Raw genomic sequence first — 56,208 nt, 5'->3', positions numbered from 1 at the left:
GTCAAAAGCTGTCGTTACCACCCGCTGTTGGAACGGGCCCTGTTCGGCCACCTGGAGGGGCAGTTAATTCGCCACTGCCCGGTGCCGCTGCTGCTGGTAAAAAACCGTGATTGGGGGCGCTCGCCTCAGGTGATGGCAGCGGTGGATCCCCTGCACGATCATGACAAGCCCGAATCACTCGACCGGGCCATCGTTGAGCAGGCGCGGACATTTACCGCGGCCATCGGCGGCCATTTGCACCTCATACACGCCTTTCAGCCGCTTCCCGCATCGGTGGTGTTCGACGACACTCTGGTGTTGGACTACGAAGGGTTCAAGGAAAAACTGCGCGTGCAGCACGAGGAGGCGATGGCGCGGCTGGTGGCCGATAGCGGGCTGGAGGCGCAGACGCCGGTTCACGTGGTTCAGGGGGAGACCGCCAGCGTGCTCCCCGATTGTGTCAACCAGCAGAATGGGGACCTGGTGGTGATGGGATCGGTGGACCGCAGCGGCCTGGATCGCCTGTTTATGGGGAGCACCGCCGAGGATACGCTCAATCGGCTGGAATGCGACCTGCTGGTGGTGAAGCCTCCCGGGTTTCAGGGGCCTGAAGCGGCCCCCTGAAACTCACGGTGAAGAATTGATTCGACGCTTAAAGGTCGAAGGAGGCCCACACCGGCGCGTGGTCGGAGGGCCTTTCCATGGCGCGGATATCGTAGTCGATTCCGCTGTCCTGCAGGCGGGCCATCAGGGGGGCGGTAGCCAGGATTAAATCGATTCGCAGGCCGCGCTTAGGGTCACGGTCGAAACCGCGGCTGCGATAATCAAACCAGCTAAAGCGATCATCAAGGGTCGGGTGACAGTGTCGGAAGCTGTCTGCGAGCCCCCAGCTCTGGAGCCGCTCAAGCCACTCCCGTTCTTCGGGTTGGAAGCTGGTTTTGCCGCTTCGCAGCCAGCGTTTGCGGTTGTCTTCGCCAATCCCGATATCGCAATCCTGGGGGGAAATGTTCATATCACCGATGACCAGCAGCGGCTGCTGCGGCTCGCAGTGACGCTCCAGGTAGTTTTGAAGGTCTGCGTAAAACTTCCGCTTGGCCGGAAACTTGGTGGCGTGGGCAACGTTCTCGCCCTGGGGGAAGTAGCCATTGATCACGGTGAGTGTGGAGCCTTGCGCAGTGGCGTAGCGGCCCAGGATCAAACGTCGCTGGGCGAGCTCATCATCGTCGGGGAAACCCTTTTGGACCTCCAGCGCCGGCTGCTTGGAGATTAAGCAGACCCCGTAGTGGCCTTTCTGGCCGTGGTAGTCGACCTGGTAACCCATGGCCTGAATGGCCTCCACCGGAAACTCGGGATCATCCACCTTGGTTTCCTGAATCCCGATAATATCGGGGTCGTGACGGGCAATCAGCTGCTCGAGCTGATGAAGGCGGGCACGAATGCCGTTGGTATTGAAGGAGATAACTTTCATAGCAGGACCGGGACGGATTCAGGGTGGGCGGCTAACTTATATCAATCCTCGAAGGAAGAAAACCCGGTTTGCGATTGCAGTTGGCTATGGCCCCGGTGTTTCATTCCTATTGGAGGCAGCCCGGGTGAGGGTTTAGAGTAGCGGATTGCAAGCACAGCCAAGGAGAAAAAGCGTGAGCAGTTTTGATTACGATCTGATGGTAATCGGTGCAGGGTCCGGCGGAGTGCGGGCGGCGCGAATGGCGGCCGCAAAAGGCGTGCGGGTGGCCGTGGTCGAAGACCGGTATATGGGCGGCACTTGCGTCAACGTGGGCTGCGTTCCCAAAAAACTCTACGTGTACGCCTCGGAGTATGCCGAGCACTTTCAACAGGCCCGGGGTTTCGGCTGGCAATCAGCGCCGGTTCCCTTCGACTGGCCGACGCTGCGAGACAACAAAAAAGCAGAAATTAGCCGGCTGAACGGCATCTATCAGCGGCTTCTGGAAGGAACCGGGGTCGAGGTGCTGGACGGCAGGGGGCGCGTCACCGGTCCCCAGGAGGTGGCAGTAGGGGAGAGACGTTATCGCTGCGAGCGGATACTGATCGCGACCGGTGGTTGGCCGGTGGTTCCGGACTTCCCCGGTAGCGAGCTGGCCCTGACCTCGAACGAGATCTTTGATCTGGAGACGCTGCCCGAGCGGATGCTAATCGTCGGCGGCGGCTATATCGCGGTCGAATTCGCCGGGATCTTCCACGGCCTGGGAGTCAGTACAACCCAGCTCTACCGGGGCGAGCTTTTCCTGCGCGGATTCGATGAGCAGGTGCGTCGCTTTGTCGCCGATGAGATGGTTAAAAAGGGCGTCGACCTGCGTTTCAACCGGAATGTCAACGCATTGGAGAAGCAGGCTGACGGCTTGATCCTCGCGCGCCTTGACGACGGCAGCACCCAGGTTGCGGATGCCGTGCTCTACGCCACCGGCCGGGCGCCCAACACCCGGGGGCTGGGGTTGGAGGAGGTCGGGGTGGCGCTCGATGCCAAGGGCGCGGTACAGGTCAACGAGCACTACCAGAGCACGGTGCCGTCCATCTACGCCATTGGGGATGTGATCGACCGCCTGCAACTGACGCCTATGGCCCTCGCGGAAGGAATGGTGCTGGTCGATCACCTGTATGGCGAGAACCAGCGCAGGACGTCCTATGAACTGGTGCCCACCGCGGTTTTCAGTCAACCCAATATCGGCACCGTTGGGCTTACCGAGGAGCAGGCGTGCGAGCGCTATTCCAAGCTGGACGTCTACACGGCCGATTTCCGGGCGATGAAACACACCCTGAGCGGGAGTGAGGAGCGTACCCTGATGAAGATGCTGGTCGAGCCCGAAAGCGACCGGGTGGTCGGGGTTCATATGGTGGGCGAGCATGCCGGTGAAATCATCCAGGGGATCGCTGTGGCCTTGAAGGCGGGCGCTACCAAGGCGGTGTTCGACAGTACCATCGGCATTCATCCCACCGCTGCCGAGGAGTTTGTCACCATGCGCACCCCGACCAGAAGCTACCCCGCGGGGGAATCTGCTCAACAATAATGCTGCAGGACAGCGGTGACCTGGGCGTGGTAACTGCCGCCAAAGAGGTTGAGGTGGTTTAACAGGTGATAGAGGTTGTATAGCGCCAGCCGCTCCTGCCAGGCCGGTTGTAGCGGGTTGAGTTCGATGTAGGCGTCATAGAAACGCTGGGGAAAACCACCGAAAAGCCGGGTCATGGCCAGTTCCACCTCCGCCCAGCCCCAGTGGGCCGCGGGGTCGATCAGCACAGGTCGGTCGCGATAGCACAGGTGGTTGCCCGCCCAGAGGTCCCCGTGGATCAGGCTGGGAGGCTGCGTTGGGATTCTGTTCTCCAAATCGGCGGCCAGCTTTTCCAACGAGCTCATTTCCCGGCTGTTTAGCAACCCCCGGTCATGGGCTCTACGCCCCTGGAACAACAGCCGCTGCTCGGCAAAAAAACGGTGGCCGTCACGGTAACGGGGGTTAGGCTGAGGGCTGGCGCCGCAATAGGTGTCCTGCTCAAAGCCGAAACCGGGAGCCGGTCTGAGGTGTAACGCGGCCAGTTGCCGACCGAAGCGCGCCCAGTAGGCAGGGGTCGGTGCCTGCGTGGGGTAGTAGGGCTGCACCAGGGTGTCGCTGGAAGCCCAGAGCACGTGCGCCGCTGAGACGGTGCCGGTTTCCGCCAGCGCCCTGAGACCCGCGGCTTCAGCCGGAAACACATCCTCGGCGACGGCACCCTGCTTGAGTACGTACTCATTGCCCGCTTCGTCTTGGACCAGCCAGATTCCAGGCCCGAGCGGAGCGGTTGGCGTCAGCGTTCCGAGTCCGGAACCTTCCAGGTTCTTTGGCGCGCCCGTTGGCCTCAGGGGCGGGATATTTCGCTGTCCCGGTAGTGGCTGTCCAGCCAGCACCTCGGGAGGGTTTCGCCGGAGGGAAATACCAGCGTGTCCTTACGAATATATTCAGGATCGGGCAAATCCTCGCCCTGTTGAAACTGGACCTGGGTGCGGGCCTCAAAAGGGTTGATCAGCTCCGTCAGGTTCAGTACCTGCACCAAGTGACCGGAACGGGACTCTTTAAGAAACATACATGCATCTCCTGCTGCCTTGTGCCTGATGCATCAAGTATGGAATAAAATCGGCGCGGCGAGGTTCAGGCTGGGTTCAGGCGCAGACAGCTAGGCTGATAGGCATGCTTCTCAAAGCGGAGAGAGGCGCCTTGAAGCCGCCTCGCGGCCGGAGGAATCTTATGAACCGCATCCATGCCCTAGGTGCTACTTTCATTGCGCTGGCACTATCAGCCTCCCCGGTGGCCCAGGCAGATCGCTATCCAGACAGCACGTGGGGTAAGCCGCTAGGCCACCGTGCCCCCGGTTATCTTCGAAACAATCACGGTGAGCTCGAGGCTTACGGTGTTCGGCGCATCGATCGACGAGAAGAGAGGGGGGAGGCCCACGACAGGGGCTATCGTGGCAAGCACCTGAGGCACCGGCATCATGGCTGGGAAGGCCCTTCCCACCAACGGCACCGCTCTCACCATCTGCACGGCTCCCACTTCAGCTACGGCCGTGGTCACCACCGGCATTACCCTTATGGGGTGGGCGGGCGCCATTACCCGGGTTCTGGGTATTTTTCGATCCAAATCTCCCCAAGGGGCTATTCAGGGGGGGCAGCTGTACTACCGCTTCCCGCTTTATCCCCATTATTGAGCGGCCTTTGTCGCGATGGCTAAAAATCGGGCAGGCGAGGGGCAGCAAAAGCCCCGGCCGAAACGGCTGGGGCTTCTGGGCATTGTGTGAAAACTCAGTGTTGGCGGCTGGCCGAGTGGTGCCGCGGGTGGGTCTGTATGAAGTGGACTAACACCTGTTTAAGGGTTTGCTCGTGTGCTTCGTCGCCGTGAGCCCGGGCTGCGCGAATATCGTCGATAATCATCTTGCGAATGGAGCGCTCACCGCCATCGGTATGGATCAGGTATTCGGCGGTGGCAAGTGCCTGAATGCGATCCATGTGCTCGTGCTCGGCAACCGCATCGATCTCTTCCTGAGTCAGATCACACATGTCCAAACAGTCTTCATACGTCAGCATGTTTTGCTCGCCTCGCTAGTTGGGGATCTCCTGCATATGATAGAAGTCAGAGAGGCCGCTGGGCTTGAAGTTTTTTCAGTTAGGCTGCTGGATGGAGAAAATAGACTGCATATCGCAAGGAGGGTTGGTTTTGGAAAATAAACATAAAAACAAATAATTATTAATTTTTATTCACGCGCTTTGTCAGGTCGAAACCTCGTCTCGAACGCGCCGCGGAGCGTTAAGCCGGCAGCCTTGCTGCTACCGGCTCCAGCCCATGGGGTTACAGGGAAAGGCGTTGCTCGTAGCGTTGGACCAGTTGCTGGACCTTGGGCAGGTCGTCTTCGCCAACGAGGCTGCAATAACCCCGGGCGAGGGAATCGAAGCGCTGACGATACTGCGCCTGAGAGAGGTGTTGGGTTCGGGCCTGGTACGCCAGATGGTCGATATCCAAGCGCAATTTGCTGCTTAAATGTTCAAGGTTCATTGCCACCCTCCTTGTCGAGTTGAAATTGTTATTCGTCCGAGCTTCCCTTGCCCGAGGTTTGGGGCTCGCGCCCTGCTCAAATATTATACACCTGCGTAATTTGTGGTTAAAGAGGAGAGGGCTTTTGGTCGCTGCCGCCGGGTCGTCTCAGAACCAGTCCGTCGGCGCTGTGGCTGAGTTCGAGTCGCTTCAACGCACTCATGCCCAGCAGCACCTCTCCGGTCATGTGGGGATTGATGGTCGCGCGTACGTCGTGCAAGGTGAGCGGCCCCAGTCGCAGGCGCTCGATCCGGGTGCGGGAAACGCTGATGGTGCCATTGGCGGTTCTGGCGGAAAAACGCCCTTGGCCTTTCAGTCCGGCTCGGTCGGCGATGGTCTTGGGAATCACGACGTCGCTTGCCCCCGTGTCAATCAGAAAGGTGGCCGGCGTCTCGTCAATGTGCCCGTCAAACAGGTAATGGCCTTGATGGTTGGGCTGTAACAGCAGGGCGCTTCCTCCCGGACCCTCGCGAACGCTAAGTTCGCTGTTGGGGTTGTAACGAGCTTCTTCCCAGCGCCCGAACATCAACGCCAGTAACGCCAGCAGCAGGGCCCAGAAGGCCACCCACATGCCCTGGCCCAGACGCTTTCCGGTGGGGGCGTTCATTGTCCTGTGTGCTCCTTGGCTGTTTGTCCCTGGTTTCAATCACACCTGCAGGCGCGTTATCTAGACTCAGCTTACCAGAGCGGTCAAAGGAGGTTGCGAACATGTTGGAAGAGGTGGAAAGGAACTGCCCTTATTGCGGCTCCAAGGTGGACCTGCGGGTGGAGTGTGGCGTTGAAGAACAGGATTATTACGAGGACTGCCCCCGCTGCTGTCAGCCGATGCTGGTGCACCTGGTGTGCACGGCCGAGGGTGACGTGGAGTTGCTGGAGCTGAAAACCGACCGGGAGTAGCCCGCCGCCCCGAAAGAGGGGCGACGGCCGCTTGTCCGAGGTTGCCGTTACGGCTGGCTGGCTGCCTGAATCGCGGTTAGGGCCACGGTGAATACGATATCCTCCACCAGCGCGCCGCGGGAGAGGTCGTTCACCGGCTTGCGCATGCCCTGGAGCATGGGGCCGATGCTGATGACGTCAGCGCTGCGCTGTACCGCCTTGTAGGTGGTGTTGCCGGTATTGAGATCCGGGAACACGAACACGGTGGCACGGCCTGCCACGGCACTGTCCGGCGCCTTGCTGCGGGCCACGCTCTCCATGATGGCGGCATCGTACTGCAGGGGACCGTCGATCAGCAGGTCGGGGCGTTTTTCCCGGGCCAAGCGGGTGGCGGTGCGCACTTTCTCCACATCGGCGCCCTGCCCGGAGCCGCCGGTGCTGTAACTGATCATCGCGACCCGTGGCGGAATTCCGAAGGCCTGGGCCGAATCGGCGCTCTGAATGGCAATATCCGCCAGCTCCTCAGCGTTGGGATCGGGGTTGATGGCGCAGTCACCGTAGACCAGCACCTGGTCGGGCAGGCACATGAAAAAGACCGAGGAGACCAGGTTGCAGCCCGGTGCGGTTTTTATCAGCTGCAGCGGGGGGCGGATGGTGTTCGCGGTTGTGTGGACCGCACCGCTGACCAGCCCGTCCACATGGCCCATTTCCAGCATCAGCGTGCCCAGCACCACGTTGTCTTCGAGTTGCTCGGCGGCGATCTCAGGGGTGATTCCCTTGTGCTTGCGCAGCTCCACCATGCGCTCCACGTAATGGCTGCGGATCCGCTCGGGATCGAAAATCTCCACGCCGTCGCCCAGACGCACTCCCTGGCCTTCGGCCAGACGTCGGATTTCATCTTCGTTACCCAGCAGGGCGCAGCGGGCAATGCCGCGGTTGGCGCAGATGGCTGCCGCCTTGATGGTGCGAGGCTCGTTGCCTTCGGGCAGAACGATAGTCTTGCCGGCGCGGCGGGCCCGTTCCACCAACTGGTAGCGAAACGCCGGGGGCGAAAGGCGTCGCTCTTGCTTTTGGCTGGCTTGCTCCACCAGCCAGCTGACATCGATAAAAGAGGCGGTAATGCCCTTGATGCGCTCGATCCGGTCCAGGTCGTCGACGGGGACCTCGCGATTGAAACGGGAAATGTGCAGTGCGGTTTGCCAGGCGTCCGAATCGATCATCAGTACCGGCAGGCCGCCGGCCATGGCGTCCTGACACAGGCTCATCACCGCCGCGGAGGGGCGGTAACCACCGGTCAGGACCAAGCCCGCCAGGTCGATGCCGTTAAGCGCGGCCAGGCAGGTCGCGAGGATGATATCCTCCCGGTCGCCGGGGGTGAGCACCAGGGTCCCGGCCTGCAGATCGGGAATGACATTAGCCACGGTGTGGGCACAGATGGTGATGCGCTTGACCCGTCGTTCGCTGAGGTCCCCCCGGTTGATCAGCTCGGCGCCGAGGTACTCGGCGACATCGCTTACTCGAGGGGCGATCATCCGTTCACGCCAGGGGATGCAGCCTAGCAAGCGGAAGTCGTCCTGAAAGAGGGTGGCCTGGGCCCGCACCTGCTCCTCGGTGAGGCTGAAGGCCACCGTCGCGTCTTCGATATCGTTGGGTCGCACCCGCCCATCCCTGTCCACCGGTGCGCTCAGCTTGTTGAGAATGCAGCCCACAACCTGCGGGTCATGGATGCCTCCGTAGGCTCTGGCGGTGATGTCGATATGATCTTCCAGCGCGTCGAGGCTGTCCGTGCCGGGGGCAGCCACCAGCACCACTTCGCAATCCAGGGCGCGGGCGATCTCTTTGTTAATACGTGTGGCGTAGGGTTGGCTGCGGGTGGGCACCATGCCCTCGATAATGACCACCTCGTCGCTGTCCTCGACATGGCGGTCAAAACGTCCAACCACTTCCTCCAGCAATTCGTCGCCCTGATCCTTGCTGAGCAGCTTCTCGGCTTCGCGAATATCGATGGGGTCGGCAATGGGGTGTTTGCACGCAGGCTGTAGCATGGCGATGGAGCGGTCCGCTTCCTCGTGGCCGTCGGTTTGGGCAATGGGCTTGAAAAAATGCACCTGGACGCCTCGGCACTCCAAAGCGTGGAAAAGGCCGAGAACGGTGGTGGTCAGGCCGGTACCAATACCGGTGGGGACGACCATAAGCGTATGGGTCACGGGGGCTCTCTCGTTGTTGCTGGCCCGAATGGGCAAAAAGAATAGCGGGCGCCGTTGAAGTCCCCGCGTTGTAACACGGGAAGAAGAGCGGCCGCTGATGGCTGTTGTTATTTGCGGGTGGTCCGTATTTTACCCTGCTTTTCGCACCTGCACCATTGTTTCAGTGGAGCCTGAAACAATGGTGCAGGCTCCTGCGGGGGAGGGCGAAGGGGAACTCAACTGGTTCTTTGCAGCCGCTGTTCGACGCTCTGCACCTTGTCAGCCATAGACTGGTGGCGGTCGGTGCGGGTGCCGATACGCACCGAGGTGGTGACCCGAGGGGCACCCATTGCGTGGACCACCGCATGGCACTGCTTTACCGCTGCGAAAACCTCGTCCCACTCTCCCTCCACGTTGGTACCGTAAGCGTGCATCTGGTGCTTGAGTCCGGCTTCCTGAAACACCGTCTGGCAGGCCGCGACGTATTCGGAAACGGAAACGCCCACGCCTAGGGGGACCACACAGATGTCTATCATCACGTTCATTGTAAATTCCTTTTTCAAGTTGTTGTTTTCAAACGCTCGCTTGATCTTAGGGTTTATAGCTGTTTGAGCAGCAGGGCTTTTGCCTCGTTGATCCGTGCGGCGAGGTAGTTGCTGCCGCCGCGGTCAGGGTGAACCTTCAGAATCATCCGCTTGTAGGCACTCAGTACCTCGTCCCGGGACGCCCCGGGCTCCAGTCCCAATATGGCCCAGGCCTCGCTGAGACTCATGGCCCCTGCGGCAGGGGCTTCGTCTGCACCCTCCCGACTCTCTTCGCGATCTTGCCATTCTTGTGCGCAATGACGCTGAATATAGGCATCCAGCAGGCGAATGGCCTGGGGGTCTTGCGTCTGGCACAGGGAATAAAGGTCCTTGAGCTGATCGATCGAAAGTTCGCCGAGGCGTTTTTCTGCATAGGGCCCGCCGGTGATGAGGCCCTCGATATCGCCGCTGTCGTGGTCCAGGGTCATGCTCAGCCACTGGGTTTGCACCGTCGACTGCTGCCCTGTTTGGCGTTGACTGGCCTGCCGGCGTCGGCGCTGTTGTTGCAGAAAAGGCAGAAACCGCAGCAGAGAGAGCAGGTAGGGCAGCAAGCGGCGGGCAAACGGGAAGAGTGCGGCGCCGGCGGCAGCCAGCCAGTGCAAACGCCCCGTCAGCGCCAGCCACAGCACGGCGCCCACCAGGAGGATAACCAGTAGCCGCCACAGGAAGGGGACCCCGTAGCGGGGCGCTCGCCGGATAAACTCGCGTATCCCGAGATACAGTAATCCTACGGCCAGGGCGATCAGCACCAGGTTCACGATTTGGGCGCCTCCAGTTGTTGGCGCACCTGGGCGATCAGCGGCGCTTCGCCTCGAATCGCGCTAAGCGCCGCGAGCCCCCCCGTGGCGTAGGTGGCAACGGCGTTAAGCAGGGCAGCGAGCTGCGCCGGACTGCTGCTGTCAAAACGACAGTGAGCGCCCCGGCTGAGCCGAGCCATCTGCTTAAAGCCCTGTTCCGCGGTGCTGTCGTCACCCTCCTGAAATAGAAACAGCGGCACCCCCAGCAGCCCCAGTTCACCGGCCAGCTGGCACAGCGCGTCGATAGGTTCCTCCAGGCAGTCGCCGATAAACACCAGTGCGTTTACCGCCTCCTTCTGGTGTTCACGGCGTACGTGGCGCAGCACCCGCCCAATCTGGGTGTGCCCCCCCAGGCACTGCACCGCTGACATGGCGCGAAGCAGTCCGCTGGCCTCTCGGTGCCAGCGGCTTACTCGGAATTCGTCATAGCCCCGGTAGAAGCAGAGCTGCACATCCAGGGTGCCCAGCCCACGCGTGCGGGTAAACATGTCTCCCTGCAGCTGACAAGCCCGATCCCAGGTGGGCTGGCGGCTGGCGGTCGCGTCCATGGCGAAAATCAGTCGCCCGCGGCCGCAGCCTTTGGGAACAGGCGGGGTGTTTTTAACCTGCTGCAGGAACTGGTCGATTTGATTGGCGGGGCTGGGAGGCTGATTCTTCGGCATCGCCACCTCGGGTTCTCAGGACTTGATCCATAGAATGGGGGCAGGCTGAGATGAAAGTCAACGCAGCGGGTATCCCCCTCTGTTTGTTGGAGGCTGCCTGCCCCGTGGGTGTTCCCGGTCCTTTGCCTTGGGCCGGGTCGCCGCTAGGGCGCGGGCTGGCATTGACCCTTAAGAGCCAAGGATCAGGACTGATCGAGTTCCTGCAGCACCAGGCGCTCTTCGAGTCGCGCCTTGAGCAGCTTGAACAGGCGGATGGAGGCTTCGATCTCCTCCTTGCGGTTGGTCAGGCTCTCGATATTCAGTCCGATCGGAATCTGGTAGGGCAGGCAGGCGTCCAGAATCAGGTCCAGGTTGCGCCGGCAGATGCGGACCGACTCGCTGAGCGGGTTGGGAGCGTTCAGTATCTGTGCCGCCGTCGCCTTGGACACGGAGATTCCCAGCCACTCCATGAATGCCAGGGTCTTGGCGCTGCCGCAGGGCGTGAAGGTGAGGATCACCCGGTTGGGCCGGCGGTTCTCAGCGCGGCACTGGGCGCCATACTCGTGCAGCAGATCGATGGTAGCGGGAGCGTCGTAAACCGCCTGGGAGATGAAGTACTGACACCCCTTGGCCGTCTTCTCCAGCAGGCGCTGATGTTCGTTGCCTTTCTTTGCGTGTCGCTCGGCGATAGTGACACCGCCCAGATTGAAGGCCAGGTCGATCTCGGCAGTGGCTTGGTAGGCATCGGACAGGGAGAGCTGAATGTCCGCGGTTTGCGACGGGCTGCCGACCAAGACCAGGTTGCGTACCCCGTACTTGTCCCAGGCTTCGGCCAGCCACTGCTCGAAACTTGCCCGGTCACGCTGGGATACGCTCTTGTAGGTGATGGTTTCACGCCCGCTTTTTTCCTGCAGCAAGGCAGCGTAGGCGCGCGGGTCCCGGGTGCCGATGAAAGGGAAGGGACGGGGCGTATCAACTCGGCTGCTCTCGTCCTGAATGTCATAGACGATAAGGCCGTCGTACTCGAGCTGCGTCAGGCGGGCTAACAGCTTGTCTGCAATCTCGGCCATTTGCTGGTCGTCGGTGCGTGCCTTGGGCGGTGTCGTGCCCAAAAAGTAGACCCCACGGCTGGGATCGTTCAGTTTACTGTGCAGCGACTCGGCCATTAGATAACTCCCGGCGGACGTAAAGTGGTGAAGCTGGTTTGATCGCGAAACAGTATAACTGGGGCTTTGTTCGCGTTGAATTCGTTATAAGGGAAATATTCTCACGTTCAATTGAACGAAATTGATAGGTACGTAAAAGTAAGTAAATATAGGTCCGCAATGACCTTTTAAAGCTCCTGTAACAGACGTGGAACCCGTGCGTCTAATTCAGCGTGCGATGTTCGATGAGGTGAAGCCCTAATGACCCGATGTTCGTCGGTCCCCGAGCCAACCCTGGTAATCCTGTGTAAACGGCCGACGCTGACCGAAGGCAAGCAGCGGCTGGCGCCGGCCCTCGGCGCAGAGCTTACCCGGCGGCTGGCGCAGGCTCTGTTGAATTGTGCGCTGGAAGACGCGGCACAGTGGCCAGGCCCCGTGGTTATTTCCCCGGCGCGTACCGAGGACCGGGATTGGGCCGCGAACCTGCCGGTCGGCGCCTGTGTGCTCCCCCAGGGCGAGGGCAACCTCGGTGCGCGGATTAACCGCCTTGACAGCCAGTTGCGTGCGTTGGGCCACCAGCGCTTGGTCTATATCGGAACCGATGCTCCCGGGCTGGACTCGGGGCATTACAGTGCCGTTCGTCGGGAGCTCGCCCGGTCGCCGGTGGTGCTTTCGGCGGCGGCGGACGGCGGGGTGGTGCTGATGGCCAGTCGTGAGCCCTGGCCTGAGCTGGAGGCGCTTCCATGGAGTACGGCTACTTTGGGTGAAGCCCTGCATGCGTGCTGCCTACAGGGGGGGCTTAAGGTGACGTACACCGCCCCGGGCTACGATGTGGATCTGGTCGAGGATCTACCCCGGTTGCGGGAAGACCTGTCCGGGGACCCCCGTGCCGCCCGCCAGCGTTTGTTGGCACTGCTAGATGTCCTGCCGCGCCCGCGGGTGCGATCCGCCTGAGTTGTTGCAACAGATAGGTTTCAACAGATAGGTTTCAAGAGAGAAACTGATGCAACGTATTCGAACGCAAAGCTGGTTTCAAACCGCAGATGGCGAACCCCGGGGGTATATTGATCCCCATGCCCTGCGCGAACTCTGGTTCCACACCGGCACCGCCTGCAACCTGGCCTGCGACTTCTGTCTCGAGGGCTCGTCCCCCGGCGACAAACGCCTGGAATTGGTCCGCTTTGAAGATGTGACGCCGTTTATCGACGAGGCCCTGGAGTTGGGCGTCGAGCAGTTCTCCTTTACCGGTGGCGAGCCCTTCCTGGCCAAGCAATTGATTAAGATTCTTGAGTATGCGTCCCGTTTTCGTCCCTGTCTGGTGCTGACCAACGGCACCGCCCCCCTGCAGCGGCGCTTCGAGCAGCTCCTGTCGCTGCGCCACTCTCTTCATCCCATCCATTTTCGGGTCAGTCTGGATGCTCCCGATGAGGTTACCCACGATGACGGGCGCGGAGAGGGCACCTTTGAGGCGGCGCTCAAAGGAATGGCGATGCTGCACGAGGCGGGGTTTCGGGTCTCTGTGGCACGGCATATGGCCGATGGGGAGGACAGCGTCGCGGTGGAGAGCGACTACCGCCGCTTGCTCGCAGCCCGGGGGCTGCCGGAAGATCTTCACCTCGTGGCATTTCCGGATTTCGCAACGCCCGGCAGCCACCCGCAGGTGCCCCAGGTCACCCGTCACTGTATGACCACCTACCAGGACGAAGAGGGGCGTCGCCAGTTCATGTGCGCTTACAGCAAGATGGTGGTCAAGCGCCAGGGGCAGATGCGGGTCTATGCCTGCACCCTGGTGGACGACGATGAAGACTATGATCTGGGCGGCACGCTGCGCCAGGCCATGGAGCAGCGCATCAGCATGAAACACCACCGCTGCTACAGCTGTTTCGCCTACGGTGCGTCCTGCAGCGAAGCCTAAATCCCCACCCCCGGAATACCACGGAACTACGAAGGAGACTTGTGTGCTAGCAATTATCGGCGGGACCGGAATTTACCAGTTGGAGGGCCTCACCGTGATCCGGGAACGGCACCTTGAAACCCCGTTTGGGGCGCCCTCCGCGCCGGTGGTAGAAGGACGGCTTGGGGACACGCCCTTGCTCTTTTTGCCCCGCCATGGCGCGGGGCACCGGTTGCTGCCCTCGGAGATCAACTACCGGGCCAACATCTGGGCGCTGAAAAAAGCCGGCGCTACCCGGGTGCTTGGCCTTTCCGCCGTGGGCAGCCTGAGGCGGGAGATCGCGCCGGGGGACCTGGCGGTGCCTGCGCAGTACTTTGACTTCATCAAGGGGCCGCGTCATAAAACCTTCTTTGGGGAGGGACTGGTGGCCCACGTGTCGACGGCCGAACCCACATGCCGGCAGTTGAGTCGCGCCCTGGCCGAAGCCGGTGAGGGGCTCGAGCGGCCGATTCACCAGGGCAAGACATACGCCTGTGTAGACGGCCCGCGGCTGGGAACCCGGGCGGAAAGCCTGTTTCTGCGCGACGCCGCCAACTGTGACCTGGTGGGCATGACCAATGTTCCGGAGGTATTTCTGGCCCGCGAGGCGCAGCTCTGTTACGCGACCCTGTCCATTACCACCGATTACGACTGCTGGATGGACGATCCGGCCCAGCATGTCAGCGTGGAACAGGTGATCGCCCGTTATGGCGCCAGCCTGGAAAGGGCCAAGGGAGTGGTCAAAGCCCTGGCCGAGAGGTGGGATGGCGCTCAGGATTGTACCTGTCGCCACAGCCTGGACAGCGCCGTGCTCACGCCCCGGGAGAGTCTGAACGAGGCGCAACAGGCGCTGCTGAACCTGCTCCGGCGCTGAGGTGGCGGTTTCCTTGCCGACGCAAACGAGTGCCGCGTCCCCGTCTGTATCTGTCATCATCCCTCTGGGGCCCGCCGAGACCGGCCTCGGCCGCTTGTCGGGTGACCTGCTGTTGCTGCCTCCAAGCTGGGAGGTGGTGTTGGTGGGGTGCCCCGAGAATCGTTCACGTTTTGGTCCTCAGCAACACGACTCGAAGGTTCTGGCCCGTCCCTTTGTCTGGCATGAAACAACTGCCGGCCGAGGGCGACAGATGAATGCCGGCGCCAAGCTGGCGCGTGGGCATTATCTCTGGTTTTTACACGTCGACTCGGGCTTCGGGCCGGAGCTGGTGACTGCCCTGCAGCAAGCGCTGAGGCTTCACTCCCGGGCGCTGCTATTTTGCCGGCTCCGGTTTATGAATGACGGCCCGGGCGCCATGCGCTTCAACGAGTGGGGAGTGGCCTTACGGGCCAACCTGCTGGGAATTCCCTTTGGCGATCAGGGTTTTTGCCTTGAACGTCAGCGCTTCTGGGAACTGGGAGGGTATTGCGAGCAAGCCCTTTACGGGGAAGACCACCTGCTTCTCTGGCGCGCGCGACGGTCCGGCCTGTCCCCGCGTCTGTGTCCGGCCCCGTTGCTCACCAGCGCCCGCAAATACCGCCAGGTTGGCTGGGGGCGCCTGACCTGGCGTTACCAGTGGCTCTGGTTGCGCCAAGCCCTGCCGCAGCTCTGGTTACTCCTGCTGGGGCGCTGACATCCGCTGTTGAGAGCCGGGAAGGGGCGCTGAACGTCTAGCGGCTGGTCCTTTCCCGGTGCTGTTGAGAAACGTCACCGCCTCGGCGCCAGCGGTGAAAACGCGCCACCCAGGTGAGCAGCCCCCGGGGGGCATGGTTGCGCTTCCACTCACCGGCCGCGTACTTGTTGGCCTCGGTCAGGGTGGGGTAGGCATGAATGGTCCCCAGCAGCTTGTTCAAACCCAGGTTGTGGCGCATCGCGGTAACGTACTCGCTGATCAGCTCCCCGGCGTGCGTGCCGACGATGGTGGCCCCCAGGATTCGGTCCTTGCCGGGCGCGGTCAGGACCTTGATGAAACCCTCGTCCGCCTCGTCGGCAATGGCACGGTCCAGTTCGCCAAGGTCGAAGCGGGTGACCTCGTACTCAACTCCCTGGGCTCGGGCCTCTGACTCATTGAGCCCCACTCGTGCCACCTCCGGTTCCGTGAAAGTGACGGCGGGAATAACCCGGTAGTCAACGCGAAACGTTTTGGCGAACCCGAACAGGGCGTTGACCACCGCGTACCAGGCCTGGTGGGCCGCGGCGTGGGTGAACTGGTAAGGGCCGGCGACATCGCCGCAGGCGTAGATATTCGGATAACGGGTCTGGAGGGCGTCGTTGACCTCCAGGGTGCCGTTTTCTGCGAGGGGAATGCCCAGGTTCTCGAGGCCAAAGCCCTCCACGTTGGGTTTGCGTCCCGTTGCCACCAACAGGCGGTCGAAGCGGACGTTAAGGGTTTCACCCCGGTGCTCGCAGCGCAGGTGGCATTCACCTGCTTCCTCGGCAAATGCCAGCATCCGGTGTTCCAGGCGTACATCAACACCCTCCTTGCGCAGCCGCTTGAGGACTTCTTGGCTGACCTCCGGGTCCTCCTTGGCGAGGATGCGCGGACCGCGCAGAACCAGGGTCACCCGGCTGCCGAGCCTGGCAAAGCACTGGCCCAGCTCGGCGGCGATGGGACCGCCACCCAGAATCAACAGCCGGCGCGGTAGTTCGCGCAGCTCCCAGACGGTGTCGGAGGTCAGCGGGTCCATGGCCTCGATGCCCTCGATGGCGGGCAGCGCCGGGCGTGCGCCGGTGGCAATGATGATGCTGCGGGTGGTGATGCGCCGTCCCTCGACCTCCACCTCAAAGGGCGAGAGAATTCGCGCCCGGCCCTGCACGCACTCGACGCCGAGGCCGGTGTAGCGCTCCACCGAGTCGTGGGGTTCGACTTTTTTAATCACCCGCTGCACCCGCTCCATGATGCGGGCGAAGTCGTAACTCAGTTCCGCGCGATCGATACCCAGTGACTCGCAGCGGCGGCTTTCGGCGATAAAGCGGGTCGAGCGAATCAGGGCTTTTGAGGGGACGCAACCGGTGTTCAGACAGTCGCCCCCCATGCGGTGCTTTTCGATCAGGGTGACCCGCGCCTTGACGGCGGCGGCGATATAGGCGGACACCAAGCCTGCGGAGCCGGCGCCGATAACCACCAGGTTGGTGTCGTAGCGCGCGGGCCGGCTGAACCCTTTGTAGACCCGCCGCGACCGCAAAAATTGGGTGACCCAGCGCGCCAGCAGCGGAAACAGCCCCAGCAGGGTGAACGAGAGGAGCAGCTCCGGCGAGAAAACACCCGAGAGGCTCTGCACCTGGCTGAGCTGGGTCCCTGCGTTCACGTACACCAGCGTGCCTGCCAGCATACCCAGTTGGCTGACCCAGTAAAAAGTCCGGGTGTGGAGTTTGGTGAGCCCCATCACCAGGTTGATGACGAAGAACGGAAACACCGGTACCAGGCGAAGGGTGAACAGGTAAAAGGGTCCGTCGCGCCGAATGCCCCGATTGATGGCCTCCAGCTGCTTATTGAAACGGTTCTGGACCCAGTCGCGTAACAGGTAACGAGAGCAGAGAAACGCGATGGTGGCGCCGATGGAGCTGGCGAAGGAGACCAGCAGGGTGCCCCAGCCGAGCCCGAAGAGGGCACCGGCCAGCAGGGTCATCACCGCGGCGCCGGGCAGCGACAGTCCGGTGACGGCCACGTAAATCAGGAAGAAGGTGCCGGCGGCGCTCCAGGGGTGTTGCGCATAGTAGCGGTCGAACTGTGCCTGATGCGACTTCAGATAATCCAGGTTCAGGTATTGGGACAGGTCGAGGACGAAGAACAGGGCGACCAGAACCACCAGTGCACACAGGAGTAACAGCTTCGAAAATCTCATAGGGCTGGTGTTTCTCCAAGGATAAAGGGGCGCGGTATCGTTTTGCCTTACTGACCTCGTGAAGCTGGCGATGTTACAGGCAACCAATCAAAAGCTCATAAAAACAGAAGCATAGCCCGGCAGGGCGGGAGAGGCTAGGCCCGGGGTCTGACCGATTGGAGCGAGGAGACGGGGGAAGGGCGGGAAGGATCCGCCCCGGGTGTCGCTCGCTCCCTTTTTGACGTGGTTAGGAGCCGCGGTTAGCGGTCGCCGTTATTGCAGGGGGCGGGCTCGCCGGCCGCTGTCATTGAATCAAGGGTGGTTTGGTAGCGGCCGTGGGCCTGGTGCAGGCAGCGGGTCAGCCAAGCGAAGTCGGCGAACAGAAGCGCCCCCGCCAGGGGTGTCAGCACAGGCCAGACAAGGGCCCCGTAGAGCCCTCCCAGGGCGCTTAAGTGGAACTGCCACTGACGCCTGGACGCGGGGGTGGGGATCAGTGATTTCATGTTGGGCAGGGCCGCGCTGCTCATCGGATTTTTCATCCAGGCGCGCTGCAGGTGCAGGTAAATCAGAAACGGCAGTATTTTTTGCAACATGCCCAGCATCACCGAGCCGACAAAACCGAGCCCCCACGCCAGTCCCATCCAGCGGCTATCCACCGTCCCGCCGGTTCCAAGCCCGTAGAGTCCCAGCAGGGATACCGCCAGCAGGTGGACGAGGCCGAGTTGCCAGAAGCGTACCGTGTAATCAACCAGCTTGCGCTTGCGCCGGCTCAGAATGTAAAGCGCGGTGGCGCCGTAAAGCAGACAGAGCAGCAGCCCGACGCCCAGCGCGAGGTTCTCCAGTGCCCCGGCCTCGGCCAGCGAGGTTGTTAGGAGGGCGACGAACAGCGCTGACGGTAACCATTGGGCCGCGCGTGCCGGAAAGGCCGGGGCGACATGAAACATCGGAATTACCTGGTAGCTCACCGCCATGATCAGCAGCAGGCACCAGCCGAGCCCCCCCCAGAGCGCGTGAAGGTCGGTCTGCTGAAGCCGGTAGAGTCCAAGCTCCGGCGCGAATCGCGGCGATGCCTGAACGGCACCGAGGACCAGGGTGGTAATGAGCGCCACAAGGGCCAGGGCAACGCCGCGACTGCTGTCGCGCCAGGGGCGAATCCTCGAGACGCCCAGCGCAAGCGCTGCGCCGAAGGTGCCCAGGGCCGCGCCCAACAACCCAAGGGCCAGCGCAAAAAGCCAGCCATTGGCGCTGATAAAGCCCAGCGCCAAGCTGAACGCTCCCAGGCCCAGTGCGGCTCGAATCCAGGGGGCGAGGGTGGCACCGGCGGGGATTGCCTGGTTGCTGATCACCGGCAGCACCTGAAACAGTGCGCCAACCACTACCTGGGCGCCAAACCCCAGGGTCAGCAGGTGGGTAAAGGCCAGCATGCCGGGTTGCCAGCGGCTGCTCAGCGCGCCGGGATCCAGTATCAGCACCAGGGCCGCCAACATTCCGAACACGGGGGCGAGTAGGAAGAAGCCCAGGGGCGTGCGCAGGGGCGGAATGTTGTCCAGTGAAAGGCCGGCGAGGTTCACGGTATTGCCTCGGCCCGCAGGTCCGCCAGGCAGAAAGCCGTTAAGTCCCCGCTGTCGGCGTGCCAGATATAGATGCGAAACGCGGCCTCGCCTTGCTGTCGGCACAGGTAGTGAAAACCGTTCTCCAGCAAGAGGGGGAAAAGCGGGCGCGGTTCGCGGCGATGATGCACTTTCAGCACCTCGTCCGGGCCGAGGTTTCGCAGCGTAACCAGAATCCGCTCCAATGGCTCCGGCGGCGCCAGGTCGCTGACATCAAGGGGGGCGAGCAGGGTGGGCATCAAGCGGTGGTGACCTGCCGCATCTGTTCCAACAGCTGTGAATCCGCGACCAGCACCTGGTCGGACATGGGGTAGAGAATCTGCTCCTCTTTCATGTTGTGCTGTTGCATCAGTACCATCAGGGTTTCGGTCAGCCCGAGAAATTCCTCGTCGGCGCGGTTCCGCAGCGCCTCGTTGATCTCTTCAACCAGGGCGCGCATCTGCTGGTGTTCCATCCGCATCACCGCCGTGGGGCCCTGGGTCTGCCCGGTCTGGGACTCAAAGGCCGGGAACAGCACCGTCTCTTCGCGCGCCAAGTGGGTCAGCAGTGCATCACGAAACTGCGTCCAGGCCCCGTCGGCCTCGGCCCAGTTCTGTTCGGATGCGGCTCCCTCCGCGGCGGTAAAAAGGTCATCGCAGTGGCGATGTTCGTGGGTCATGATATCGGTGATGGTGCTCATGCTTGGCTTCTCCCGGTTGAGTCAGCGCAGTATCAGCGGGCGCAACCGGCGCTGCCTTGATCTAAGTCAGTTCGGCGCAAGGGGCGGCGCCAGCCGCCCCTTGCCGAATCAATAGTGGCGCAGATCGGCGTCCTGGTAGGGGGAGTGGGTAGGAGAGTCGAGGCTGATATAGTCGTGCAACTGACCGCTCATCAGGCGCTGGAATTCAGCCCGCTCGAGCTTGATCAGCTCTTCGTGGTCTCCGGCTTCAATGTACACATAGGGCTGGTTGAGCAGATCTTCGTCGCAGATGGTGTCCATCTCGTATGCCTGTCCCATGGCGGGGATTGCGCCCAAATCACAGTCCTGGAACAAGGCTTTGAGCTCCACCTCGCTCACCAGCCGGAAGTTACGCCCGAGCTTGCGGTTGATGCGGCGCAGTTTGAGCCGGCGCATGGAGGGCACGACCGCCATCAGGTGGTGCCCGTCGGTATCTTCGAGTACGACGGCTTTGGCCAGGTGCTCCATCGGAATATGCGCTGTGTAGGCGGTATCGAAGGCGTTGGTGGTGTGCTTGTGCTTGAGAAGGTTGTAGTCGGCATGATGGTCGGCGAGGTATTCGCTGAGGGTCATCGACATGGTCATGTCGCTTCTCCTTCACCGTACCGAGAAGGTTCCGGCAGCGGGTGCATTGGGGTTGCTACGCTTAAGGCGACCCTAAGTATAACGCGCCGACGTAAAAGGAACGGATGGGAGGAGGAAAATGATCGCAGGTCTGGAAAAACTGCTCGCCGAGGGCAAAGACAGCCCGGAGCTGCGCTTTGGCTTGGGTAACGCTTACCTGAACGCGGGGCAGCCGGTCTCGGCCGCCGAACACCTGGAGGCCTGCCTTGAGCAGAAGCCGGGCTATTCGGCGGCCTGGAAGCTGCTGGGGCGGGCCTACCAGCAGCAGGATCTGCCCGAGCTGGCGCTAAAGACCTACCGAAAAGGCATATCGGCGGCCGAGGAGGCCGGGGATCTGCAGGCGGTCAAGGAGATGGAGGTCTTCGCCCGCCGCCTGGAAAAAGCACTGGGTTGAGTGGCGCGGTAGCGACTGTGGATTACACCCATTCCTGGGAACTCGCCCCCGCCGAAGCGCGGGCGCTGCAGGTACGCCTCAGCGCAGGGGTGCGGCTTGAGGACGATTTTGAGCCGCTGCGCCTTGTGGCCGGGGTGGATGTGGGCTTCGAGGCGGACGGTTCGATCACGCGGGCGGCGGTCGCGGTGCTGGACGCCCAGAGCCTCACGCTGGTTGATCAAAGCGTGGCCCGGCAACCGACGCGGTTTCCCTATATTCCCGGTCTGCTCTCGTTCAGGGAGCTGCCGACGATTTTAGAAGCAATCGCATCACTCACTACCCCACCGGATATCTACCTGTGTGACGGCCAGGGCATCGCCCACCCGCGCAGGCTTGGGATCGCATCCCACCTGGGCGTGCTGCTGGACGTGCCAGCGATTGGCGTGGGCAAGAGCCGACTGGTGGGCGAGTACGAGGAGCCGGCTGGCGCACGAGGCGCCTGGAGCGGGTTGTACCATCGCGGTGAGCGGGTGGGGGCGGTGTTAAGAACCCGGGCCGGCGTCAAACCGCTGTTTATCTCCCCGGGCCATCGCATAAGTCTTGAGCGGGTGATTGAGGTGGTGATGGCCTGCACGACCCGTTTCAAACTTCCAGAAACCACCCGTTGGGCCCATCGACTGGCCTCGGATCCGCGCTTTCGGAATGACTAATATCACGTATAATCCGGCCACCGATTGAAACAAGGAGCAAGTGATGGCGCGGACCTTTGATGTGATGATTATCGGCGGCGGCATGGTTGGCGCAACGTTGGCCTGCGCGCTGAGCGCAAAGGGCCTTTCCATCGCCGTGCTCGAAGCTTCTCCGCCGCGCCCCTTTGAGCCGGAGCAACCCCATGATCTGCGCGTATCGGCGCTGAGTCCTGCCTCCGTGAAGATCCTCGGCAACCTTGGTGCCTGGGCCGGCATTCTTGGTCGGCGCTGCTGTCCCTACCGGGGCATGCGTGTCTGGGAAACCAGCGGGCAGGGTGATACGCGCTTTCACAGCGACAGCGTGGGGCAACCGGCGCTGGGGTATATCGTTGAGAACCGCGTCGTACAGCTGGCGCTCTGGGACTGCTTGCAGCAGGCACAGGACGTCAGCCTGATGGCATCGGTGCGGATCGCAGCCATCGACTACGGCGGCGCAATGGGCAGCCGTGTGACCCTGGACGATGGTGAGGTGTTGCAGGCTAGGCTTTTGGTGGGCGCTGACGGGGGCGAGTCACGGGTGCGCGAAGCCGCGGGTATCGGTGTGCATCGATGGGATTACCCACAGCGTGCGCTGGTGGCCAGCGTGGAAACCGAGGCTGCGCAGCAGGATATCACCTGGCAGCGGTTTCTCCCCACCGGTCCCGTTGCCTTCTTGCCGCTTACAGGCCCGCACGGTTCTCTGGTCTGGTACCACCATCCCGATGAGATACAGCGCCTGATGTCACTGGATGAGGCCGACTTTATCGACGCCGTGATGCGTGGCTTTCCCAAAGAACTCGGGGGGATTCGCCGGCTGGAAGGTCGTGCCAGCTTTCCCCTGCGACGCCAGCATGCACTCAATTACTGGCGCCCCGGTGCGGTGCTGGTGGGTGATGCGGCCCATATGATTCATCCGTTGGCGGGACAGGGCGTGAATATCGGCCTGCTGGATGCTGCCTGCCTGGCCGACGTGCTGCTTGAGGCCCTGGATGAACAGCTTCCCCTGGGTGGCTCGATACTGGCGCGCTACGAGGCGCGGCGGCGAAATCACAACCTTGGGGTGATGACGGCGATGGATTTGATCTACCGTGTGTTCGGTCGTCAGGATCCAGCATCCCGGCTGGCGCGCAACCTTGGGCTGGGGCTGACCCAGCGACTGGCCCCGGTGAAAAAACGGGCCATGCGCTGGGCCATGGGAATGGAAGGCGACCTTCCGGCACTGGCGCGCCTGGAGTAGGGGTAAAAGCAGGCAAAGCCCCCCAACGCGGCGCATACCAAGAGGCTGGGCAAAAAAAACGGCGGGCACGATGCCCGCCGTTTTTTATATACGCCTTAAGATCAGCTCTTTTTAGCTTGTGCCGCCTTGGGCGCTGCGGGGGCAGTGGCTTTCTGGGCAGCCGGAGCGGACTTGGGAGCATCGGCCTTGGGTGCATCGGTCTTGGCAGCTGCTGCGGGCGCGGCTTTGGGGGCTGCTTTAGGTTCTGCTTTAGGTGTCGGCTTGGTGGCAGCTTTGGGTGCGCTCTTGGCCGGCGCCTTGGTGGCCTTGGGAGCCGCTTTGGCGGCGCGGCGCACCGGGGCTTTCTTTGGTGCCGGCGCCTTGGTCACAGGAGCACTGGTGGCGCTGTCCGCGAAGGGGGTGGATTCAGCGATGCGGCCATAGGTGTTGGACAGCAGCTCGGTGATCGCCTCCTTGGCCTCGTTGATGGCGGCGATGTTCTCCTCGGCGGAGGCAGTCAGCTTGCTTTCAAACTCCTTGAGGTACTTGAACTGCAGGTCGGCGACCGTTTTGGCGTCGCCGGCTTCGGCCAGGGCCTTGGCCTGGTTAATGCCGCAGCTGATGCACTCGGTCAGGTATTCCGACTGCACGGAAGCCATTTTTTCCAGTGTCTTGCGATTGATTTCAGCCACATCCAACATGGGCTGCATTTTTTCTTGCATATCCTTAAGCAGGTCTTCGTACATGGTCGGGCTCCCTCATCAAACGAGACAACGAAACAGGTTGAGTGCTCTTGTGCGCCGCAGCAAAGCGGTTTCGGTGACTATAGAACCCCACCCGGTGGAAGTCAATGCTCGGTTGTGCTACCTGGCGGCTGAACGCGCAGCGGATAAACCGGTCAATAAATCAGCCCAAGTCATGGGCTGCGGGCAAGGTGAGGCAAAACAAGATACCATGACACCTAACGGATCCGGCCTGTCGCCGAGGGGGCGCCGCCCTCGGGGCCATAACCTGCGCCGGAGTACCATTCAGTTAAGGAAAATGCGTTTTCTATGAACAATTCTCCCGATAACACCTTTGTGCCCGCACTCGACCCCCACCCCAGCTTCCGGTTGTTGCGCCGCCAGGGCATCGAAAGCCTGGGGGTGGAGGTGGCCGAGTACGAACATCAGGCCACCGGGGCCCGGCATTATCACATCGCCGCCGACCAGGATGAGAATGTCTTTCTGGTGGCGCTGCGCACGGTGCCCCAGGACTCCACCGGTGTCGCCCATATTCTGGAGCACACGGCGCTGTGCGGAAGCGAGCGTTATCCGGTTCGCGACCCCTTCTTCATGATGCTGCGGCGTTCTCTTAATACCTTCATGAACGCCTTTACCAGCAGTGACTGGACGGCTTACCCCTTTGCGACCCAGAATCGCAAGGATTACTTCAACCTGCTGGATGTTTACCTGGACGCGGTGTTTTTCTCCCGCCTGGATCGCCTGGATTTCTCCCAGGAGGGGCACCGTCTCGAGTTCAAGGAGGCCGACAACAGCGACTCCGACCTGACCTTTAAGGGGGTGGTTTATAACGAGATGAAGGGGGCAATGAGTTCCCCGGTCAGCACCCTCTGGCAGACCCTGAGCAAGCACCTGTTTCCCACCGTCACCTACCACCACAACAGCGGCGGCGACCCCGAGTGCATTCCGGATTTGAGTTACGAGGAGCTGCTGGCGTTCTACCGGACCCATTACCACCCCTCCAACGCGGTGTTCATGACTTTCGGCGACCTGCCACCCGCAGAGCTTCAGGAAAAGTTTGAAAGCCAGGCGCTCAGCCGTTTCGAGCGGCTTGAAGAGACCATCGTCGTGCCTGACGAGAAACGTTACCACGCGCCGCTTCGGGTCGAGGAGGCGTATGCCCTCAGTGAGGAGGATCTGAGCCGCAAGAGCCATGTGGTGCTGGGCTGGCTGCTGGGCCAGAGCATCGATCTGGAACAGCAGCTGGAGGCCAATCTGTTGTCCCGCGTATTGCTCGACAGTAGCGCATCGCCCCTGCGTCATGCGCTGGAAACCTCCGAGCTGGGCCAGGCGCCTTCGCCGCTTTGCGGTCTGGAAGACTCCAACCGCGAGATGAGTTTCATGTGTGGGCTCGAAGGCACCGACCCCGATTCGGCTGCTGCCATTGAAACCCTGGTCGTCGATGTGCTGGAGCAGGTGGCCCGCGACGGGGTTCCCCAGTCGCAGGTCGAGGCGGTGCTGCACCAGCTGGAACTGAGCCAGCGCGAGGTGGGGGGCGATGGTTTTCCCTACGGCCTGCAACTGATTATGTCTGCGCTGTCGACCGCCGTTCACCGCGGCGACCCCATTGCGCTGCTGAACCTTGACCCGGTGCTCGAACAACTGCGCGAGCGGATTCAGGAGCCGGACTACATCAAGGAACTGGTGCAACGGCTGTTGCTGGACAACCACCACCGGGTGCGCCTGACCCTGCGCCCGGACAGCGAACTGAACGGGCGCAGAGAAATGGCAGAGGCCTTGCGCCTGGCACAGATCAAAAGCGGGCTCTCGGCGGCGCAGAAACAGGAGATTGTGGAGCAGGCGCGGGCACTTGAAGCCCGCCAGCAACGCCAGGACGACGATGCCTTGCTGCCCAAGGTGGGGCTGGAGGATGTGCCTGCCGACATCCATATTCCCAGCGGCGAAACACAGGCTCTGGCCTGCGGGCGCCGCGCCTTCTACGGGCAGGGGACCAACGGCCTTGTCTACCAGCAGATACTGGTAGAAATGCCCCAGCTGACGGAAGAGGAACAGCTGCTGTTGCCCTATTACGCCAACTGCCTGCCCGAACTCGGTCATGGGGAGCTGAGCTATCAAGAGGCCCAGGCCAGGCAGTCCAGCGTCACGGGGGGCATCAGCGCCTACAGTTCGGTGCGTGGAAACGTCGATGACGAGCAGGCGGTCAAAGCCTATTTCACCCTTTCCGGTAAAGCTCTGGTGCGCAATATCCGACCCTTGACCGAGCTGCTTCACAGCACCTTTACCGGACTGCGCTTTGACGAGCTGGGGCATATCCGTGAACTGGTTGCGCAACAGCGCACCCGCAAGGAGCAAAGCATTACCGGCAGCGGCCACAGCCTGGCGATGATGGCGGCGATCAGCGGCTACAGCCCATCGGCCAACCTGTCCCACCGGCAGCGGGGCCTGGCGGGGGTGCGATTCGTCAAGGAGCTGGATCAAAAGCTGGATCAGGCAGACGAGTTGCAGTTGTTTGCAGACAAGCTGGCCGCGCTGCATCAGAAAATCCTGGTCAGCCCCCGTCACTTCCTGGTGGTGACAGAGCCCGAGCGGCGGGAAGAGTGCGATCAGGCCCTGGATGAGTACTGGGGAGCGGACCCCGGCGGTGCCAAGGTTGAGCCTTTTGTGCTCGCGCCGGTGCGCCAGTCGGTGCACCAGGCCTGGATCACCAGTACGCAGGTCAACTTCTGCGCCAAGGCGTATCCTACCGTGCCGGTTGAACATCCCGATGCCGCGGCCCTGACGGTACTGGGAGAATTTTTGCGCAACGGTTACCTGCACCGGGTGATTCGGGAGCAGGGTGGGGCCTATGGCGGCGGTGCCGGGCAGGACTCATCCAGTGCTGCGTTCCGCTTCTTCTCCTACCGGGATCCCCGCCTGCAGGAGACACTGCAGGATTTTGACCGAGCGGTGGACTGGCTGCTGGCCGAAGAACACAGCTTTGCCCGGTTGGAGGAAGCCATCCTCGGGGTGGTCTCCAATATCGATAAGCCCGGTTCGCCCGCGGGAGAGGCCAAGCAGGCCTACCACAGCACCCTTTTCGGGCGCACCCCGGAGCAGCGTCGGGGCTTTCGCTCCCGTGTGCTCAAGGTAACGGTGGACGATCTTAAACGGGTGGCGCGCACCTATCTCAAGGATCAGCAGGGTAGCGTAGCGGTGATTACCAACGCGCAGCAGGGCGAAGCCCTTAAGGGTGAGAAAATGGAAGTCATCACAATTTAAAAAAACAGAAAGATAGAACGCTAATCTAAGTTTCTTTCTCTTCTAAGCCCGCCGCTTTGGCTGCGGGCTTTTTATTGTCTTGAAAGCTGCGCTGGGGAACCCGGCCGCTGGGCACGACCCGGGACGCGGGTTGCAGGTGGCTCTCCTGGTCATCAAAGAAAATATGGGCGCGGAAGGCGCGCAAAATTTCGTGCTTGGATACGCCGCCCATGAAAAAGGCCTCGTCGACGTCGACCTGCCAGGCTCTCAGGGTGTTGATCACCCGTGCGTGGGTAGGGCTGTTGCGGGCGGTGACCAGGGCGATGCGTACCGGCGACTCGCCGGCGGGAAAGCTGCGCTGCAGATAGGAGAGGGTCTTCAGCAGTTTGGCAAAGGGGCCTTCGTCCAGTGGGACGTCCGCCAGTTCGCTCTCGAGGCGGGCGAAGGCTTCGAGGCCATCCTGCTGGTAAATGCGTTCCGAAGCGTCCGAAAACAGTACGGCGTCGCCGTCAAAGGCGATGCGGATCTGGTCCTGGTCGGGATCGAAATCCTCTGGTGGCGCGTAGATCTCGGCGGCGGCTATTCCTGAATCCACTGCCGCCTGCACGTCCCGGGCGGACCGGGAGAGAAAGAGGTCGACGCTGAACGCATCAAGGTAGGCGGCGTTGCTGCGCCCGCCGCTGAACGCGGCGCGAGTGATGCCCAGCTGGTAGTGGCTAATGGAGTTAAAAATGCGCAGCCCCGTGTCCGCGGTGTTGCGTGACATGATCACCACTTCCACCAGGGGGTGGTGCGGGTCGATGTCGTTCAGGCGCAGCAGGGCGCGGATCAGCGGGAACGCGGCACCCGGGGCGAGCACTTCGTCCTCGTGATCGCGCTGGTACTGGCGATACGCATCGACCCCGTGGGCTTCGAAGATGCGGTTTTCATCCTCCAGGTCGAACAGCGCCCTTGAGGAGATCCCTACCACCAGACGTCTGCTCAGATCGGTGCTCACCCGGCCTCCTTGGTAATGGCTATCCTTTCAGCCTAGTCGATGCTCAGCTGTCTTCGGGCTCGTAGCCCAGGTTCGGCGCCAGCCAGCGCTCCATCTCCGTCTTCTCCATACCCTTGCGGCGTGCGTAATCCTCCACCTGGTCTTCGCTGATCTTGGCGATGCCGAAATAGCGACTCTCGGGATGAGAGAAATACCAGCCGCTCACCGCTGCGGTGGGGGTCATGGCATAGCTGTCTGTGAGGGCGATGCCTGTTCGCGCCTCCACATCCAGCAGCTCCCAGAGCAGCCCCTTCTCGGTGTGATCAGGGCAGGCCGGGTAGCCGGGGGCGGGGCGAATGCCCTGGTAAGCCTCGCGGATCAACTCCTCGTTGCTGAGGTGCTCCTCCGCGGCGTAGCCCCAAAACTCGCGCCGCACCCGTTCGTGCATACGCTCGGCCAGGGCTTCGGCCAGGCGGTCGGCCAGGGCCTTGACCATGATCGACCGGTAGTCGTCATGCTTGGCCTCGTACTCGGCCACCAGTTCATCCAGGCCGATGCCGGCGGTGACAGCAAATGCACCGACATAATCGGCCTTGCCGCTGTCGCGGGGGGCGACGTAGTCGCTCAGGCAGTGGTTGAACTTGCCGGCGCCTTTTTCGGTCTGCTGGCGCAGGTGGTGTAGGGTGGTCAGGGTCGATTGACGGGTTTCATCGACATAGACGGCGATGTCATCGTCGCCGACGCGGTTGGCCGGAAAGAGGCCGATGACGGCGGCGGCCTTGAGTCGCTTGCCGGCGATCAGCTCCTCCAGCATCGCCTGCGCATCCTGGTACAGCTTGCGCGCTTCCTCGCCCATCTGGGCGTCATCGAGAATGCGGGGGAAGCGTCCCTTGAGTTCCCAGGCGTGGAAGAAGAAGGTCCAGTCGATGTAGTCCAGCAGTTCGCGCAGATCGTAGTCTTTGAACACCTGGATGCCCAGCTGGCGAGGGACCGGGGGGGGGTAGGCTTGCCAGTCAACGGGCTGGCGGTTGGCCCGCGCCTTCTCCAGGTTGACCCGCCGCGCATCCTTGGCCTTGGCATTGTGGCGATCCCGGGCCTGGGCGTACTCCTCGCGCACGGCGGCGGCAAAGTCGGCGTGCTGGGTTTCGCTGAGCAGGGCCGAGGCCACCCCGACGCTGCGCGAGGCGTTGTGCACATAGACGGTGGGCGCGCTGTAGGCCGGCTCTATCTTAACCGCGGTATGCATCTTGGAGGTGGTGGCCCCGCCAATCATCAGGGGGATTTTAAGCCCCTGGCGCTCGAGCTCCTTGGCCAGGTGCACCATCTCGTCCAGGGAGGGGGTGATGAGGCCCGAGAGCCCGATCAGGTCTACGTTCTCCTCGCGGGCGGTGCGGATGATGGTTTCCGCCGGCACCATGACGCCAAGGTCGATGATCTCGAAGTTGTTGCACTGGAGCACCACGCCGACAATGTTCTTGCCGATGTCGTGGACATCCCCCTTGACGGTTGCCATCAGTATCTTGCCGTTGCTCTGCCGGGCGCCCCCGGCTTTTTCTGCCTCGATAAAGGGCATCAGGTAGGCCACGGCCTTTTTCATCACCCGGGCGGATTTGACCACCTGGGGCAGGAACATCTTGCCGGCGCCGAACAGATCGCCCACCACCGACATGCCGGCCATCAGGGGCCCCTCGATCACCTGCAGCGGGCGCTCATGGGCCTGACGGGCCTCCTCGGTGTCCACGTCGACAAATTCGGTGATGCCCTTGACCAGTGCGTGCTCCAGGCGCTTGTTCACGTCCCACTCGCGCCAGGCGAGATCGGTGCGTACATCGTTTTTCTCGCCGCTGCCGGCATAATCGGCAGCGACCGTCAGTAGTGCCTCGGTGGCATCAGGGCTGCGGTTGAGGATGACATCCTCGACCCGGTCGCGCAGATCGCCCGGAATATCTTCGTAAATCGCCAGCTGGCCGGCGTTGACGATGCCCATGTCCATGCCCGCCTGGATGGCGTGGTACAGGAATACGGCGTGGATCGCTTCGCGCACCGGGTTGTTGCCCCGAAAGGAGAAGGAGACGTTGGATACGCCGCCGGAGATCAGCGCATGGGGCAGGGTGGCCTTGATGGTGCGGGTGGCCTCGATAAAGTCGACCGCGTAGTTGTTGTGCTCTTCGATGCCGGTGGCCACGGCGAAAATATTGGGGTCGAAGATAATGTCTTCGGGGGGGAAGCCCACCTGCTCGGTGAGCACCCGGTAGGAACGGGTGCAGATCTCCACCTTGCGCTCAAAGGTGTCGGCCTGCCCGGTTTCGTCAAAGGCCATCACCACTACCGCGGCGCCGTAACGGCGGATCAGGCGGGCCTGCTCAATGAAGGCGTCCTCGCCTTCCTTGAGGCTGATGGAGTTGACGATGCCCTTGCCCTGGATGCACTTGAGCCCGGTTTCCAGAATCTCCCACTTGGAGGAGTCCACCATGATCGGCACCCGGGCGATATCCGGCTCGCCGGCGATCAGGTTGAGAAAGCGCTTCATGGCGGCTTCGGAATCGAGCATCCCCTCGTCCATGTTGATGTCGATCACCTGGGCGCCGTTCTCCACCTGCTGGCGGGCGATGTCCAGGGCGGTCTCGAAATCCTGCTCCTTGATCAGCCGTCGGAACAGGGCGGAGCCGGTGACGTTGGCCCGCTCGCCGACGTTGACGAACAGCGACTCGGCGCCGATGTTGAAGGCTTCCAGGCCCGCCAGCCGGCAGGCCCTGGGGATCTCCGGAAGGGGACGTGGCGGGCAGGTGCGCACCGCCTGAGCGATGGCCTGAATATGTTCGGGCGTGGTACCGCAGCAGCCGCCGACGATGTTGAGGAAACCGCTGCGCGCCCATTCGCCAATCTCTTCGGCCATCTGCTCCGGCGTCTCGTCGTAGCCGCCGAAGGCGTTGGGCAGGCCGGCATTGGGGTGGGCGGAGACAAAAGTGTCCGCCACAGTGGAGAGTTCCTCCACGTACTGGCGCAGCTCCTTGGGCCCCAGGGCGCAGTTGAGGCCGATGGCGAGGGGCTGGGCGTGGCGAATGGAGTTCCAGAAGGCTTCCGCGGTCTGCCCGGAAAGGGTGCGCCCGGAGGCGTCGGTGATGGTGCCGGAGATCATCACCGGCAAACGCCGGCTCTGTTCGTGAAACAGGGATTCGAGGGCGAAGATCGCCGCCTTGGCATTGAGCGTGTCAAAGACCGTCTCGATCATCAGCAGGTCAACCCCGCCTTCGATCAGGGCCCCGGCACTCTCCCGGTAGGCGCCGACCAGTTCGTCGAAGGTGACGTTGCGGGCCGCCGGATCGTTCACGTCCGGAGAAATGGAGGCGGTGCGGTTGGTCGGGCCCAGCACCCCGGCGACGTAGCGGGGGCGATCCGGTGTTTTGCGGCTGTAGAGGTCGGCCGCCTCGCGGGCCAGGCGTGCGGCCTCGCGGTTTATTTCAGCGCTCAGCTCCTCCATCGCGTAGTCGGCCATGGCGATGCGGGTGCTGTTGAAGGTGTTGGTTTCGATGATGTCGGCGCCGGCCGCCAGGTAATCCTCGTGCAGCTCGCGAATCAGCTGCGGTTGGGTCAGCACCAGCAGGTCGTTGTTGCCCTTGAGTTCGCAGCTCCACTCCGCAAAACGTGCCCCCCTGAAGTCCGCTTCCTGGAGTTGGCGCTGCTGGATCATGGTGCCCATGCCGCCGTCGAGAATAAGGATGCGTTCGCTGAGGCTTTGCCGCAGCGTGGAGAGAGTTACGTTGGTCACCGAGGAACCCCTGCTGTGTATCTACTGATGGCTAACTGAAGAGTAAAGGGCGCTATTGTATCCTTAAACAAATACTTAAGTGCTGAATTTGCTTCATTCGATTATGAATTCACCGTGGTCGGCCACGTCCAGACCGATTTGAGTGGCGCCGGTTTGCCAATTGCATTGCGGTGTCGGCTTTGAAATACTTGCCGCGCCTTTTCGCAGGTGCGATATTTTGGCGTCTATCCGGGCCCGCGGGGTCCGTTTTATCAGTCCACCGACATCAGCAGGCGTGTTTTAGCAGCTTGCGGGGCCGGTGAGGCCGCGGATAAGCTCTATGACCGACAAGACCACTGCTCCCAGTGCCAGCCTCGAGAACCTGCTGCGCATCTTTACCGTTCCCGAGGCGCCGGGCTCCACCCTGAGTCGTCTGGACGGGGATATCTCAAAAAACCTGGCCGGTTTTCTGCAGGAGCATATCGTCGCCGAGGAGACCGACCTGGTCGAGATCGAGCGGGACTTCAGCGATACCCGCATTCCCGAGGCCCCGGTTTTCGTTTCCGAGCAGACGCAGTTTCTGTTGGAAAAAGTGGTGGCGCAGTCGGTCCACACCTCTTCTCCCAGTTTTATCGGTCACATGACCTCGGCGCTGCCCTATTTCATGATCCCGCTCTCGAAGATCATGATCGCGTTGAACCAGAACCTGGTTAAAACCGAGACTTCCAAGGCGTTTACCCCCCTTGAGCGGCAGGTTCTGGGTATGCTGCATCGCCTGGTTTACGAGCGGGACGAAGCTTTCTATGGACGCTGGCTGCATGACAGCCATCAGCACCTGGGCGCTTTTTGCTCCGGTGGCACCATCGCCAACATCACCGCGCTCTGGGCGGCCCGCAACCGCGCTTTCGGGCCGGATGGCGATTTTGCCGGCATTACCCGGGAAGGGGTGTTCGGCGCCTTCCGTCATTACGGCTGCGAAGGAGCGGCGGTACTGGTGTCCGAGCGGGGGCACTATTCGCTCTCCAAGGCCGCCGATGTGCTGGGTATTGGTCGTGACCAATTGGTAGCGGTGGAAACCGACGGCCACAACCGTATTCGTCCCGATGCGCTTGAAGCCCGCATCAAGGCGCTGCGGGCGCGTAACATCCGTCCCTTCGCCCTGGTGGGGATCGCCGGAACGACGGAAACCGGCAATGTTGACCCGCTGGACACCCTGGCCGATATCGCCGCGGCCGAGCAGCTGCATTTTCATGTGGACGGCGCCTGGGGCGGCCCGACCCTGTTTTCCGACCGTTATCGCCACAAGCTCAAGGGGATCGAGCGGGCTGACTCGGTCACCATCGATGCCCACAAGCAGCTGTATGTACCCATGGGGGTCGGCTTGGCGCTGTTTAAGGATCCGGCCGCGCTTAACAGCATTGAGCACCATGCGCAGTACATCATACGCAGTGGCTCCAAGGACCTGGGGAGTACCACCCTCGAAGGCTCGCGCCCCGGCATGGCCATGCTGGTTCAGTCCGGCTTGCGAATTATCGGGCGGCGCGGATACGCGCTGCTGGTCGAGGAGGGGATCGCCAAGGCCCGAACGTTTGCGCGAATGATCGAGGCGTCGGAGCAGTTCGAGCTGGTCTCACCCCCGGAGCTGAACATCCTGACCTACCGCTGGTCTCCTCGCCGGGTTTGCGAAGCGCTTGAGCATGCGGACGATGAACTGCGCCGGCAGATCAACGAAGTGCTCAGCCGCATCACCAAATACATCCAGAAAACTCAGCGCGAGCGGGGCAAGGCGTTCGTCTCCCGGACCCGGCTGACCCCTGAAAAGTACCAGCGTGAGGGTATTCTGGTCTTTCGAGTGGTGCTGGCCAATCCGCTGACGACCGACGAGGTATTGCGCGAGGTGCTTGAGGAGCAGGAAGAGATCGCGCGGACTCCAGAGCTGGCAGCGCGCTTGCAGGAGCTCGAAAAACTGGTCGAGCGGGTGGCTGTCTAGGGGCTCGGTTCAGTCCCTGGTCGTCAGCATCCGTCCGGCGCGTGCTGAAATCGGTTGTGGCTGTCGGTATTCCTGGCCCGAGACAGTGGACCCGGCGGCGCCGGGTCCAGGGTAAGGGCAAATCACGGCTGCGGTTGTCGCGGCCAAAATGCGCTTAAAGCCCTTTCACTGCGTAGATGCCCTGCACGTTGCGCAGGTAACCCTTGTAGTCCATGCCGAATCCGTAGAGAAAGCGGTCTTCAATTTCGAGGCCGATGAAATCGGGTTTGAAGTCCACTTTGCGTTCGTGGCGCTTGTTGATCACGGTGGCGCTCAGCACTTCGGCGGCACCGGCGTTCTTCAGGTAGTCACAGATGGCGGCCAGCGTGTGTCCCTGGTCAAAGATGTCATCGATCACCAGAATGCTGCGGCCGCTGATCTCTGCCTTGGGAAACACCCGCCAATCCAGCTCACCACCCTCGGTCGCCAGTCCGTAGCGGGTGGCGTGGAGGTAATCGAGCTCCAAAGGGAAATCCAGCTTAAGGGTCAGCAGGGCGGCGGGGATCAGTCCCCCGTTCATCACGCAGAGCACCAGGGGGGCCTTGTCGTGAAGTCGCGCCCTGATTTCGCCAGCCATCTGCTCCAGGGCGCTATCGAGCTGCGCGGGTGTGGCAAGGCAGTCGGCTTCGGCGTGGACGCGGGCTGCTTCGGCGGCTAATGGGGTCATGGAGGTGCTCCTGAAACGGCGACAGAATGGACAGGGCGGGCATTATACATTCGTCTAAAAATACAATACAATCGGGCAATTTTTTAACCCGCTCGATCCACCACCCACCGCAGTGTCCGAGGTACCCATGGCCGTTCACGAAATCAAACACCCCCTGGTCCAGCACAAGCTGGGCCTGATGCGCAAAAATGCAATCAGCACCAAGCACTTCCGCGAACTTGCCAGCGAAGTCGGCAACCTGCTCACCTACGAGGCCACCCGCACCCTGGAAACGGAGCAGCAGGAGATTGAGAGCTGGACCGGTGAACCCCTGATGGTGGAAGTGATCAAGGGCAAGAAGATCACCGTGGTGCCGATTCTGCGGGCGGGGCTTGGCATGCTCGATGGCGTGCTGCAGCTGGTGCCCAACGCCAAGGTCAGTGTCGTGGGACTCTACCGGGACGAAGAGACCCTGGAGCCCGTGCCCTATTTTGAAAAGCTGGTGGGGGATATCGACAACCGCACCGCGCTGATCATCGACCCGATGCTGGCCACCGGCGGCACCCTGATCGCCACCATCGACATGCTCAAGGCTGCCGGCTGTACCTCCATCATGGGGTTGTTCCTGGTTGCCTCCCCCGAAGGGATCAAGAAAGTTCAGGACGCCCACCCGGACGTCGATATCTACACCGCCTCGGTCGATCGCGGCCTGAACGAGCAGGGCTACATCCTGCCCGGTCTCGGCGATGCCGGCGACAAAATTTTCGGAACCAAATAACCCTACCTCTAGCTGTTCGGAGACCTGTAATGACCCAGGCTTACACTGATAGCGCGGCCACGGAGCCGGCCAAGCGCGAAATGCACCCGAGTATTCTGGGTGCGCAAATGCTGTTCGTGGCGTTTGGCGCCCTGGTGTTGGTGCCCATCCTGACGGGCCTTGATCCCAACGTTGCGCTCTTCACCGCCGGTCTCGGCACCCTGGTCTTTCAGCTGGTGACCAAAGGCTCGGTGCCGATTTTCCTCGCCTCCTCCTTCGCCTTCATCCCCGCCATCATGCACGGCGTCGGCACCTGGGGTATCGCCGGCACCATGTCCGGGCTGATGGCCGCGGGTCTGTTTTATGTCGCCCTGAGCCTGCTGGTCGCCTGGCGCGGCGCCAACTTCCTGCACCGGCTGCTGCCCCCCGTGGTGGTGGGCCCTGTGATCATGGTGATCGGTCTCAGCCTTGCGCCGGTGGCGGTTAACCTGGCGCTGGGCAAAACCGGTGACGGCGCGGCCAAGCTGGTGGACGGCGACGTTGCGCTCGTCATCTCCATGATTTCGCTACTGGTGACGGTGGTCGTGGCGGTGTTTGCCCGCGGCATGCTGCGCCTGGTGCCGATCCTGGTGGGGCTGGTGGCCGGTTATGTCACCGCGATGATGTACGGCATCGTCAGTTTCGAGGGCGTTGCCTCCGCCGCCTGGTTTACTGTTCCCTCGTTCACTGCGCCTGAGTTCAACCTCGAAGCCATCCTGTTCATTATTCCCATTGCCATTGCGCCGGCGGTGGAGCACATCGGTGACATGGTGGCGATCAGCAACGTGGCCGGGAAGGATTTTCTCAAGAAGCCCGGTCTTAAGCGCACCCTGATGGGTGATGGCCTGGCGACCAGCGCCGCGGCGATGCTCGGCGGTCCGCCTAACACCACCTACTCCGAGGTGACCGGGGCGGTGGCGCTGACCCGAGCCTTCAACCCGCGCATCATGATCTGGGCCGCCATCTTCGCTATCGTGCTCTCCTTCTGCGGCAAGACCGGTGCCTTGCTGGCCTCCATCCCCACCCCAGTCATGGGCGGGATCATGACCCTGCTGTTTGGCGCCATCGCCGCCATCGGTCTTAACACCCTGGTCAAGCACGGCCGGGATCTGAGTGAGCCTCGCAACCTGGTGATCGTCTCCCTGACCCTGGTGTTCGGCATCGGTGGCATGCAGCTGGGCATCGGCGAGTTCACCCTCAAGGGCATTGCTCTTTCCGCCATCGTGGCGATCCTGCTTAACCTGCTGATTCCCCGCTCCAAGGAGGAGGCCGAGACGGCCACCCAGCACTGATCCAGCAGTCGGAAATACCCAAACCCCGCGCTCGCGGGGTTTTTTTTGCTTCGTGCTTCATTGTCGACAATCTTGATCTATAAAAATCAAACAGGCTCGTTTACGGGAAAGCGTGCGATAGCTTCTGTTGTGCTGCGAGCCAAGCAGTGTAGCTGTTGCCGCCGCGGACAGGCGTTCGGCTACGCCTTTTGTAGTAGTTAAAACCGTAATTAAGTCGGTTAAAGTGTCAACAACCTCGAATCGAGGTGTCAACAATTTCTCCAGATTACCGGCGAACGGCCGGGGCAGAACAAGACAGCCGATTAATAAAAAAGGACAGGTGCTATGGCCTATTTGGATGAGTACAACAAGTCAATCGAACAACCCGCGGAATTCTGGGCTGAAAAAGCGCAAGCTCTGGACTGGTTCAAGGCTCCTGAAACGATTTTGTCCAAGGATGAGAACGGCATCGAGCGTTGGTTCGCCGACGGTGAAATGAACACCGCGCACATGGCGCTGGATTATCACGTTGAAGCGGGGCGTGGCGACCAGGTGGCCATCTATTACGACTCCCCGGTCACTGATACCAAGCGCGCCTACACCTACGCCGAGCTGCGTGACCTGGTGGCGCAGTTTGCCGGGGTGCTCAAGAGTCAGGGCGTGGAGAAGGGCGATCGGGTGGTCATCTACATGCCGATGATCCCGCAGGCCGCAGTGGCCATGCTGGCCTGTGCCCGTCTCGGTGCCATCCACTCCGTGGTGTTCGGCGGTTTTGCTCCCAACGAACTGGCGGTGCGTATCGATGACGCCGAGCCCAAGGTGGTGGTCTCCGCTTCCTGCGGAATCGAAGTGCAGAAGGTGATTCCCTACAAGCCGTTGCTGGACGAGGCGATTGAGCTCTCCGCCCACAAGCCGGAAAAATGCATTGTTTTCCAGCGCCCCCAGGTCACCGCCGCGATGACCGAAGGTCGCGACCTGGACTGGGAGGCGGTGATGGACAACGCCGAGCCTGCACCCTGCACCCCGGTCAAGGGCACCGACCCGCTGTACGTACTCTACACCTCCGGCACCACTGGTAAGCCCAAGGGCGTGGTGCGGGACAACGGCGGTCACGCCGTTGCGCTCAAGTACAGCATGAAAGCGATCTACGACATGAACCCCGGCGATGTGTTCTGGGCCGCGTCCGACGTGGGTTGGGTGGTAGGACACTCCTACATTGTTTACGGCCCGCTCCTGGCCGGGCTCTCCACCGTCTTTTACGAGGGCAAGCCGGTTAAAACGCCTGATGCGGGGGCTTTCTGGCGGGTTTGCGAGGAGTACGGCGTCAAGGGGTTGTTCTCGGCGCCCACCGCCTTCCGCGCCATCAAGAAGGAGGACCCGAGCTCTGAGTGCCTCAAGCCCTACAACCTGGAGAAACTCAAGTACGTCTTCATGGCCGGCGAGCGCCTCGATCCGCCGACCTACCACTGGGTGAAGGACCTGCTGGGACTGCCGGTGGTGGACCACTGGTGGCAGACCGAAACCGGCTGGGCCATCTGCGGTAACCTGATGGGGGTTGAGCCCAAGGAGCCCAAGGCCGGCTCGGCGACCCTGCCGGTCCCCGGTTTCAACGTTCAGATCCTGGACGGCAAGGGCAACCCCGTCGGCCCCAACGAGCAGGGCAACGTGGCCATCAAGCTGCCGCTGCCCCCCAGCTGCCTGCCCACCATCTGGGGCGATTTCGAGCGCTTCCGCACCGGTTACCTGAACACCTTCGAGGGCTACTACGTCTCCGGTGACGGCGGTTACAAGGACGACGACGGCTACGTCTACATCATGGGCCGCACCGATGACGTGATCAACGTCGCCGGCCACCGCCTCTCCACCGGCGAGATGGAAGAGATTGTCGCCGGCCACGCGGCCGTCGCCGAGTGCGCGGTCATCGGCGTCAACGATCCCCTCAAGGGGCAGGCGCCGGTGGGTCTGGTGCTGCTGAAGGACGGGGTCGAGGTGGACGAGGCGCAGCTCGAGGCCGAGCTGGTCGCCAGCGTGCGTAAGGAGATCGGCGCCGTGGCCTGCTTCAAGAAAGCGATCGTGGTGCAGCGTCTGCCCAAGACGCGCTCCGGCAAGATTCTCCGTAAGATCTTGCGTCAGATCGCCGACGGGGAGGAGTACAGCGTGCCTTCCACCATCGACGATCCGGCCAGCCTGCCGGAGATTGCCGAGACTTTGAGCGAGCACGGCATCCGCCAATAAGCAGACCCTTATCCGTGTTCATAAACGGGCCTTCGGGCCCGTTTTTTTATGCACACAAGAGCTGGCCTGAAAATAAAGTTTATAAAAACAATATATTACGTTTTGTTGCTAAGGTTGCATCTGCTTTATCTAGGGTTCAATGAGGTCCAGGAGTGCCTCGGCCTGTGCCGTACAGCGCTGGCGGATCAGCGGATCCAGGGCCTTTGACCAGCGTCGCGGAATGGCGGCTTCACCGTAACAGGCACCGGCGAGCATGCCGGCGATAGCCCCGGTGGTGTCCGCATCGCCACCGCGATTGACCACCTCGACCAGGCACGCCTCGAAGGTGTCGGTATCGAACAGGGATTCGAATACCGCCCGCAGCGTGTGGGCGATAAACCCGCTGGGGTTACGGCAGGGGCGGCGGCGAAAGGCGAATTCAGGATGGCGCGCCCCCAGAGGGTGGGCGTGGCGATGCAGTTGCTGATTCAGGGCTTCACCCCGAAACAGCCCTTGCAGCATCAGAATCACGGTTTCGGTGCCGGCATCGGAAAGCGGGTTATGGTGAGTGACATGGGCCTGGGTGCGAGATGCCCGACGCACCTTGCCCGGGGGGGCTCCCAGGGTGGCGATCGCCACCGGCAGACAACGCATGCAGGCGCCGTTGCCGGCGCTCATCGGGTCCTCGGGCGCGGCGGTTTCGCCGGTGCGCCGATAATGGGCGATACCGGCGCGTACCGTGTGGCCGATGTCCACGGGCTTGGACCGCATCCAGGCATCAAAGGCCCGGGCGCAGGCGGCGGCGTCAACGCTCCCCGCCTCGAGTATGGCCTCCCCCAGGGCCAGGGCCATGGTGGTGTCATCGGTGACCTGACCCGGCTTCAGATGCAGCCAGCCGCCGCCACAAATCTCCCGGTGCACGCCGTAGCGGTGCGCGATCTCCCGCGGGGTCATGAACTCCACGCTGGCGCCCAGCGCGTCACCCACCGCCAGCCCCAGGTAGCTGGCCCGTACCCGAGAACGCAGGCCGATGTTACTCGGGGCCGAAACAGTCGTCGAAGTCACAACAGGCTTCGCAGCTCGGAGCGCGGCAGATATAGATGCCCTCGGTCTCACACAGCTGTTTGAAGAGGAACTTCTTCCACTTCATATCCCGGGTGTTGCGGGCGGCGAGGGCGGGAAAGTTCCAGTGCAACAGGCGGCTCAGGCTGGCCCGGTTCCAGAGCCCCAGGTCCTGCCACAGGTGGTCGCTGCCCTGGCAGGCAGTGACCAGGATGTCGGCAATCCAGGCAGTCGACGGGGTCTCATCGCGGGCATGCAGCAGCAGCAGGCGCCTGAGGTCGTCGCGCAGATCGTCCAGGCGGCTATCCAGCCGGCTTTGCCAGGGGCTGGCCCGCAGGCTGGTGGCCGGGCCGAAGTGGTAGCGGTGCAGACGGTCGAATTCAGCCTCGCCCAGACCCAGCCAGTCCGGCATGACGCCGAAACCGGCCTGCCAGCTGGAGAGAATCTCCGCCAGCGGGAGGGTATTGGGATGGTCCAGCCCGTAACGCAGCAGGGTACGGTGGTGCAGATCCCGGCTGTCCACCGGTGCCAGGCCACCGTTCATGGCAGCACCCGGAGTGGATCGCCCTGGTGATTACGGGGGGCGCGCAGAGTGGAGGGAATGCCGGTCAGCGAGCCCGGGGGATGAATGGTCTTTCCGTCGGCGTCCAGCAGCGCCTCTTCCACCGGGCAGATGCTGGCGCACTGGGGGTCGGCGAAGTGGCCGGCGCATTCGGTGCAGGCGGCAGGGTCGATGTGAAACTGCTGCGCTCCCCGGGAGATGGCCTGGCTGGGGCAGACATCCTGGCAGGCGTAGCAGTTGACGCAACGGTCGGTGATACTCAGGGGCATGGTGGGTTCCTCCTTGGACTCGCTCAGGCGCTGGCCTGGACGCCGCGTTGCGATTCGAGTTTCCCGTCGCCGAGCAGCTCCTGATAGAAGTGCATCAGGGCCTCCTCAATCGGCTCGTAGGCATAGGCGCCCGAGGGCTGAATGCCCAGCGCCTCAAGTTGCTGCCAGGGGCCGAAGCCGATCTTGGCGCAGAGCACCGCGGCACAGTCAGCGAGGGCGTCGAGGTGTCCCTGCAGCCGGTTTTCCTCCTCCGGGCAATCGCTGCTGCCGGTACAGTAAAGATCCACCTTGCGCGCCCCGAGGGGCTCAACCTGGTTCCCATCCACCCGGTAGAGCAGGAACTCCCGGGCGTGGCCGAAGTGCTCGTTGATTACTCCCTGTCCCTTGCTGGCCACGGCCATCAATACCTCGGGGCCGTTCGCCTGTGGCGCGGGGGCCGGGTCGGTCGCTGCGTTGAGGGTTTTCATAATGGCCGCCTGTACCCGGCGGCGCTTTTCCATGGCCGCCGAGTAATCCACCTCCAGGTGCTCGATCTTGTCCAGGGTGAACTCCTGACCGCGGTCCTCGCCGAGCATCCCCACCGCGTCGGCCCGGCACTGGCGGCAGTGGCGCATCATGCTCATGGAATCGGCGCAGCTGTCCTGGAGTCGGCGCAACTCCGCGCCGCTCGGCGCGCGTTGGCCGGTGAGACCGTAAAAGGTGCCGTGTTCGGCTTCGGCGATCAGGGGCATGACGTTGTGCAGGAAGGCGCCCTTATCCTTGACAACCCGGCTGACCTCTTCGAGATGGGCGTCGTTAACGCCGGGGATCATTACCGAGTTGACCTTTACCAGTACCCCGCGCTCGACCAGCATCTCCAGCCCCTTGAGCTGGTTTCGGATCAGGATCTTGGCGGCTTTACGGCCGCGGATACGGCGGTGGTTCCAGTAGATCCAGGGGTAGATCCTGGCGCCGATGTCCGGATCCAGGCAGTTGATGGTGATGGTCACGTGCTGAATGTTGTAGCGGGCGATCTCGTCGGCAAACTCCGGCAGGCGCAGACCGTTGGTGGAGACGCACAGCTTGATGTCGGGGGTCTCCTCGGCCAGGCGGCGAAAGGTGGTGAAGGTGCGCTCCGGGTTGGCGAGAGGGTCGCCGGGGCCGGCGATGCCCAGGACCGTCATCTGCGGTATGGCCGCCGCCACGGCCTTGACCTTGCGTACCGCCTGGTCCGGGCTGAGCACCTCGGAGACGACCCCGGGCCGGGACTCGTTGCTGCAGTCGTACTTGCGGTTACAGTAGTTGCATTGAATGTTGCAGGCCGGGGCCACAGCCACGTGCATGCGGGCGAAGTGGTGGTGGGCCTTCTCGGAAAAACAGGGGTGGTTCTGCACCTGCTCACGCAGGGCGTCCGGCAGGTGGGCGAGGCTGTCGTCGCTGCTGCCGCAGCCGGAAGCGTGGCAGCCGGCTTTCTTTGGTTCAGTGGCGGCGCTGGTCGCGATCAGTTCCATCGGTTAACTCCTTTGCGGGGACTCCCAAAACAGGCTTACAGGGAGTAAGGCAAGGAGCGTGCCTGACTTAATATCTGCAGTAAGTGGTTGATTAATATTGCTTGTGTGGGTGGCTGTTGCCGGCAGAACAACGCTTTTGTTGTAAACGCGACAGGGGCGTTGCGCGCCCTTGTCGGGATGGGTACGGCAATTCGATGGGGGGGCGACTGACAATTCTGGTCCCGATTTCTGGTCTCCAATCTTGGCCTCGAGTCGCGGGGCAGAAGGGCGTGGGTGGGCGATTATTCGCTGCCCGCTTGTGCGTCCAGTTTACGACGGCCAAAACGGCGGCGGCCGAGACGGTGGTGCACGCCCCGCTGCATCCACTTGAAGCTCTCTTCGGCCATATCAACGCCGACCAGCACGATCACCGACAGAATGGCGAGTTTGACCCCCAGCAGGGACTCGCCGACGCCGATGACCACGCCGATCGCGGCGAGCATCCAGATACAGGCCGCCGAGGTGACGCCGGTAATGGCGCCGTCGCGGGTCATCATCACTCCTGCGCCGAGAAAGCCCACCCCGGTGATCGCCTGGCCGATGATCCGCGACGGGTCGGTAATGTCGCGCATCACGTGGTTGGAGATGGCGATAAAGACGTAGGTGCCGAGGCAGATGAGGGTGCTGGTGCGTACCCCCACGGGTTTACCCAGCAGTTGCCGCTCTATGCCGATCACCGAGGCCGAGATCATGGCGCAGATCACTCCGCCCCAGGCCAGGGGACGGATATCCAGCAGAAAATCCAACGACAGCAGTGTGGCCAGTTCGTTTTGCCATTCCATCTCGTGTTCACCAAATAATGCAGGGGGATACAGGGGCGGCGCTCGCCCGGCGCGCGGAGGGGCGCGCCCAACGCGAACTATAGCGGGGGTGGCCGGTGCGAGATAGATGCGCCGGTGAAAATTCCGCCGCGCCCGGGCCGGGGCGGTGGAAGGGCGCATCGGATGGTCTTCGAGCGAGCCACGGGGACGGCCCCGGGGCCGCCCGCCGCCGCGCCCGTCAGATTCGACGCACCGGGATGTCCAGGGTCTGGATCCGGTAGGCGACCTGGCGCGGGGTCATGCCCAGCAGGCGCGCCGCCTTGGCCTGCACCCAGCCGGCCTGCTCCAGGGCCGCAATGACCCGGTCACGTTCGTCCAGGTCCGGATCATCCAGGTCCACCGTTTTAACCGCAGGCTGGGGTTGGGGGGCGGTGGGGTCAACGACCCCGGTGAGGGCGATCGCCTCCTGGTCGATGCAGCCCTCGCAACTCATGATGGCGGCCCGCTCCAGGCAGTTTTCCAGTTCGCGCACGTTGCCGGGCCAGTGGTGCTGCATCAACATTCGCAGGGCGCTGTCCTTGATCTCCAGGGGCCGGTCCTGGCGTCGGGCGAGCTTGCTCACCAGGAAGCGGGCGAGGGCGGGCACGTCTTCGATACGCTGGCACAGCGGGGGCACCTGGATCGGCATCACGTTGAGCCGGTAATAGAGGTCCTCGCGAAAGTCCCCCTCGGCGACTTCGGCTTCCAGGTCGCGGTTGGTGGCGGCGATGATCCGTACATCCACTTTCAGGGTCTTGGTGCCGCCGACCCGCTGCAGTTCGCCCTCCTGCAACACACGCAGCAGCTTGGCCTGGAAGGTGGGGCTGATCTCGCCGATCTCGTCCAGGAACAGGGTGCCGCCGTCGGCCTGCTCGAAACGCCCCTTGTGCTGGTGGGTGGCGCCGGTGAAGGCCCCTTTCTCGTGGCCGAACAACTCCGACTCGATCAGGTTGTCGGGCAGGGCGGCGCAGTTGAGCTTGATAAACGCGGCGCTGGCCCGGGGTGAGTTGTAGTGGATGGCGCTGGCGATCAGCTCCTTGCCGGTGCCGGACTGGCCGCGGATCAGCACCGTGGTGTCCCACTTCGCCACCTGCCGTACCTGCTCGAACACCCGCCGCATGCTGTCCGAGGAGCCCACCACATTGTCGAAACCGTGCTCGGCCTTGATCGCCCGGCGCAGACTGTCTCGCTCGTTGGTCAGGCTCTTGCGCTCATGCTCGACCTCCCAGGCCAGGCGCACGCTGTTGCCCATCAGGTTGGCGATCATCTGCATCAGTTGCAGTCGCTCTTTCATAAACACGCCGGACTCGGCCGGGGGTTGGGCGGCGAGCACCCCCACGGGGCTGTCGTTGCCCGCGAAGATGGGGACGCCGACAAAAGGCAGGCTGCTGTCGTAGAGACCCAGGCGGTCGAGAAACTCCGGCTCATCGGCCAGACGCTCCACCACCAGCGCCTGGCCGGTTTCCATGATCTGCCCGGTGAGCCCTTCGCCGGCGCGATAGCTGACCTGGGGGAGCGGTTGCGCATCGACGGTGTGGACGGCGTTCAGCAGCAGTTCGCCGCTTTCGGGATCGCGCAGGGTGGCCATCCCGTGGGACATGGCGGCCCGGGCGTGGAGCACCCGCAACACTTCGCGCAGGGTTGCGTTCAAATCCAGGGAGCGGTTCAACACCTCGCTCACCCGGTACAGAGTGTCGAGCTGTATACGCAGCAGTTCGCCGCGCTGGCGGTCGCTGCTGACGGGAATCATTACCTCGTTCACCGTTGCTACCTCACTGCTCAGACAGGGCCGGGAAGGTCAGAAAGAAGCGACAACCGCCGCCGTCATTGGCGCCGACCTCCACGGTGGCGCCGTGCTCGTTGGCGACGTCCTGCACCAGCACCAGCCCCATGCCCCCGCGCTTGCGGGTGCTGAAGAAGGGCTCGAACACCTTGTGCCGGATCGCCTCTTCGATGCCCGGGCCGTTGTCCCCGATGGTGACGCGTACCGCATCGGCAAGGCGCTCGGTGCGGATAAAGAGCTCCCGTTCGGCGGCGCCGGACTTGGCCATGGAGTCGAGGGCGTTATCGAGCAGCTGTTTGAACAGGTTGCACAGGGAGATGTCGTCGCCCAGCACGCTGGGCAGGGTGCTGCAGGGACGCCAGTCCACGACTACGCCCCCGGCCAGCAAGCGCTCGGTGTAGAGGGAGAGCACCTCGCGCAGCAGCTCGTTCATGTTAAGGGGCATGCGGCGCTTGCGCGGCTCGGCGGGAATGGCCTGGCGCAGGGTGTCGATGGCCCGCTGGCAGGAATCGAGCACCTCGCCGAGGGCCTGGTGCATGGGGTCCTGGTCTCCACCCCGTTTTTTCTGAATGGCCGCCGCCGCGCCGGTCACGTTGAGTGGGCGCTGCAGCTGGTAAATGGCGCCATTGAGGGCTTCGCGCATGCTGTGCACCAGCTCGTCCTCGGCCAGACGCGCCATCAAGGCGTTGATGCGCACCTCTTCCTGCTGGGTCTTGAGATCGGTGATGTCGTTGATGGTCAGCAACAGGCAGTCGTGGACCTGCTCCTGGTTGAAACTGTCGTCGCTCTGCCAGAGCTGCAGGGTGGAACCGGAGCAGCTGAGCCAGCGGGGCGTGCTGATTCCGGGAATGTCGTAACGCAGCTCCAGGTCGGCGAAATCCCGTACTTCGAGCGACTCGCCGCCCAGGCGTCGGGCCAGCACGTTGAGCAGGCGCTGGGTATCGCAGCCCAGGTTAAGGCAGAGCCGTTCCACCGCCGGGTTTTCAAACCGCACATCGCCCGTGCTGTCCAGCAGCAGAGTCGCAACGGGGCTGCTCTGGATGATGGATTCGGTCAGGGTGCGCTGGTTCTGCAGCTCCTGGTTGAGGCGTTCGAAGCGGGTAATGTCCCGGTGCATCGCCAGGTAGTGGGTGGTCTGCCCGGCCTCATCGATCACCGGGGTAATGGTCAGCTCCGCCAGGTAGAGACGCTTGTCCTTACGCCGGTTGACCAGGCGTCCACTCCACACCTTTTGCTGGCGGACGGTGCTCCAGAGCTCGCCGTAGACGCAGCTGGGGGTCTTGCCGGCAGAAAGCATACGCGTGTGCTGTCCGCGTACCTCGTCCAAGGCGTATCCGGTGACCTGGGTAAAGGCCTTGTTGACGTACAGGATGCGGGACTCGGGATCGGTGATGCTGATCGCGACGGGCGACTGCGCCACCGTCTCAAAGTAGACCTCAAAAGGCAGCACGTCGTGTTCTCCGGCGACTAAAGCGTGTGGCTCGACCATGGCGTAACCCTGCGTTAGGTAACATTTATTGATAAATAAGCAAAATGTACGCCAGATGCCGAAATAGCGCTGCAAACCGTTGATTGACGTGAGTTTGAGCCCCTTGTCCGGTTTCTGACAACCCCCGGGCTTAGCCCCTGCCTCTGTGGCAAAGACAACACCCCGCGCGCGCCGCGCTGATGCGCACTGACTGTCAGTAAAGTCATGCAAAACAGTAATCTATAGCTGCTGGTGCGAGGTTGTTACGGCTGGCATGAGACCTGCAAAACCCTAGGGGCACCCGATTTCTCGTGCACCATTTTGGAGATTGCCGTGACCGAATATCTTCTTCTTATCCTGGGTACCGCACTGGTCAACAACGTGGTCCTGGTGAAATTTCTCGGCCTGTGCCCCTTTATGGGGGTCTCGGGAAAACTCGATACCGCCCTGGGCATGGGCATGGCCACCACCTTTGTACTGACCCTGGCCGCCGCGGCCAGCTGGGCCATCGAGGAGTTGATCCTGGCGCCCCTGGGTATCGGCTTTCTGCGGATTCTCTCCTTTATTCTGGTGATTGCCGCCGTGGTGCAGTTCACCGAAATGCTGGTGAAGAAAACCAGCCCCGTGCTTTATCAGCTGCTGGGTATCTTTCTGCCGCTGATCACCACCAACTGCGCGGTGCTGGGGGTGGCCCTGCTCAATGTGCAGGAAGGAAACGGCTTTGTGCAGAGCCTGCTCTACGGAATGGGATCGGCCCTGGGCTTCAGCCTGGTGATGGTCATCTTCGCCGGCCTGCGTGAGCGCCTGGAATACGCCGACGTGCCCGATGCCTTTGCCGGCACCCCCATCGCCTTCGTGGTTGCCGGCTTGTTGTCGATGGCTTTTATGGGCTTCGCCGGTCTGCCGGCGCACTGAGGGGGAGGGGAGAAGCGCCTATGTTTGCCGCCATCATTTCACTCGCACTGCTGGGATTTGCCCTCGGTTACCTGCTGGGCGTCGCCGCCATTCACCTGCGGGTGAAAGAGCCGGAAATCATCCAGGAACTCGAGGCCCTGCTGCCCGGCACCAACTGCGGCCAGTGCGGCTTCCCGGGCTGTCCGGCGGGCGCCAGAGCCCTGGCCGAGGGCACCGCCCCGGTGACCCTGTGCCCGCCCGGGGGCAAGCCCCTCGCCGCGGCGCTGGCCGCAAAACTCGGGGTTGAGGCCGACCTCTCGGAGCTTGACGACGGACCGGCCCCGGTGGCGCAAGTGATAGAAGCGCTGTGTATCGGCTGCACCCGGTGTTTCAAGGTCTGCCCGACGGACGCCATCGTCGGTGCGCCCAAGCAGATTCACGGGGTGGTGAGTGATGCCTGCACCGGCTGCAAAAAATGCCTGGGGATCTGCCCCACCATGGGTATCAAGCTGACGCGCCTTCAACCCAACCTGGCCACCTGGCAGTGGCCCAAGCCCGCCGACGCGAACAGCCAGCCGGAGAGCCAGCAGGCGGTACGTGACGACGACGTTGAGGCTGCGAGGGACATGATGGAGGTGGCCCGATGAAACTCTTTACCTTCAGGGGCGGTGTTCACCCCAGCGAGCGCAAGGAACGGACCCGCGACCTGCCCATCGAGCCCATGCCGCTGCCGCGGCGTCTATATGTGCCGTTGCAGCAGCATATCGGTGAGCCCGCCGTGCCCCGGGTGAGCGCCGGGGATAGGGTCCAGCCTGGTCAGCTGCTGGGGGAGGGGGCCGGGCGAATTTCCGCCCCGGTCCACGCCCCGGCCCACGGGCGGGTGCTGGAAGTGCGCGATTTCGCCTCGCCTCACCCCGCGGCGCTGCCCGTGGCCACCGCCGTCATCGAGGTGGCCGACCAGCAGCCTTCGGTTTGCCGGGCGGTCGAAGACCCGTTTCGCCTGGACGGTGACACCCTGGCCCGGCGCATCCGTGAGGCAGGTATTGTCGGCATGGGCGGGGCCACGTTCCCCGCCGCGGTGAAGCTGGGCATGGCGCGGCGTGATCGGGTCGAGACCCTGATCATCAATGGCGGCGAGTGCGAACCCTACCTGACCTGCGACGACCGCCTGATGCGTGAGCGCGGCGAGGAGATCCTGCAGGGGATCGAGCTGATGCTGCGCTGTCTTGACGCCGAACGCGCGGTGATCGTGGTCGAGGACAACAAGGACGCGGCGCTCGCCAACCTGCGTGCCCTCTGCACTGAACCCGATCGAATCCGCACCGTATCGGTGCCCACCCGTTACCCCCAGGGCTCCCAAAAACAGATGATCCAGTCGGTGACCGGGCGTGAGGTGCCCGCCGGCAGCCACAGCACCGAACTTGGGGTGGTGATGCACAACGTGGCGACTGCGTTCGCGGTGTTCGAGGCCCTGGTCAGGGGCAAGCCGCTGACCTCCCGTATCGTCACCGTGGGCGGTGGCGCCGTGCCCCGTCCGGCCAACCTGGAGGTGCCCCTTGGGACGCTGGTGTCTGACCTGCTGCGGTACTGCGGCGTCGAGGAGGACGACTACGAGCGGCTGCTGGTGGGCGGTCCCATGATGGGACAGTGGTTGCCCCACGCCCAGGTTCCCGTGGTCAAGGGGAGCAGCGGCATTATCGCGCTGAGCGAGGCCGAGACCCGGGTCAGTTTGCCCCAGCCCTGTATCCGCTGCAGCCGCTGCGTTGAGGTGTGTCCGGCCGGCCTGCTGCCCCTGGAACTGGCCAAGCGGATTCGCAAGGAAGACATCGACGGGGCCGGGTCGCTGGGGCTAAAGGACTGCATCGCCTGCGGCTCCTGCGCCTACGTCTGCCCCTCGAAAATTCCCCTGGTGCAGTACTTCCACTACGGCAAGGGCCAGTTGCAGGCGCGGGCAGTCCAGGCGCGCAAGCTCGAACGTACGGCCGAGCTGGCGGCCAGCAAGGAGCGCCGGGTGGAAGAGATGGAGAAGGCCAAAGCCGAGCAGGCCGCCCGGCGCAAGGCCGAAGCTGCCGCGAAAAAAGCGGCTGCCGGAACAGCCCCGGCCGAGAACGCGCCTAAGTCCTGCGCTATCGAAGGAGACTGAGTATGTCCCATACCCTTATCAGCGGACCCCACACGCTGGCCCGGCGGACGGTCTCGATGACCATGGCCTGGGTGATGCTGGCGCTGCTTCCGGCCACCCTCTGGGGGCTCTACCTGTTCGGCTGGCCGGCGATCAACCTGTTTGCGCTGACCCTGGCATCGGCCTGCCTGTTCGAAGCCGGTGCGCTAGCGTTGTCCGGGCGAATGGTGCGGCCTGCCCTGATGGACGGGTCGGCCCTGCTCACCGCCTGGCTGCTGGCGCTGAGCCTGCCGCCCTGGGCACCCTGGTGGGTGGGGGTACTGGGCAGTTTTCTGGCCATCGTGGTTGGCAAACAGGTATTTGGCGGTCTGGGGCAGAACCTGTTCAATCCGGCGATGGTGGCGCGGGTGGCGCTGCTGATCTCCTTCCCGTTGCAGATGACCCTCTGGGTCGGTCCGCAGCCCCTGTTCAGTGACAGTGCCCCTGGTTTTATCCAGGGGCTGGCCATTACCTTCGGCGGCGCCGCCGTGGACGGCTACAGCGGTGCAACCTTGCTGGGGCAGGTGAAAACCGATTTCACCCTGGGTAAAGGGCTGAGTGAGAGTCTGCCGCAGGGCGTTGACGGGTTCGCCCTGTCCCTGGGGCTGAGCGGCGGCAGTCTGGGCGAAACCTCGGCGCTGCTGTTGCTGGCCGGCGGGGTCGTGCTGGCGATCATCGGGGTGATCGGCTGGACCATTCCCCTGGCGGTCCTGGGCAGCGTGGCGCTGTTGGCGGCGACTTTCCACGGACTGGATCCGGAACGCTACCCCGGCCCCGCGTATCACCTGCTGAGCGGCGGCTTGGTAATGGCGGCGTTCTTCATCGCCACCGATATGGTGACCTCTCCCAACACCCGCGTGGGGCAGCTCATCTTCGGCGGTGGCTGCGGGGCTTTGATCTACGTCATCCGCACCTGGGCCGGTTACCCGGAGGGGGTGGCCTTCGCGGTGCTGCTGATGAACGCCCTCACCCCGCTGCTGGATTACTACCTGAAACCGAGGATTTACGGGCGGCTGCGTAACGGCGATCCGTTACCAAAGGAGAGCGGCCGCAAAGCCGGGGAGGGGCAGGCATGATCGGCAAGGGGGTACTCAAACCCAGCTACACCCAGCGCCCGGCGTTTTTCGCCGGCATCCTGGGGATGATGGCGGCACTCGCCGGGACCTTTCTGGCCATGGGCTTTGTTGGCACCAAAGAGGCCATTGCCCTGCGTCTGCAGGAGGACCTGCAGCGCTCCCTCGCCCAGGTGTTGCCGCTGGAGCGCTACGACAACGACCCCAGCCAGCAGCCGCTGTTGCTGCCCCTCGACAGCGGCGTGTCGCTCACCGTCTACCGCGGCTTTGCGGGCGCAGCTCCCCGTGGCTACGCCTTTGAAGTCCAGGAGCCCGGTTACTCGGGCGTCATCCGGGTGCTGCTGGGCCTGACCGAGGCCGGTGAGATCCTGGGGGTGCGGGTGCTTTCGCACACCGAGACCCCGGGTCTGGGGGACAAGATCGAGGCGGCTAAAGATGACTGGATTCTGGGTTTCAACGGCCGCTCCCTGGAGAGCCTCCCGGAGGCTCAGTGGGCGGTCAAAAAAGACGGTGGCCAGTTCGACCAGTTCAGCGGCGCCACCATCACCCCACGGGCAGTGGTCAGGGCCGTGAAGCGGGGGCTGCTGATGCACCGGGCCAACCAGGGCGCGCTCGCCGCTCCCCTGAAAGAACAGCCGGAGGATACGCTATGAACACCGCGCTTTTGGATAAAACACTCTGGAAAGAGGGGGTCTGGGACAACAACGTGGTCTTCTCCCAGATGCTGGCCCTCTGCCCGCTGCTGGCGGTCACCGGCACCGCCACCAACGGCCTGGGTATGGGGCTGGTCTCCCTGGCGGTTTTTGTCGCCGCCAACCTGCTGGTTTCCACCCTGCGAGGGGTGATCCCCGCGGAGGTGCGGATTCCGGCGTTTGTGCTCCTGATCGCCACCCTTGTGACCCTGGTGGATTTGATGATGAACGCCTGGATGCATGAACTCCATGGCGTGCTGGGGCTGTTTATCCCCCTGATCGTCACCAACTGCGCCATTCTCGGCCGCGCCGAAGCCTTCGCCTACAAGAACCGGGTGCTGCCTTCGCTGGTCGACGGCCTGGCCATGGGGAGCGGGTTTATCGTCGCCCTGGTGACCCTGGGGGCCGCCCGCGAGGTGATCGGCAGCGGCACCCTGTTTGCCAACGCCAGCCTGCTGCTCGGCGAAGGATTTCACTTTATGGAGCTCACCCTGATTCCCGATTACGACGGTTTCCTGCTGATGATACTGCCCCCGGGGGCCTTCCTGATGCTCGGCTTTATCGTGGCGGGCAAGCGGGTGCTGGCGCGACGACGCAGGACCCGCCCGCTGGTATCACAGCCTGCGGCCTGTTAACCGGATTTCTGTTGCGAGGAGGCTACGATGAAATTATCCGTGGTGTACGCCGAAACCGATCGTCAGCACTGGTTGCCGGTGCAGGTGCCGGAAGGGGCTTCGGTGGCCGAGGCGATCCGGGCCTCGGGGATTCTGGCGCGCTACCCCCAGATCGACATCAGCGCCCAGAAGGTGGGGATATTCGGCAAGCTGACCCGGCTCGACGCCCCGGTCAGCGAAGGGGATCGAATCGAGATCTACCGCCCCATCATCGCTGATCCAAAGACGGTCCAGCGCCGTCCGAAAGAGGAATAGGGAGGCACCATGCGCGCACTGTTACGGATGATCATCGCCGGATGCCTGATGACGGCGCTGGCAGGCCAGGCCGCTGAAACCCGCGTCGCCGTGGCGTCCAACTTCACCACCACCGCCAAGGCGCTGGCCGCCGACTTTGAACGCCGCACCGGACATCGGGTGCGGATCAGCTTCGGTTCCACGGGCAAGCTCTATACCCAGATCTACAACGGGGCACCTTTTGACGTCTTTCTCGCCGCCGACGCCGCGCGCCCGGCGCGCGCCGAGCGGGAGGGGCTGGCGGTGCCGGGTACCCGCTTTACCTACGCCCGTGGCAAGCTGGCGCTCTGGAGCACCGACGATGCGCCCGAGCAACGCCTGCGCCAGGGCGCTTACCAACGCCTGGCCATCGCCAACCCGAAAACCGCCCCTTACGGCGCGGCGGCGACGCGGCTGCTGGAACAGCTGGGACTGGCCGCTTTACGCGACCGCCTGGTGATGGGGGAGAACATCGCCCAGACCTACCAGTTCGTGGCGACCGGTAACGCGGACCTGGGATTAATTGCCGTCTCCCAGCTGGATCGCGCCCGCCCGGGGCACCACTGGCTCGTACCCGAAAGTCTCTACCCTCCGATTCCCCAGCAGGCAGTGCTGCTCAAGCAGGGGGAGCGCTCCCGCGCCGCCCGCGCCTTTCTGGACTACCTGGATCAGCCCCCGGCCCAGGCCATTATCGCCGGGTATGGTTACGGAGTGGGGCGTTAGTGGGTACAACTCAGCGCCGCAGGTTGTTCTGGGCTAGGCGCTGACCAAGGAGAGGACCGGGGGAATGATTGGCCGAAGCGATTCATCGTCATGTGATATCGGGCTGCTTCTCAGGGCCACGGTTCTTCCTTGAAGCGGGATGCGGCATCTTCATGTACACGCCTCCCTGTTCAAGTTCGGAGAGCATTTGGCTCAACCGTTTCTGTTTTGTTGCGTCTTGCTTTGCTCGATTAATCCAACCGATATAGTCGTTTTGTTGGTACGCGGGCCTATCCAGATAGGCTTGCATCAGGCGGTGAACCTCTAAAGCCTCTTGTACAAAAGAGGGCATGGGGTGGATATCGCGCTGCAATTTAGAGAAGTCCTTGGTCATGGATTACCCCCCCCGATTGATTTGCATAGCGGCTGGGAAACCTAATCCCTGCTGATCGTGTATACCGTACTGATCAAATCTGGCGCTATACGACCAGGACTGATGATGCCTTAAAGTCTCCCATCGGCTGGCGTCGCTCCGCTGACGGCCCGAGAAGGGCGCGACGAGCAGGCCCCGGGGTGCTGTTCGCCTACATAAAAGCGGCAAGCGGGCGAATCCCGACCGGTGCGTTTCAGTCGCCATGGGCATGGGTGATCAGTCGCGCCAGTCGCGCGACCATCGCTCGCTGAATGGCTTTATCGTTCAGCCGGGTCGACCCGGCTGAACCGGGCTCAGCTCCACGGGGTCTTGGATCAGGCCCGACCGGCTGCACGCGCCCTTCAAGCATCGTGCCCCATACCTGGATGTCCTTGAGCCTTTCCGCTGCCACTTCGTACGGACTCTGCATCAGCACGGTAAGGTTCGCGTCCTTGCCCACTTCGATCGAGCCGACCCGCTTCTCCATCTGGATCGAGTAAGCAGCATCAATGGTGATCGCTCTGAGCGCCGCATCGAGCGGGACCCGGTGTTGCGGCCCCGCTACCGGCCCTTCCGCGGTAAAGCGGTTGACCGCTGCCCACACCAGTTGCATCGGTTTTGCCGGCGCCATCGGCATGTCGGAGTGGAAGGAAAGCGAACCACCGTGTTTCAGCACATCCCCGTTGGGCACCATATTGGCCGAGCGTTCCGGTCCGATGCCCAGCTTAGCGTAGCGTCCGGCGAGCGCCGTTACGTAGTAGGGATTCGCACTCACGATGCCGCCGAGCGCTATCCAGCGTTTGACCTGCTCGGGTTGAGCAAAGCCGAAATGGACGAGCACCGTGCGGTGATCTTCCCGTGGCTTGCGCGCCATCGCCTTTTCCAGTTCACCCAGCAGGACGTCGAGACCGGCGTCACCGTTGTTATGTACGTGGAGCTGGTAGCCGGCGTCCCAGTACGCCTGAAACATGAAGCCGAACGCCGGCGGGTCTATGATCCACGCACCATGGTGGCCGTCCGTGTAGCCATCTTTCATCTGCATAAGCTGGCTGTAGATGGCGCCGTCCGTGAAGAGCTTGACCTGCCCCGGCAGGTACCAAGTACGGCCATGGCCCCAACTCTCAACCTTTCGCGTTTCCTCGAGGAGGCTCGTGGCGTCGTCAGGCTTTATCGCATAGAAGCTCTTGCCGTCGCCGATAAAGCAGTGGTTGAACGGCGTAGCATCATCCGAATACACCGCGTTAGCCGCTTCCTGCACCTGTTTGGAGAGGAACCCGCCCGGCTCGCAGGCGAGCGTGATGCCATTGCGGTGATAGTAGGTCTCGGTGAACTCAAGCCCACGTCGGAATTGCTCCGGTGAGGCCTGGTAAGGCGCGAGCTTTGGCAGGATGCCGATCAACCCCTGTTCGAAGAAATGCCCCTTGCTTATATCGATCATGGCACTCGCGCTCGAGCCGAGACCCGCTACGTAGGGCGGGTCGATGCCGGTCAAGCTGAGTGCGGCGGTGTTGAGGTAAAACTCGTGCTGCGACCGGTGCCATACGAAAACCGGAAAGTCGGGCGCCAGTTCGTCGAGCAAGTCCCGGGACATCTCGCCGTGGAAATAGTGATGATAGCCCCAGGTGATGAACGGTTTAGCCTTGTCCTCGTGTGCAGCAAGGGCCTCCCGAAGGCGTTTTCGATAGCCCTTCTCATCACGAACGGCAGGCGAGTAGCCGTCGATCACCTCCCAGTCCTCGATTGAAATTACCTTCATATTCATCGCGAGCGCGGCCAGTACTGGATGAACGTGCTGCTCGACGAAGCCGGGCATCACCACTTTGCCGCTGAACGTCTTGTCGAGGCGCGCGTCCTTTCCAGCCGCCGCGCCGACCTCGGCCCGGGTGCCGACCGCAACGAACTTGCCGTCGCGCACCGCAATCGCCTCGGCGCTCGGTCGCATCGGATCCATGGTGATAAATTCCTGTGCCGTGTAGATCACGGTTTGTGATGATGACGTGGCGAGACCGTGGAGATCCTGAAGCCGCAGCCCTTCCGGCAACGCTTCCAATGGCAGGCCAAGTAAGGCGACGGCGACGGTTGCACGTAGTTTTTTCGATAGACACATACTTCCTCCTGAGGGCCAGGGGCAGTGGATCAATCAATCGAGTCACCTGATTGTAGGTGTTAGTCGAATCCATGTGTCGCAGGCGCAGGTCTTTTAAGGAGGATTCGCTACTGGCCTTGGAGTTGACGACCCTTAACCCCCATCCCAATGCAATAGCAGGCCGTATTGCTCAAGCAGGGTCAGGCCTCCAGCGCCGCTAGGGCCTTTCTGGCGTACCTGAACCAGCCGCCTGACCAGGCGATAATCGCCGGGTATGGTTATGGGGTGGGATGCTGGAGCCGGGTTGCGCCTGTAAACAGGCTTAATTCAAACGTTGGCGGGCTTGTTGCTGCGCTTGGCTGAGGGGGTGGGGTGGAGGCTTCCTGAGCGCTGAGGCATCTGATTGCCTCACCACCAGGCTTGGTAGGAAGGGTGCCGCACGGACTAAAAGTTGTAGCCAAGACCCAGGGTATAAGCCCAGGCCCCCTCCTTGAATGCGTCGTCGGCACTGCTGTCGCGTTCGAAGAACCACTGGTATTCCATGCGGCCAATAATGTAGGTCTTGGGCAGCACGTAATACTTGGCACCCGCTTCTAAGCCTGCAAAGGCGCTTTCATCGACGCCGTCACCGTAGATGTAACCCAGGCTCGCCCCAAGGAAGGGTTTTGCCGAGCCAAATTCGAACTGATGGTTGTAGTAGCCCCGGGTGGCGCCGTTCCAGAAGTCCTCATCCAGGCTTTCGCCCTCGACATCGGCGTAGTTGAGGCTTTGCCGGGCACCGATTACCACGTTGTCTTTAACGTACCACCCCAAATCGGCGGTGAAACCGAAACTGGTTGCGTCCAGGTTGCGTTCGCTGCTGCCCGTGCCAGAGATGGATAGTTCACGGTCGCCTTTGACAGGGCCGTAAGCGGTGAGCTGCTGGGCGCCGGCAGCCAGGGGAAGCGTGCCGAGCAGGCACAGTGAAAATGTAACGCGTTTTTTCATCGGCAGTCCTTTGAATAGGGTCTCCGGCGAGTAAGCCTAGTCAAAAAAAGAGAGTTCGTGAGGGAGGGCGATAATAAAAGGTGAATTTTTATGATTTCCAGAGTCCTTGGCATAGGGAATCAACCGACAATACCAACCGTCTGCTCAGACAGCACCTAACACTTACCGCAAGGACCCGATCTGTCTCTTCGCTCGTAAAGCGAGCGGGCTTAAGGAACCTACGATTAAGTCCCATCTCCTGAGCTACTCCGCTGCTCAAGCCGCATTTGCGGCGTAATAACCCGGTTTTTGATCATTTCACACCGCCTGCATGCCCGTTTTCCGGCAAGCAGACGGAGCT

General features: G+C 62.5%; 54 protein-coding genes (1 of these 54 only partly in view). 24 read left to right on the top strand and 30 right to left on the bottom strand.

The genetic code is table 11. The features are described from left to right. Positions 1-603 carry the 3' portion of a universal stress protein gene (locus tag JGZ97_RS13075; RefSeq protein ID WP_207063085.1) on the top strand. 345 nt of this gene lie to the left of the window's left edge, so the window shows 603 of its 948 coding nt (coding positions 346-948); its start codon lies off the left edge, out of view; its stop codon occupies positions 601-603. A gap of 28 nt (positions 604-631) precedes the next feature. Here JGZ97_RS13075 and xthA read toward each other — a convergent pair whose 3' ends face one another. Further along, a complete protein-coding gene (gene xthA / locus JGZ97_RS13070) occupies positions 632-1,447 on the bottom strand; it encodes an exodeoxyribonuclease III (RefSeq protein ID WP_207063084.1) in 816 nt (271 codons plus the stop codon). 172 nt (positions 1,448-1,619) lie between these two features. On the opposite strand from xthA, the gene gor reads away from it, so the two are divergent. Further along, entirely contained in the window at positions 1,620-3,005 is a 1,386-nt protein-coding gene (gene gor, locus JGZ97_RS13065) for a glutathione-disulfide reductase (RefSeq protein WP_207063083.1), read from the top strand. On the opposite strand, the gene JGZ97_RS13060 is transcribed toward gor, so the two are convergent. The 5 genes from JGZ97_RS13060 to JGZ97_RS13040 all read right to left on the bottom strand — a co-directional run bounded on the left by JGZ97_RS13060 (position 2,996) and on the right by JGZ97_RS13040 (position 6,159). Continuing rightward, positions 2,996-3,874, bottom strand: coding sequence for a fructosamine kinase family protein (locus JGZ97_RS13060; RefSeq protein ID WP_207063082.1), 879 nt, complete (start codon positions 3,872-3,874; stop codon positions 2,996-2,998). The two genes, gor and JGZ97_RS13060, sit on opposite strands and share 10 nt — an antisense overlap. After that, entirely contained in the window at positions 3,826-4,050 is a 225-nt protein-coding gene (locus tag JGZ97_RS13055; RefSeq protein ID WP_207063081.1) for an acetyltransferase, read from the bottom strand. The genes JGZ97_RS13060 and JGZ97_RS13055 overlap by 49 nt, the downstream gene beginning before the upstream one ends. 715 nt (positions 4,051-4,765) lie before the next feature. Beyond that, complete coding sequence (locus tag JGZ97_RS13050) at positions 4,766-5,047, bottom strand: hypothetical protein (RefSeq protein WP_207063080.1); 282 nt, start codon at positions 5,045-5,047, stop codon at positions 4,766-4,768. 262 nt (positions 5,048-5,309) lie between these two features. After that, entirely contained in the window at positions 5,310-5,513 is a 204-nt protein-coding gene (locus tag JGZ97_RS13045; RefSeq protein WP_207063079.1) for a hypothetical protein, read from the bottom strand. A gap of 106 nt (positions 5,514-5,619) precedes the next feature. Further along, a complete protein-coding gene (locus JGZ97_RS13040; RefSeq protein ID WP_207063078.1) occupies positions 5,620-6,159 on the bottom strand; it encodes a TIGR02281 family clan AA aspartic protease in 540 nt (179 codons plus the stop codon). Between the two features lie 101 nt (positions 6,160-6,260). On the opposite strand from JGZ97_RS13040, the gene JGZ97_RS13035 reads away from it, so the two are divergent. Next, positions 6,261-6,449 (top strand): CPXCG motif-containing cysteine-rich protein, encoded by a 189-nt coding sequence (locus JGZ97_RS13035; protein WP_207063077.1) that lies wholly within the window; start codon positions 6,261-6,263, stop codon positions 6,447-6,449. A gap of 47 nt (positions 6,450-6,496) precedes the next feature. Here JGZ97_RS13035 and pta read toward each other — a convergent pair whose 3' ends face one another. The 5 genes from pta to JGZ97_RS13010 all read right to left on the bottom strand — a co-directional run bounded on the left by pta (position 6,497) and on the right by JGZ97_RS13010 (position 11,802). Further along, complete coding sequence (pta, locus tag JGZ97_RS13030; protein WP_370584063.1) at positions 6,497-8,635, bottom strand: phosphate acetyltransferase; 2,139 nt, start codon at positions 8,633-8,635, stop codon at positions 6,497-6,499. Positions 8,636-8,850: 215 nt separating this feature from the next. Then, positions 8,851-9,159, bottom strand: a complete 309-nt coding sequence (locus tag JGZ97_RS13025) for an MTH1187 family thiamine-binding protein (protein WP_207063076.1) — start codon at positions 9,157-9,159, stop codon at positions 8,851-8,853. Positions 9,160-9,212: 53 nt separating this feature from the next. After that, on the bottom strand, positions 9,213-9,956 hold the full coding sequence (locus tag JGZ97_RS13020; RefSeq protein ID WP_207063075.1) for a DnaJ domain-containing protein: 744 nt from the start codon (positions 9,954-9,956) through the stop codon (positions 9,213-9,215). Beyond that, the gene (locus JGZ97_RS13015; RefSeq protein ID WP_207063074.1) at positions 9,953-10,657 is read right to left on the bottom strand and encodes a VWA domain-containing protein; all 705 of its coding nucleotides are present in this window, start codon (positions 10,655-10,657) and stop codon (positions 9,953-9,955) included. The genes JGZ97_RS13020 and JGZ97_RS13015 overlap by 4 nt, the downstream gene beginning before the upstream one ends. A gap of 182 nt (positions 10,658-10,839) precedes the next feature. After that, the gene (locus JGZ97_RS13010; protein WP_207063073.1) at positions 10,840-11,802 is read right to left on the bottom strand and encodes a methylenetetrahydrofolate reductase; all 963 of its coding nucleotides are present in this window, start codon (positions 11,800-11,802) and stop codon (positions 10,840-10,842) included. 240 nt (positions 11,803-12,042) lie between these two features. On the opposite strand from JGZ97_RS13010, the gene JGZ97_RS13005 reads away from it, so the two are divergent. The 4 genes from JGZ97_RS13005 to JGZ97_RS12990 are packed head-to-tail and all read left to right on the top strand — an operon-like array spanning position 12,043 to position 15,321. Continuing rightward, on the top strand, positions 12,043-12,735 hold the full coding sequence (locus tag JGZ97_RS13005) for a DUF2064 domain-containing protein (protein WP_207063072.1): 693 nt from the start codon (positions 12,043-12,045) through the stop codon (positions 12,733-12,735). A gap of 49 nt (positions 12,736-12,784) precedes the next feature. Then, positions 12,785-13,696: a radical SAM protein gene (locus JGZ97_RS13000; RefSeq protein ID WP_207063071.1), complete on the top strand. Its 912-nt coding sequence runs from the start codon at positions 12,785-12,787 to the stop codon at positions 13,694-13,696. A gap of 43 nt (positions 13,697-13,739) precedes the next feature. After that, complete coding sequence (gene mtnP, locus JGZ97_RS12995) at positions 13,740-14,588, top strand: S-methyl-5'-thioadenosine phosphorylase (protein ID WP_207063070.1); 849 nt, start codon at positions 13,740-13,742, stop codon at positions 14,586-14,588. Positions 14,589-14,601: 13 nt separating this feature from the next. Beyond that, on the top strand, positions 14,602-15,321 hold the full coding sequence (locus JGZ97_RS12990) for a hypothetical protein (protein ID WP_207063069.1): 720 nt from the start codon (positions 14,602-14,604) through the stop codon (positions 15,319-15,321). 37 nt (positions 15,322-15,358) lie between these two features. Here JGZ97_RS12990 and JGZ97_RS12985 read toward each other — a convergent pair whose 3' ends face one another. The 5 genes from JGZ97_RS12985 to JGZ97_RS12965 form a co-directional block, all read right to left on the bottom strand. Then, on the bottom strand, positions 15,359-17,533 hold the full coding sequence (locus JGZ97_RS12985) for an FAD-dependent oxidoreductase (protein WP_207063068.1): 2,175 nt from the start codon (positions 17,531-17,533) through the stop codon (positions 15,359-15,361). Positions 17,534-17,772: 239 nt separating this feature from the next. Beyond that, the gene (locus JGZ97_RS12980) at positions 17,773-19,083 is read right to left on the bottom strand and encodes an NnrS family protein (protein WP_207063067.1); all 1,311 of its coding nucleotides are present in this window, start codon (positions 19,081-19,083) and stop codon (positions 17,773-17,775) included. After that, complete coding sequence (locus JGZ97_RS12975) at positions 19,080-19,361, bottom strand: DUF2249 domain-containing protein (protein ID WP_207063066.1); 282 nt, start codon at positions 19,359-19,361, stop codon at positions 19,080-19,082. Before JGZ97_RS12975 ends, JGZ97_RS12980 begins: the two co-directional genes overlap by 4 nt. Further along, a complete protein-coding gene (locus JGZ97_RS12970; RefSeq protein ID WP_207063065.1) occupies positions 19,361-19,801 on the bottom strand; it encodes a hemerythrin domain-containing protein in 441 nt (146 codons plus the stop codon). Before JGZ97_RS12970 ends, JGZ97_RS12975 begins: the two co-directional genes overlap by 1 nt. Positions 19,802-19,909: 108 nt before the next feature. Next, positions 19,910-20,425, bottom strand: a complete 516-nt coding sequence (locus JGZ97_RS12965) for an aminoacyl-tRNA deacylase (protein WP_207063064.1) — start codon at positions 20,423-20,425, stop codon at positions 19,910-19,912. 118 nt (positions 20,426-20,543) lie between these two features. On the opposite strand from JGZ97_RS12965, the gene JGZ97_RS12960 reads away from it, so the two are divergent. From JGZ97_RS12960 to JGZ97_RS12950, 3 genes are read left to right on the top strand one after another with little or no spacing between them, the layout of a single operon-like run. Then, on the top strand, positions 20,544-20,858 hold the full coding sequence (locus JGZ97_RS12960) for a tetratricopeptide repeat protein (RefSeq protein ID WP_207063063.1): 315 nt from the start codon (positions 20,544-20,546) through the stop codon (positions 20,856-20,858). Positions 20,859-20,875: 17 nt separating this feature from the next. Beyond that, the gene (nfi, locus tag JGZ97_RS12955) at positions 20,876-21,547 is read left to right on the top strand and encodes a deoxyribonuclease V (protein WP_207063062.1); all 672 of its coding nucleotides are present in this window, start codon (positions 20,876-20,878) and stop codon (positions 21,545-21,547) included. Positions 21,548-21,590: 43 nt separating this feature from the next. Further along, on the top strand, positions 21,591-22,802 hold the full coding sequence (locus tag JGZ97_RS12950; protein ID WP_207063061.1) for a UbiH/UbiF/VisC/COQ6 family ubiquinone biosynthesis hydroxylase: 1,212 nt from the start codon (positions 21,591-21,593) through the stop codon (positions 22,800-22,802). 101 nt (positions 22,803-22,903) lie between these two features. On the opposite strand, the gene JGZ97_RS12945 is transcribed toward JGZ97_RS12950, so the two are convergent. After that, on the bottom strand, positions 22,904-23,527 hold the full coding sequence (locus JGZ97_RS12945) for a phasin family protein (protein ID WP_207063060.1): 624 nt from the start codon (positions 23,525-23,527) through the stop codon (positions 22,904-22,906). Positions 23,528-23,833: 306 nt separating this feature from the next. Between JGZ97_RS12945 and JGZ97_RS12940 the strand changes: the two genes are divergently transcribed. Next, positions 23,834-26,782 carry an insulinase family protein gene (locus JGZ97_RS12940; RefSeq protein WP_207063059.1) on the top strand — a complete coding sequence of 983 codons (2,949 nt, stop codon included), beginning with the start codon at positions 23,834-23,836 and terminating at the stop codon, positions 26,780-26,782. A 25-nt stretch (positions 26,783-26,807) separates the two neighbouring features. Here the strand turns inward: JGZ97_RS12940 and JGZ97_RS12935 are convergent, their stop codons facing one another. Both JGZ97_RS12935 and metH read right to left on the bottom strand, forming a co-directional pair. Beyond that, on the bottom strand, positions 26,808-27,758 hold the full coding sequence (locus JGZ97_RS12935; RefSeq protein WP_207063058.1) for a 5'-nucleotidase: 951 nt from the start codon (positions 27,756-27,758) through the stop codon (positions 26,808-26,810). Positions 27,759-27,801: 43 nt separating this feature from the next. Next, on the bottom strand, positions 27,802-31,506 hold the full coding sequence (metH, locus tag JGZ97_RS12930; protein ID WP_207063057.1) for a methionine synthase: 3,705 nt from the start codon (positions 31,504-31,506) through the stop codon (positions 27,802-27,804). A 319-nt stretch (positions 31,507-31,825) separates the two neighbouring features. On the opposite strand from metH, the gene panP reads away from it, so the two are divergent. After that, on the top strand, positions 31,826-33,475 hold the full coding sequence (panP, locus tag JGZ97_RS12925; protein WP_207063056.1) for a pyridoxal-dependent aspartate 1-decarboxylase PanP: 1,650 nt from the start codon (positions 31,826-31,828) through the stop codon (positions 33,473-33,475). 154 nt (positions 33,476-33,629) lie between these two features. On the opposite strand, the gene JGZ97_RS12920 is transcribed toward panP, so the two are convergent. Continuing rightward, on the bottom strand, positions 33,630-34,181 hold the full coding sequence (locus JGZ97_RS12920) for a hypoxanthine-guanine phosphoribosyltransferase (RefSeq protein ID WP_207063055.1): 552 nt from the start codon (positions 34,179-34,181) through the stop codon (positions 33,630-33,632). A gap of 127 nt (positions 34,182-34,308) precedes the next feature. Here JGZ97_RS12920 and upp point away from each other — a divergent pair, with 127 nt between their 5' ends. The 3 genes from upp to JGZ97_RS12905 all read left to right on the top strand — a co-directional run bounded on the left by upp (position 34,309) and on the right by JGZ97_RS12905 (position 38,462). Next, positions 34,309-34,938: a uracil phosphoribosyltransferase gene (upp, locus tag JGZ97_RS12915; RefSeq protein ID WP_207063054.1), complete on the top strand. Its 630-nt coding sequence runs from the start codon at positions 34,309-34,311 to the stop codon at positions 34,936-34,938. A 29-nt stretch (positions 34,939-34,967) separates the two neighbouring features. Beyond that, entirely contained in the window at positions 34,968-36,248 is a 1,281-nt protein-coding gene (locus JGZ97_RS12910; RefSeq protein ID WP_370584061.1) for a uracil-xanthine permease family protein, read from the top strand. A gap of 324 nt (positions 36,249-36,572) precedes the next feature. Further along, a complete protein-coding gene (locus tag JGZ97_RS12905) occupies positions 36,573-38,462 on the top strand; it encodes a propionyl-CoA synthetase (protein ID WP_207063053.1) in 1,890 nt (629 codons plus the stop codon). A gap of 129 nt (positions 38,463-38,591) precedes the next feature. Here JGZ97_RS12905 and draG read toward each other — a convergent pair whose 3' ends face one another. The 7 genes from draG to nifL form a co-directional block, all read right to left on the bottom strand. Then, positions 38,592-39,506: an ADP-ribosyl-[dinitrogen reductase] hydrolase gene (gene draG, locus JGZ97_RS12900; protein WP_207063052.1), complete on the bottom strand. Its 915-nt coding sequence runs from the start codon at positions 39,504-39,506 to the stop codon at positions 38,592-38,594. Beyond that, positions 39,475-40,047 (bottom strand): nitrogen fixation protein NifQ, encoded by a 573-nt coding sequence (locus tag JGZ97_RS12895; protein WP_207063051.1) that lies wholly within the window; start codon positions 40,045-40,047, stop codon positions 39,475-39,477. Before JGZ97_RS12895 ends, draG begins: the two co-directional genes overlap by 32 nt. Beyond that, entirely contained in the window at positions 40,044-40,334 is a 291-nt protein-coding gene (locus JGZ97_RS12890) for a 4Fe-4S binding protein (RefSeq protein ID WP_207063050.1), read from the bottom strand. The genes JGZ97_RS12895 and JGZ97_RS12890 overlap by 4 nt, the downstream gene beginning before the upstream one ends. A gap of 23 nt (positions 40,335-40,357) precedes the next feature. Beyond that, positions 40,358-41,824, bottom strand: a complete 1,467-nt coding sequence (gene nifB / locus JGZ97_RS12885; protein WP_207063049.1) for a nitrogenase cofactor biosynthesis protein NifB — start codon at positions 41,822-41,824, stop codon at positions 40,358-40,360. A gap of 281 nt (positions 41,825-42,105) precedes the next feature. Continuing rightward, on the bottom strand, positions 42,106-42,645 hold the full coding sequence (locus JGZ97_RS12880; protein WP_207063047.1) for an MgtC/SapB family protein: 540 nt from the start codon (positions 42,643-42,645) through the stop codon (positions 42,106-42,108). 217 nt (positions 42,646-42,862) lie between these two features. Beyond that, on the bottom strand, positions 42,863-44,425 hold the full coding sequence (nifA, locus tag JGZ97_RS12875; RefSeq protein ID WP_207063046.1) for a nif-specific transcriptional activator NifA: 1,563 nt from the start codon (positions 44,423-44,425) through the stop codon (positions 42,863-42,865). A gap of 10 nt (positions 44,426-44,435) precedes the next feature. Then, positions 44,436-45,935, bottom strand: a complete 1,500-nt coding sequence (nifL, locus tag JGZ97_RS12870) for a nitrogen fixation negative regulator NifL (protein ID WP_207063045.1) — start codon at positions 45,933-45,935, stop codon at positions 44,436-44,438. Positions 45,936-46,247: 312 nt separating this feature from the next. Here nifL and rsxA point away from each other — a divergent pair, with 312 nt between their 5' ends. The 8 genes from rsxA to modA are packed head-to-tail and all read left to right on the top strand — an operon-like array spanning position 46,248 to position 52,404. After that, complete coding sequence (rsxA, locus tag JGZ97_RS12865; protein ID WP_207063044.1) at positions 46,248-46,829, top strand: electron transport complex subunit RsxA; 582 nt, start codon at positions 46,248-46,250, stop codon at positions 46,827-46,829. Between the two features lie 20 nt (positions 46,830-46,849). Then, positions 46,850-47,455 (top strand): RnfABCDGE type electron transport complex subunit B, encoded by a 606-nt coding sequence (locus JGZ97_RS12860; RefSeq protein ID WP_207063042.1) that lies wholly within the window; start codon positions 46,850-46,852, stop codon positions 47,453-47,455. Beyond that, the gene (gene rsxC, locus JGZ97_RS12855) at positions 47,452-48,951 is read left to right on the top strand and encodes an electron transport complex subunit RsxC (RefSeq protein WP_207063041.1); all 1,500 of its coding nucleotides are present in this window, start codon (positions 47,452-47,454) and stop codon (positions 48,949-48,951) included. The genes JGZ97_RS12860 and rsxC overlap by 4 nt, the downstream gene beginning before the upstream one ends. A gap of 2 nt (positions 48,952-48,953) precedes the next feature. Continuing rightward, positions 48,954-50,045: an RnfABCDGE type electron transport complex subunit D gene (locus JGZ97_RS12850; RefSeq protein WP_207063040.1), complete on the top strand. Its 1,092-nt coding sequence runs from the start codon at positions 48,954-48,956 to the stop codon at positions 50,043-50,045. Further along, positions 50,042-50,695, top strand: a complete 654-nt coding sequence (gene rsxG / locus JGZ97_RS12845) for an electron transport complex subunit RsxG (protein WP_242521759.1) — start codon at positions 50,042-50,044, stop codon at positions 50,693-50,695. Before JGZ97_RS12850 ends, rsxG begins: the two co-directional genes overlap by 4 nt. Beyond that, the gene (locus JGZ97_RS12840) at positions 50,692-51,369 is read left to right on the top strand and encodes an electron transport complex subunit E (RefSeq protein ID WP_207063039.1); all 678 of its coding nucleotides are present in this window, start codon (positions 50,692-50,694) and stop codon (positions 51,367-51,369) included. The genes rsxG and JGZ97_RS12840 overlap by 4 nt, the downstream gene beginning before the upstream one ends. Before the next feature lie 27 nt (positions 51,370-51,396). Next, on the top strand, positions 51,397-51,663 hold the full coding sequence (locus JGZ97_RS12835) for an RnfH family protein (protein WP_207063038.1): 267 nt from the start codon (positions 51,397-51,399) through the stop codon (positions 51,661-51,663). A 9-nt stretch (positions 51,664-51,672) separates the two neighbouring features. Next, a complete protein-coding gene (gene modA, locus JGZ97_RS12830; RefSeq protein WP_242521758.1) occupies positions 51,673-52,404 on the top strand; it encodes a molybdate ABC transporter substrate-binding protein in 732 nt (243 codons plus the stop codon). An 88-nt stretch (positions 52,405-52,492) separates the two neighbouring features. Here the strand turns inward: modA and JGZ97_RS12825 are convergent, their stop codons facing one another. Further along, positions 52,493-52,777 (bottom strand): YdeI/OmpD-associated family protein, encoded by a 285-nt coding sequence (locus tag JGZ97_RS12825; RefSeq protein WP_207063036.1) that lies wholly within the window; start codon positions 52,775-52,777, stop codon positions 52,493-52,495. 232 nt (positions 52,778-53,009) lie between these two features. Continuing rightward, entirely contained in the window at positions 53,010-54,902 is a 1,893-nt protein-coding gene (locus tag JGZ97_RS12820) for an amidohydrolase (protein WP_207063035.1), read from the bottom strand. Positions 54,903-55,067: 165 nt separating this feature from the next. On the opposite strand from JGZ97_RS12820, the gene JGZ97_RS18525 reads away from it, so the two are divergent. Then, a complete protein-coding gene (locus tag JGZ97_RS18525) occupies positions 55,068-55,244 on the top strand; it encodes a hypothetical protein (protein WP_370584060.1) in 177 nt (58 codons plus the stop codon). 81 nt (positions 55,245-55,325) lie between these two features. On the opposite strand, the gene JGZ97_RS12815 is transcribed toward JGZ97_RS18525, so the two are convergent. After that, on the bottom strand, positions 55,326-55,868 hold the full coding sequence (locus JGZ97_RS12815) for a hypothetical protein (protein WP_207063034.1): 543 nt from the start codon (positions 55,866-55,868) through the stop codon (positions 55,326-55,328). Between the last annotated feature and the right edge of the window lie 340 nt (positions 55,869-56,208).

Source organism: Motiliproteus sp. SC1-56 (genome assembly GCF_017309075.1).
Classification (GTDB): domain Bacteria; phylum Pseudomonadota; class Gammaproteobacteria; order Pseudomonadales; family Balneatricaceae; genus Motiliproteus.
This window is presented reverse-complemented; position numbering and strand designations above follow the sequence as displayed.

Excerpts from the sequence above, each read along its gene's own strand:
- panP (WP_207063056.1), top strand. The coding sequence starts at position 31,826 with ATGACCGACAAGACCACTGCTCCCAGTGCCAGCCTCGAGAACCTGCTG.
- JGZ97_RS12950 (WP_207063061.1), top strand. The coding sequence starts at position 21,591 with ATGGCGCGGACCTTTGATGTGATGATTATCGGCGGCGGCATGGTTGGC.
- JGZ97_RS12840 (WP_207063039.1), top strand. The coding sequence starts at position 50,692 with ATGAACACCGCGCTTTTGGATAAAACACTCTGGAAAGAGGGGGTCTGG.
- JGZ97_RS12985 (WP_207063068.1), bottom strand. The coding sequence starts at position 17,533 with ATGAGATTTTCGAAGCTGTTACTCCTGTGTGCACTGGTGGTTCTGGTC.
- JGZ97_RS13025 (WP_207063076.1), bottom strand. The coding sequence starts at position 9,159 with ATGAACGTGATGATAGACATCTGTGTGGTCCCCCTAGGCGTGGGCGTT.
- nifB (WP_207063049.1), bottom strand. The coding sequence starts at position 41,824 with ATGGAACTGATCGCGACCAGCGCCGCCACTGAACCAAAGAAAGCCGGC.
- xthA (WP_207063084.1), bottom strand. The coding sequence starts at position 1,447 with ATGAAAGTTATCTCCTTCAATACCAACGGCATTCGTGCCCGCCTTCAT.
- JGZ97_RS13035 (WP_207063077.1), top strand. The coding sequence starts at position 6,261 with ATGTTGGAAGAGGTGGAAAGGAACTGCCCTTATTGCGGCTCCAAGGTG.
- upp (WP_207063054.1), top strand. The coding sequence starts at position 34,309 with ATGGCCGTTCACGAAATCAAACACCCCCTGGTCCAGCACAAGCTGGGC.
- JGZ97_RS12880 (WP_207063047.1), bottom strand. The coding sequence starts at position 42,645 with ATGGAATGGCAAAACGAACTGGCCACACTGCTGTCGTTGGATTTTCTG.
- JGZ97_RS12965 (WP_207063064.1), bottom strand. The coding sequence starts at position 20,425 with ATGACCATGTCGATGACCCTCAGCGAATACCTCGCCGACCATCATGCC.
- JGZ97_RS12860 (WP_207063042.1), top strand. The coding sequence starts at position 46,850 with ATGTTTGCCGCCATCATTTCACTCGCACTGCTGGGATTTGCCCTCGGT.
- JGZ97_RS12910 (WP_370584061.1), top strand. The coding sequence starts at position 34,968 with ATGACCCAGGCTTACACTGATAGCGCGGCCACGGAGCCGGCCAAGCGC.
- JGZ97_RS12820 (WP_207063035.1), bottom strand. The coding sequence starts at position 54,902 with ATGTGTCTATCGAAAAAACTACGTGCAACCGTCGCCGTCGCCTTACTT.
- JGZ97_RS12920 (WP_207063055.1), bottom strand. The coding sequence starts at position 34,181 with ATGACCCCATTAGCCGCCGAAGCAGCCCGCGTCCACGCCGAAGCCGAC.
- JGZ97_RS13000 (WP_207063071.1), top strand. The coding sequence starts at position 12,785 with ATGCAACGTATTCGAACGCAAAGCTGGTTTCAAACCGCAGATGGCGAA.
- rsxC (WP_207063041.1), top strand. The coding sequence starts at position 47,452 with ATGAAACTCTTTACCTTCAGGGGCGGTGTTCACCCCAGCGAGCGCAAG.
- JGZ97_RS12850 (WP_207063040.1), top strand. The coding sequence starts at position 48,954 with ATGTCCCATACCCTTATCAGCGGACCCCACACGCTGGCCCGGCGGACG.
- rsxG (WP_242521759.1), top strand. The coding sequence starts at position 50,042 with ATGATCGGCAAGGGGGTACTCAAACCCAGCTACACCCAGCGCCCGGCG.
- JGZ97_RS12905 (WP_207063053.1), top strand. The coding sequence starts at position 36,573 with ATGGCCTATTTGGATGAGTACAACAAGTCAATCGAACAACCCGCGGAA.
- JGZ97_RS13040 (WP_207063078.1), bottom strand. The coding sequence starts at position 6,159 with ATGAACGCCCCCACCGGAAAGCGTCTGGGCCAGGGCATGTGGGTGGCC.
- JGZ97_RS13015 (WP_207063074.1), bottom strand. The coding sequence starts at position 10,657 with ATGCCGAAGAATCAGCCTCCCAGCCCCGCCAATCAAATCGACCAGTTC.
- nifL (WP_207063045.1), bottom strand. The coding sequence starts at position 45,935 with ATGGTCGAGCCACACGCTTTAGTCGCCGGAGAACACGACGTGCTGCCT.
- JGZ97_RS12970 (WP_207063065.1), bottom strand. The coding sequence starts at position 19,801 with ATGAGCACCATCACCGATATCATGACCCACGAACATCGCCACTGCGAT.
- JGZ97_RS12835 (WP_207063038.1), top strand. The coding sequence starts at position 51,397 with ATGAAATTATCCGTGGTGTACGCCGAAACCGATCGTCAGCACTGGTTG.
- JGZ97_RS12895 (WP_207063051.1), bottom strand. The coding sequence starts at position 40,047 with ATGAACGGTGGCCTGGCACCGGTGGACAGCCGGGATCTGCACCACCGT.
- JGZ97_RS13010 (WP_207063073.1), bottom strand. The coding sequence starts at position 11,802 with ATGGCCGAGTCGCTGCACAGTAAACTGAACGATCCCAGCCGTGGGGTC.
- JGZ97_RS12825 (WP_207063036.1), bottom strand. The coding sequence starts at position 52,777 with ATGACCAAGGACTTCTCTAAATTGCAGCGCGATATCCACCCCATGCCC.
- JGZ97_RS12940 (WP_207063059.1), top strand. The coding sequence starts at position 23,834 with ATGAACAATTCTCCCGATAACACCTTTGTGCCCGCACTCGACCCCCAC.
- JGZ97_RS12975 (WP_207063066.1), bottom strand. The coding sequence starts at position 19,361 with ATGCCCACCCTGCTCGCCCCCCTTGATGTCAGCGACCTGGCGCCGCCG.
- JGZ97_RS12890 (WP_207063050.1), bottom strand. The coding sequence starts at position 40,334 with ATGCCCCTGAGTATCACCGACCGTTGCGTCAACTGCTACGCCTGCCAG.
- JGZ97_RS12960 (WP_207063063.1), top strand. The coding sequence starts at position 20,544 with ATGATCGCAGGTCTGGAAAAACTGCTCGCCGAGGGCAAAGACAGCCCG.
- JGZ97_RS13055 (WP_207063081.1), bottom strand. The coding sequence starts at position 4,050 with ATGTTTCTTAAAGAGTCCCGTTCCGGTCACTTGGTGCAGGTACTGAAC.
- modA (WP_242521758.1), top strand. The coding sequence starts at position 51,673 with ATGCGCGCACTGTTACGGATGATCATCGCCGGATGCCTGATGACGGCG.
- JGZ97_RS13045 (WP_207063079.1), bottom strand. The coding sequence starts at position 5,513 with ATGAACCTTGAACATTTAAGCAGCAAATTGCGCTTGGATATCGACCAT.
- JGZ97_RS13005 (WP_207063072.1), top strand. The coding sequence starts at position 12,043 with ATGACCCGATGTTCGTCGGTCCCCGAGCCAACCCTGGTAATCCTGTGT.
- JGZ97_RS12945 (WP_207063060.1), bottom strand. The coding sequence starts at position 23,527 with ATGTACGAAGACCTGCTTAAGGATATGCAAGAAAAAATGCAGCCCATG.
- JGZ97_RS13050 (WP_207063080.1), bottom strand. The coding sequence starts at position 5,047 with ATGCTGACGTATGAAGACTGTTTGGACATGTGTGATCTGACTCAGGAA.
- JGZ97_RS12815 (WP_207063034.1), bottom strand. The coding sequence starts at position 55,868 with ATGAAAAAACGCGTTACATTTTCACTGTGCCTGCTCGGCACGCTTCCC.